Annotated in this window: 54 protein-coding genes, 1 tRNA gene and 1 riboswitch (2 of these 56 running past the window's edge); of the genes, 28 read left to right on the plus strand and 27 right to left on the minus strand. The window is 65.7% G+C overall.

The window, feature by feature from the left end:
* Positions 1 to 416, minus strand: the 5' portion of a protein-coding gene (locus QFZ40_RS16750; RefSeq protein WP_306905763.1) for a SixA phosphatase family protein. It extends 112 nt beyond the left edge of the window; 416 of the gene's 528 nt are visible here — the first part of the coding sequence; it begins with the start codon at positions 414 to 416; its stop codon lies off the left edge, out of view.
* A gap of 285 nt (positions 417 to 701) precedes the next feature.
* A complete protein-coding gene (locus QFZ40_RS16755; RefSeq protein WP_306905764.1) occupies positions 702 to 1,568 on the minus strand; it encodes a winged helix-turn-helix domain-containing protein in 867 nt (288 codons plus the stop codon).
* Positions 1,569 to 2,260: 692 nt separating this feature from the next.
* On the opposite strand from QFZ40_RS16755, the gene QFZ40_RS16760 reads away from it, so the two are divergent.
* From QFZ40_RS16760 to QFZ40_RS16775, 4 genes are all read left to right on the plus strand, one after another.
* On the plus strand, positions 2,261 to 3,001 hold the full coding sequence (locus tag QFZ40_RS16760; protein ID WP_306905765.1) for a response regulator transcription factor: 741 nt from the start codon (positions 2,261 to 2,263) through the stop codon (positions 2,999 to 3,001).
* Between the two features lie 2 nt (positions 3,002 to 3,003).
* A complete protein-coding gene (locus QFZ40_RS16765; protein ID WP_306905766.1) occupies positions 3,004 to 4,509 on the plus strand; it encodes a HAMP domain-containing sensor histidine kinase in 1,506 nt (501 codons plus the stop codon).
* A 105-nt stretch (positions 4,510 to 4,614) separates the two neighbouring features.
* A riboswitch (cyclic di-AMP (ydaO/yuaA leader) is annotated at positions 4,615 to 4,789 on the plus strand.
* 5 nt (positions 4,790 to 4,794) lie between these two features.
* Positions 4,795 to 5,598, plus strand: coding sequence for a hypothetical protein (locus tag QFZ40_RS16770; RefSeq protein WP_306905767.1), 804 nt, complete (start codon positions 4,795 to 4,797; stop codon positions 5,596 to 5,598).
* A 69-nt stretch (positions 5,599 to 5,667) separates the two neighbouring features.
* The gene (locus QFZ40_RS16775) at positions 5,668 to 6,111 is read left to right on the plus strand and encodes a YdeI/OmpD-associated family protein (protein ID WP_306905768.1); all 444 of its coding nucleotides are present in this window, start codon (positions 5,668 to 5,670) and stop codon (positions 6,109 to 6,111) included.
* Here the strand turns inward: QFZ40_RS16775 and QFZ40_RS16780 are convergent.
* The 4 genes from QFZ40_RS16780 to QFZ40_RS16795 all read right to left on the minus strand — a co-directional run bounded on the left by QFZ40_RS16780 (position 6,092) and on the right by QFZ40_RS16795 (position 8,787).
* Complete coding sequence (locus QFZ40_RS16780; protein ID WP_306905769.1) at positions 6,092 to 6,772, minus strand: HAD-IA family hydrolase; 681 nt, start codon at positions 6,770 to 6,772, stop codon at positions 6,092 to 6,094. The genes QFZ40_RS16775 and QFZ40_RS16780 overlap by 20 nt on opposite strands.
* Before the next feature lie 108 nt (positions 6,773 to 6,880).
* On the minus strand, positions 6,881 to 7,270 hold the full coding sequence (locus QFZ40_RS16785) for a VOC family protein (RefSeq protein ID WP_306905770.1): 390 nt from the start codon (positions 7,268 to 7,270) through the stop codon (positions 6,881 to 6,883).
* Positions 7,271 to 7,346: 76 nt separating this feature from the next.
* Complete coding sequence (gene upp, locus QFZ40_RS16790; RefSeq protein WP_306905771.1) at positions 7,347 to 7,982, minus strand: uracil phosphoribosyltransferase; 636 nt, start codon at positions 7,980 to 7,982, stop codon at positions 7,347 to 7,349.
* A gap of 13 nt (positions 7,983 to 7,995) precedes the next feature.
* Positions 7,996 to 8,787 carry a phosphatase PAP2 family protein gene (locus QFZ40_RS16795; RefSeq protein WP_306905772.1) on the minus strand — a complete coding sequence of 264 codons (792 nt, stop codon included), beginning with the start codon at positions 8,785 to 8,787 and terminating at the stop codon, positions 7,996 to 7,998.
* A 61-nt stretch (positions 8,788 to 8,848) separates the two neighbouring features.
* Between QFZ40_RS16795 and QFZ40_RS16800 the strand changes: the two genes are divergently transcribed.
* Positions 8,849 to 9,355 carry a nucleoside deaminase gene (locus QFZ40_RS16800; protein ID WP_306905773.1) on the plus strand — a complete coding sequence of 169 codons (507 nt, stop codon included), beginning with the start codon at positions 8,849 to 8,851 and terminating at the stop codon, positions 9,353 to 9,355.
* A 6-nt stretch (positions 9,356 to 9,361) separates the two neighbouring features.
* Here the strand turns inward: QFZ40_RS16800 and QFZ40_RS16805 are convergent, their stop codons facing one another.
* The 5 genes from QFZ40_RS16805 to QFZ40_RS16825 all read right to left on the minus strand — a co-directional run bounded on the left by QFZ40_RS16805 (position 9,362) and on the right by QFZ40_RS16825 (position 15,056).
* Positions 9,362 to 10,594: a DNA glycosylase AlkZ-like family protein gene (locus QFZ40_RS16805; RefSeq protein WP_306905774.1), complete on the minus strand. Its 1,233-nt coding sequence runs from the start codon at positions 10,592 to 10,594 to the stop codon at positions 9,362 to 9,364.
* 4 nt (positions 10,595 to 10,598) lie between these two features.
* Positions 10,599 to 11,729 (minus strand): glycosyltransferase family 4 protein, encoded by a 1,131-nt coding sequence (locus QFZ40_RS16810; RefSeq protein WP_306905775.1) that lies wholly within the window; start codon positions 11,727 to 11,729, stop codon positions 10,599 to 10,601.
* Between the two features lie 3 nt (positions 11,730 to 11,732).
* Positions 11,733 to 12,128 (minus strand): 6-pyruvoyl trahydropterin synthase family protein, encoded by a 396-nt coding sequence (locus QFZ40_RS16815; protein WP_306905776.1) that lies wholly within the window; start codon positions 12,126 to 12,128, stop codon positions 11,733 to 11,735.
* 3 nt (positions 12,129 to 12,131) lie between these two features.
* Entirely contained in the window at positions 12,132 to 13,205 is a 1,074-nt protein-coding gene (locus QFZ40_RS16820; RefSeq protein ID WP_306905777.1) for a zinc-dependent alcohol dehydrogenase, read from the minus strand.
* 213 nt (positions 13,206 to 13,418) lie between these two features.
* Positions 13,419 to 15,056, minus strand: a complete 1,638-nt coding sequence (locus QFZ40_RS16825; protein WP_306905778.1) for an HNH endonuclease signature motif containing protein — start codon at positions 15,054 to 15,056, stop codon at positions 13,419 to 13,421.
* A 265-nt stretch (positions 15,057 to 15,321) separates the two neighbouring features.
* Between QFZ40_RS16825 and QFZ40_RS16830 the strand changes: the two genes are divergently transcribed.
* Positions 15,322 to 16,530 carry an IS110 family transposase gene (locus tag QFZ40_RS16830; protein ID WP_306905779.1) on the plus strand — a complete coding sequence of 403 codons (1,209 nt, stop codon included), beginning with the start codon at positions 15,322 to 15,324 and terminating at the stop codon, positions 16,528 to 16,530.
* A gap of 154 nt (positions 16,531 to 16,684) precedes the next feature.
* Positions 16,685 to 16,774, plus strand: a tRNA-Ser gene (locus QFZ40_RS16835).
* A 503-nt stretch (positions 16,775 to 17,277) separates the two neighbouring features.
* Here QFZ40_RS16835 and QFZ40_RS16840 read toward each other — a convergent pair.
* From QFZ40_RS16840 to QFZ40_RS16850, 3 genes are all read right to left on the minus strand, one after another.
* The gene (locus QFZ40_RS16840) at positions 17,278 to 17,487 is read right to left on the minus strand and encodes a DUF4177 domain-containing protein (RefSeq protein ID WP_306905780.1); all 210 of its coding nucleotides are present in this window, start codon (positions 17,485 to 17,487) and stop codon (positions 17,278 to 17,280) included.
* A gap of 472 nt (positions 17,488 to 17,959) precedes the next feature.
* The gene (locus tag QFZ40_RS16845) at positions 17,960 to 18,370 is read right to left on the minus strand and encodes a nuclear transport factor 2 family protein (protein WP_306905781.1); all 411 of its coding nucleotides are present in this window, start codon (positions 18,368 to 18,370) and stop codon (positions 17,960 to 17,962) included.
* A 17-nt stretch (positions 18,371 to 18,387) separates the two neighbouring features.
* Entirely contained in the window at positions 18,388 to 18,828 is a 441-nt protein-coding gene (locus QFZ40_RS16850; protein ID WP_306905782.1) for a YybH family protein, read from the minus strand.
* Positions 18,829 to 18,879: 51 nt separating this feature from the next.
* Between QFZ40_RS16850 and QFZ40_RS16855 the strand changes: the two genes are divergently transcribed.
* Complete coding sequence (locus tag QFZ40_RS16855) at positions 18,880 to 19,518, plus strand: TetR/AcrR family transcriptional regulator (protein ID WP_306905784.1); 639 nt, start codon at positions 18,880 to 18,882, stop codon at positions 19,516 to 19,518.
* 90 nt (positions 19,519 to 19,608) lie between these two features.
* Here the strand turns inward: QFZ40_RS16855 and QFZ40_RS16860 are convergent, their stop codons facing one another.
* Positions 19,609 to 19,953 (minus strand): hypothetical protein, encoded by a 345-nt coding sequence (locus QFZ40_RS16860; RefSeq protein ID WP_306905785.1) that lies wholly within the window; start codon positions 19,951 to 19,953, stop codon positions 19,609 to 19,611.
* Between the two features lie 242 nt (positions 19,954 to 20,195).
* Between QFZ40_RS16860 and QFZ40_RS16865 the strand changes: the two genes are divergently transcribed.
* Entirely contained in the window at positions 20,196 to 21,275 is a 1,080-nt protein-coding gene (locus QFZ40_RS16865) for an NAD(P)H-dependent flavin oxidoreductase (RefSeq protein ID WP_306905786.1), read from the plus strand.
* 102 nt (positions 21,276 to 21,377) lie between these two features.
* Positions 21,378 to 22,004, plus strand: coding sequence for a DUF4232 domain-containing protein (locus QFZ40_RS16870; RefSeq protein ID WP_306905787.1), 627 nt, complete (start codon positions 21,378 to 21,380; stop codon positions 22,002 to 22,004).
* Between the two features lie 25 nt (positions 22,005 to 22,029).
* Here QFZ40_RS16870 and QFZ40_RS16875 read toward each other — a convergent pair whose 3' ends face one another.
* Positions 22,030 to 22,500, minus strand: a complete 471-nt coding sequence (locus QFZ40_RS16875; RefSeq protein ID WP_306905788.1) for a DUF4383 domain-containing protein — start codon at positions 22,498 to 22,500, stop codon at positions 22,030 to 22,032.
* A 315-nt stretch (positions 22,501 to 22,815) separates the two neighbouring features.
* On the opposite strand from QFZ40_RS16875, the gene QFZ40_RS16880 reads away from it, so the two are divergent.
* Both QFZ40_RS16880 and QFZ40_RS16885 read left to right on the plus strand, forming a co-directional pair.
* On the plus strand, positions 22,816 to 27,780 hold the full coding sequence (locus QFZ40_RS16880) for an ATP-dependent helicase (RefSeq protein ID WP_444861241.1): 4,965 nt from the start codon (positions 22,816 to 22,818) through the stop codon (positions 27,778 to 27,780).
* A 26-nt stretch (positions 27,781 to 27,806) separates the two neighbouring features.
* On the plus strand, positions 27,807 to 28,685 hold the full coding sequence (locus QFZ40_RS16885; protein WP_306905790.1) for an Fpg/Nei family DNA glycosylase: 879 nt from the start codon (positions 27,807 to 27,809) through the stop codon (positions 28,683 to 28,685).
* Positions 28,686 to 28,739: 54 nt separating this feature from the next.
* Here the strand turns inward: QFZ40_RS16885 and yczE are convergent, their stop codons facing one another.
* Positions 28,740 to 29,423, minus strand: a complete 684-nt coding sequence (yczE, locus tag QFZ40_RS16890; RefSeq protein ID WP_306905791.1) for a membrane protein YczE — start codon at positions 29,421 to 29,423, stop codon at positions 28,740 to 28,742.
* A 60-nt stretch (positions 29,424 to 29,483) separates the two neighbouring features.
* On the opposite strand from yczE, the gene yczR reads away from it, so the two are divergent.
* Positions 29,484 to 31,085 carry a MocR-like transcription factor YczR gene (yczR, locus tag QFZ40_RS16895; RefSeq protein ID WP_306905792.1) on the plus strand — a complete coding sequence of 534 codons (1,602 nt, stop codon included), beginning with the start codon at positions 29,484 to 29,486 and terminating at the stop codon, positions 31,083 to 31,085.
* A 115-nt stretch (positions 31,086 to 31,200) separates the two neighbouring features.
* Here yczR and QFZ40_RS16900 read toward each other — a convergent pair whose 3' ends face one another.
* Positions 31,201 to 31,707 carry a DUF4188 domain-containing protein gene (locus QFZ40_RS16900; RefSeq protein WP_306905793.1) on the minus strand — a complete coding sequence of 169 codons (507 nt, stop codon included), beginning with the start codon at positions 31,705 to 31,707 and terminating at the stop codon, positions 31,201 to 31,203.
* An 88-nt stretch (positions 31,708 to 31,795) separates the two neighbouring features.
* On the opposite strand from QFZ40_RS16900, the gene QFZ40_RS16905 reads away from it, so the two are divergent.
* Positions 31,796 to 32,371 (plus strand): TetR-like C-terminal domain-containing protein, encoded by a 576-nt coding sequence (locus QFZ40_RS16905; RefSeq protein ID WP_306905795.1) that lies wholly within the window; start codon positions 31,796 to 31,798, stop codon positions 32,369 to 32,371.
* A 23-nt stretch (positions 32,372 to 32,394) separates the two neighbouring features.
* Here the strand turns inward: QFZ40_RS16905 and QFZ40_RS16910 are convergent, their stop codons facing one another.
* Both QFZ40_RS16910 and QFZ40_RS16915 read right to left on the minus strand, forming a co-directional pair.
* Complete coding sequence (locus tag QFZ40_RS16910) at positions 32,395 to 33,087, minus strand: SRPBCC family protein (RefSeq protein ID WP_306905796.1); 693 nt, start codon at positions 33,085 to 33,087, stop codon at positions 32,395 to 32,397.
* Between the two features lie 11 nt (positions 33,088 to 33,098).
* Positions 33,099 to 33,719 (minus strand): winged helix-turn-helix domain-containing protein, encoded by a 621-nt coding sequence (locus QFZ40_RS16915; RefSeq protein WP_306905797.1) that lies wholly within the window; start codon positions 33,717 to 33,719, stop codon positions 33,099 to 33,101.
* Between the two features lie 208 nt (positions 33,720 to 33,927).
* On the opposite strand from QFZ40_RS16915, the gene QFZ40_RS16920 reads away from it, so the two are divergent.
* The gene (locus QFZ40_RS16920) at positions 33,928 to 34,893 is read left to right on the plus strand and encodes an RluA family pseudouridine synthase (protein ID WP_306906967.1); all 966 of its coding nucleotides are present in this window, start codon (positions 33,928 to 33,930) and stop codon (positions 34,891 to 34,893) included.
* Here the strand turns inward: QFZ40_RS16920 and QFZ40_RS16925 are convergent.
* The gene (locus QFZ40_RS16925) at positions 34,865 to 35,395 is read right to left on the minus strand and encodes an O-acetyl-ADP-ribose deacetylase (RefSeq protein WP_306905798.1); all 531 of its coding nucleotides are present in this window, start codon (positions 35,393 to 35,395) and stop codon (positions 34,865 to 34,867) included. The two genes, QFZ40_RS16920 and QFZ40_RS16925, sit on opposite strands and share 29 nt — an antisense overlap.
* A 129-nt stretch (positions 35,396 to 35,524) precedes the next feature.
* Here QFZ40_RS16925 and QFZ40_RS16930 point away from each other — a divergent pair, with 129 nt between their 5' ends.
* Together QFZ40_RS16930 and QFZ40_RS16935 are read left to right on the plus strand one after the other, a co-directional pair.
* Positions 35,525 to 36,181 carry a hypothetical protein gene (locus QFZ40_RS16930; RefSeq protein ID WP_306905799.1) on the plus strand — a complete coding sequence of 219 codons (657 nt, stop codon included), beginning with the start codon at positions 35,525 to 35,527 and terminating at the stop codon, positions 36,179 to 36,181.
* Positions 36,182 to 36,270: 89 nt separating this feature from the next.
* Positions 36,271 to 36,888: a DedA family protein gene (locus QFZ40_RS16935; protein WP_306905800.1), complete on the plus strand. Its 618-nt coding sequence runs from the start codon at positions 36,271 to 36,273 to the stop codon at positions 36,886 to 36,888.
* A 33-nt stretch (positions 36,889 to 36,921) separates the two neighbouring features.
* Here QFZ40_RS16935 and QFZ40_RS16940 read toward each other — a convergent pair whose 3' ends face one another.
* From QFZ40_RS16940 to QFZ40_RS16950, 3 genes are all read right to left on the minus strand, one after another.
* Positions 36,922 to 37,227 carry a hypothetical protein gene (locus tag QFZ40_RS16940; protein ID WP_306905802.1) on the minus strand — a complete coding sequence of 102 codons (306 nt, stop codon included), beginning with the start codon at positions 37,225 to 37,227 and terminating at the stop codon, positions 36,922 to 36,924.
* Positions 37,228 to 37,369: 142 nt separating this feature from the next.
* Entirely contained in the window at positions 37,370 to 40,189 is a 2,820-nt protein-coding gene (ppc, locus tag QFZ40_RS16945) for a phosphoenolpyruvate carboxylase (RefSeq protein ID WP_306905803.1), read from the minus strand.
* Positions 40,190 to 40,334: 145 nt separating this feature from the next.
* Positions 40,335 to 41,015 (minus strand): NADPH-dependent F420 reductase, encoded by a 681-nt coding sequence (locus QFZ40_RS16950; protein ID WP_306905804.1) that lies wholly within the window; start codon positions 41,013 to 41,015, stop codon positions 40,335 to 40,337.
* Between the two features lie 164 nt (positions 41,016 to 41,179).
* Between QFZ40_RS16950 and QFZ40_RS16955 the strand changes: the two genes are divergently transcribed.
* A complete protein-coding gene (locus tag QFZ40_RS16955; RefSeq protein WP_306905806.1) occupies positions 41,180 to 42,019 on the plus strand; it encodes a DUF1684 domain-containing protein in 840 nt (279 codons plus the stop codon).
* Here the strand turns inward: QFZ40_RS16955 and QFZ40_RS16960 are convergent.
* Both QFZ40_RS16960 and QFZ40_RS16965 read right to left on the minus strand, forming a co-directional pair.
* On the minus strand, positions 42,016 to 43,266 hold the full coding sequence (locus tag QFZ40_RS16960) for an acyl-CoA dehydrogenase family protein (protein ID WP_306905807.1): 1,251 nt from the start codon (positions 43,264 to 43,266) through the stop codon (positions 42,016 to 42,018). The two genes, QFZ40_RS16955 and QFZ40_RS16960, sit on opposite strands and share 4 nt — an antisense overlap.
* Positions 43,263 to 44,069: an SDR family NAD(P)-dependent oxidoreductase gene (locus QFZ40_RS16965; protein ID WP_306905808.1), complete on the minus strand. Its 807-nt coding sequence runs from the start codon at positions 44,067 to 44,069 to the stop codon at positions 43,263 to 43,265. The genes QFZ40_RS16960 and QFZ40_RS16965 overlap by 4 nt, the downstream gene beginning before the upstream one ends.
* Positions 44,070 to 44,212: 143 nt before the next feature.
* Here QFZ40_RS16965 and QFZ40_RS16970 point away from each other — a divergent pair, with 143 nt between their 5' ends.
* From QFZ40_RS16970 to QFZ40_RS16985, 4 genes are all read left to right on the plus strand, one after another.
* Positions 44,213 to 45,553: a glycoside hydrolase family 76 protein gene (locus tag QFZ40_RS16970; RefSeq protein ID WP_306905809.1), complete on the plus strand. Its 1,341-nt coding sequence runs from the start codon at positions 44,213 to 44,215 to the stop codon at positions 45,551 to 45,553.
* A 165-nt stretch (positions 45,554 to 45,718) separates the two neighbouring features.
* Positions 45,719 to 46,774: an iron ABC transporter substrate-binding protein gene (locus tag QFZ40_RS16975; RefSeq protein ID WP_306905810.1), complete on the plus strand. Its 1,056-nt coding sequence runs from the start codon at positions 45,719 to 45,721 to the stop codon at positions 46,772 to 46,774.
* 4 nt (positions 46,775 to 46,778) lie between these two features.
* Positions 46,779 to 48,368 (plus strand): ABC transporter permease, encoded by a 1,590-nt coding sequence (locus QFZ40_RS16980; protein WP_306905811.1) that lies wholly within the window; start codon positions 46,779 to 46,781, stop codon positions 48,366 to 48,368.
* Entirely contained in the window at positions 48,365 to 49,522 is a 1,158-nt protein-coding gene (locus QFZ40_RS16985; protein ID WP_306905813.1) for an ABC transporter ATP-binding protein, read from the plus strand. The genes QFZ40_RS16980 and QFZ40_RS16985 overlap by 4 nt, the downstream gene beginning before the upstream one ends.
* Before the next feature lie 5 nt (positions 49,523 to 49,527).
* Here QFZ40_RS16985 and QFZ40_RS16990 read toward each other — a convergent pair whose 3' ends face one another.
* On the minus strand, positions 49,528 to 50,127 hold the full coding sequence (locus QFZ40_RS16990; protein ID WP_306905815.1) for a YdeI/OmpD-associated family protein: 600 nt from the start codon (positions 50,125 to 50,127) through the stop codon (positions 49,528 to 49,530).
* An 82-nt stretch (positions 50,128 to 50,209) separates the two neighbouring features.
* Between QFZ40_RS16990 and QFZ40_RS16995 the strand changes: the two genes are divergently transcribed.
* The 6 genes from QFZ40_RS16995 to QFZ40_RS17020 form a co-directional block, all read left to right on the plus strand.
* A complete protein-coding gene (locus tag QFZ40_RS16995) occupies positions 50,210 to 50,983 on the plus strand; it encodes a VOC family protein (RefSeq protein WP_306905816.1) in 774 nt (257 codons plus the stop codon).
* 56 nt (positions 50,984 to 51,039) lie between these two features.
* Positions 51,040 to 51,579 carry an NUDIX hydrolase family protein gene (locus QFZ40_RS17000; RefSeq protein ID WP_306905817.1) on the plus strand — a complete coding sequence of 180 codons (540 nt, stop codon included), beginning with the start codon at positions 51,040 to 51,042 and terminating at the stop codon, positions 51,577 to 51,579.
* Positions 51,580 to 51,665: 86 nt separating this feature from the next.
* Entirely contained in the window at positions 51,666 to 52,637 is a 972-nt protein-coding gene (locus QFZ40_RS17005; protein ID WP_306905819.1) for a DUF6707 family protein, read from the plus strand.
* An 80-nt stretch (positions 52,638 to 52,717) separates the two neighbouring features.
* Positions 52,718 to 53,443 (plus strand): SRPBCC family protein, encoded by a 726-nt coding sequence (locus tag QFZ40_RS17010; RefSeq protein WP_306905821.1) that lies wholly within the window; start codon positions 52,718 to 52,720, stop codon positions 53,441 to 53,443.
* 33 nt (positions 53,444 to 53,476) lie between these two features.
* Entirely contained in the window at positions 53,477 to 54,811 is a 1,335-nt protein-coding gene (gene tgt, locus QFZ40_RS17015) for a tRNA guanosine(34) transglycosylase Tgt (protein ID WP_373427443.1), read from the plus strand.
* 137 nt (positions 54,812 to 54,948) lie between these two features.
* Positions 54,949 to 55,064: the 5' portion of a type IV toxin-antitoxin system AbiEi family antitoxin domain-containing protein gene (locus QFZ40_RS17020; RefSeq protein WP_306905823.1), read on the plus strand. The gene runs 823 nt beyond the window's last position; the window shows 116 of its 939 coding nt (coding positions 1–116); its start codon is at positions 54,949 to 54,951; the stop codon falls past the right edge of the window.

Below are 55,064 nucleotides of genomic sequence, written 5' to 3' on the forward strand. Positions count from 1 at the left end.
GCAGCATCCATATAGGCGTCATGGTCGGAGTCGCGCGAGGCCAGGTGCATGGCGAGATCCTGCACTCCTGGCATGTGCGCGATCAGCATCAGCGTGGTGACAGTGTCCGGGACATGGTTGACCACCGTGAGCATGCGCAGGGCTGAGGCGGCATACAGGCCGTCCTCAAGTTTCGGCGTCGGGGCCTTGTCACCGAGTTCCGAGCACACCCACGTGCACGTCTGCCGCGTCCGGAGCGCGCTCGAACACAGGATGAAGTCGGGAACGATGTTGTGTTTGACCAGCCATTTCCCGGCCAGAGGCGCTTCCCGGTGGCCGCGTTCCTCCAGTGGCCGCTCATGATCCTCGATGCCGCCGGGCCAGTCCGCCTTGGCATGGCGCATGATCACCAGGCGTTTGATGTGGTGGTCGCTCATGCCCCCAAGCCTAATGCCGCCGTCGAGCCTGCCCGCGCGTCACGCAGAGCACGCTTACGGCTGGACGCAGAGGCAGGGACCCGCGAAATGACCGGCCAGGGTCAGCACGGGCATGCCAAAAGGCTGCCCGGAGTGACACCCGACGCACTCCCATCAGCCGCGGAGACACATGCTCACGGCTCCGACGCGGAAAAGCGGCATTTCGCGTAGTGCCGCATCGCCGACTGAGGAACGAAGGAGGTGTCTAAGGCACGGCGAAATGCCGCTTTTCCGCGTTGCTAAGAGCTAGATCGAGTATTCCGGAGCGGCCCAGACCACAACTTCGGGGTGCTCGTAGAACCGGTATCCCTGGCCGCGCACGGTACGAACGGTGTTGGCGAGGCGGCCAAGCTTGGAGCGGAGGCGGCGGATGTGGACGTCGATGGTGCGCTCGTTGGGGACCTCTTCGGCATTGCGCCACAGTCCCTCGAGCAGCTCGTCGCGACCCACGGTGCGGGTGCCGTTCTCCACGAGGTAGTTCAGGAGTTCGAACTCCTTGAACGTCAGGTTCAGGGATTCGCCATCAAGGTGCACTTCACGCCGGGCGAGGTCGATCAGGACGCCTGACGGACGCGGGTCTTGAGCCTGCTGCAGCCGGGAGGCTTCGGTGCGCTGCCGTGCGTTCACGGTGGGGTCACCGAAAGTGGAACGGACGACGTCGAGAGCGGAACCGGGAGTGCCGGCGGGCGCCACCGCGACTGCGGCATAGCTCTCCGCCCCGGTGACCAGGGACTGGGCGTAGGCGCGGATTTCCTGGGCGAGCTTGGCGATGGAGGTTCCGGCGGCCGCGGCCGTCTCCTCGTCGATGCCCATGTACAGCACGAAGCCCCTGGCTACGTTGTCATTGGCCACCGGGCGAACAGCGTTGGGCCCTGCCACTACCGGAGTGGGAGCCGTCAGGGGTGAGACTTCTGCCGGCTGGACTGCCCGGAGCTGCCCGTAGGAGTTGGGGTTGTAGCCCTGCGGCGTGTAGCCCGGGGCAGGGAAGCTGGTGCCGGGGGCTGCCGGGGCGAACGCCGGGCGAGCACCAAAGCCTTGGCGGAGACCCGACGGCTGGCCGGACTTGTTGGCGTTACGGACAGAGATGTGGACGTATCCGGATGCAACTGACATGAATGCTTACCTCAATGTGAATGGCCGTCATCGCGGCTCGAATGCTGGTGTTCCCCGCAATGAGACCTGGGGAGGGCGCCCGACACTGGGCTGGGGGGCGAATGCCTAAGAACTTCCTGGGGTATGAAGGTCAGGCGTGCATTCGACAACAGCGCATGTCGGCAGCAGCGGGTGTGCTGGGCCAATATTCTGCGGCTGCAGGTGCTGTTGAGTACTTGTTCACAGTAAGAAGTGTGCAACGTAACAATGCGAACTTGCAAGTAACAATGGACGAGGCGGTCCGCATCGTGAGACGAAATCTCTGAATGTGTTCTAGATCACGATTCTGCGGACCCAGATAATATAACAGTTGTTTTCCAGAACGACCGGTTGAAAACAGGGTTTAGGCGAATATTATTCGACAAGAGGACGCCATTTCCGGGTTCAATTCATGGAGCGTTCGATTGCCGGAATTCGCCGCCTATATTCGAGCTGTGTCCAGCCGTGCCGCGATCTGGACAAAAATAATTCCCCTTCGACCTCAGTCTGCAGGCCCCGCGGGCGGGGCTGAGGATCATCTGGCCTGCTGCGCTGCCCTTGGAACGGGCTTGAGAACGCGGCGCCGCACCTTTCCAGCTGGCTAGGCTGGGATTCACAGCTTGCGCACAGGAAGCCCAAAGCGGGGGCTAACCCTCAGATCGGAGAGTTGTCCCATGGCCACTTCGCACTCCATGACCAATAACCTTCCGCAACTCGCCCACCCGGACGGCTCCCCCATCCGCGCCCTGGTGGTGGACGACGAGCCCAGCCTTTCAGAACTCATGAGCATGGGCCTGCGCATGGCTGGCTGGTCTGTGGCCGTAGCGGCCGACGGCCCCGAGGCCGTGAAACTCGCCAAGGATTTCCGCCCGGACGTCCTGGTATTGGATGTGATGCTGCCGGGGTTCGACGGCGTTGAGCTGCTCAGCAGGATCCGTGCCTTTGCGCCGGAGGTCCCTGCGCTCTTCCTGACCGCCAAGGACGCCGTTCAGGACCGAATCGTGGGCCTGGCGGCCGGCGGCGATGACTACGTGACCAAGCCGTTCAGCATGGAAGAGGTCCTGCTCCGGCTGCACCGGCTGGTGCAGCGGTCTGGCGTAGCCGCAATGGATACCGCCGAATTGGTGGTGGGAGACCTGGTCCTCAACGTTGACACCCGCGAGGTGACCCGGGCCGGCCATGAACTCCAGCTGACGGCCACCCAGTTCGAGCTGCTCCGGTACCTCATGGAGAATCCCAGGCGCGTCATCAGCAAGGCGCAGATCCTGGACCGCGTCTGGGACTATGACTTCGGCGGGCAGGCAAACATCGTGGAGCTCTACATCTCCTACCTGCGCAAAAAGGTGGACGCCGTGCACCCTCCCATGATCCACACCGTGCGGGGTGCCGGGTACGTTATCAAGCCGGCGGAATAGCCGTGCCTCTGATCTCCGAGCCGGCCGGCACACGCGGCCGCAGCTGGCTCAAGCCAGCCACCTGGCACCTGCGCACCCGCCTTGTCCTGGTGGCCATGGCCCTGCTCGTGAGCATCTGCGGCGCGGTGGGGCTGTTCAGCTTCGCGTCCATGGACGCCTTCCTCACCCGCCAGCTGGACGACCAGCTAAGCCAGGCCGCCCACCTGTCCAACGATCCCGGCCGACCGTCCATGGGCGGGTTCAACAACGGAAGAGACCCTCTGGACGCCCGCGGGCAGAGCGTCGGGACTTTGAACGCCCGCATCCTGAACGGGCAGGTCAACAGCGCCGGGTTCCTGGCCTCCGACACCACTCGTTCTGCCCTCTCTGCCGAGGACAAGCAGGCCCTGCTGGCCCTGGCGGCGAACGCGCAGCCCGTTGACCGGACCCTCTCAAACGGCGACTACCGGCTGATAGCAGGCAAGACCGGCAATGGCGACGTCCTGGTCACCGGCCTTCCGCTTGCCGCTAAGGAGAGCACGCTGGCTTCCCTTGTGTGGACGTTCGTGTTTGTCTCGCTGGGAGGGCTCGTCCTGATCGGGCTGGCGGGGACGGTACTGATCCGGCGCACGATGAAACCGCTGGAGCAGCTCTCCGAGGTTGCCACCCGCGTCTCCCGGCTTCCGTTGGATGCGGGCGAGGTGGCACTCGCGGTGCGAGTCCCGGCGTCGAACTCCAATCCCGGAACCGAAGTAGGCAGCGTGGGCCACGCGCTCAATCTCATGCTGGACAACGTGGCCAATGCACTGGAGGCCAGGCAGAAGAGCGAGACCAAGGTCCGCCAGTTTGTGGCCGACGCGTCGCATGAGCTGCGAACGCCGCTGACGGCCATCCGCGGCTACACGGAACTGATGCGGATGACCGAGAATTTCACGGCGGACGGCCGGAAGTCCCTGGCCCGGGTCCAGAGCCAGTCCGAGCGTATGACCACGCTGGTGGAGGATCTGCTCCTGCTCGCCCGGCTTGACGAAGGTCAGCCGCTGAAGCTCAGCGAGGTGGATCTCACGCAGTTGGTCATCGAGACCGTTAGCGATGAGAAAGTGATAGCCCCGGACCACCACTGGCATCTCGAGCTTCCGGATGAGCCGGTGGCGGTCAGCGGTGATCCGGCCCGGCTGCGCCAGGTGATGGTGAACCTCCTCTCCAACGCACGCAAGCACACTGTGCCCGGGACCACGGTGGTCACCGGCGTAGCGAAGTCCCGTGACGGCAGTGCAGTGGTGACAGTAACGGACGACGGCGGCGGCATCCCCGCAGAGTTCGTGGACCATGTTTTCTCGAGGTTCGCCCGCGCAGACGCGTCCCGCGCGGGCAAGGCACCCGCATCCGGTCCTGCCGCTTCGGAAGGGACCAGCGGCCTTGGCCTGGCCATTGTCCAGTCCATCGTCGAAGCCCACGGCGGCCGCGTCGAGGTGAGGTCTAAGCCCGGCCGAACACAGTTCACCCTGCACCTCCCCATGAAGGCCTGATAACGCAAGGCAACACGCCGCCGTCGTGATCTCCGTTACCGAAATGTGACTTAAGGGGCAGACTCCTGTACCGTCGTGGGGGTGCGGTTCCCGTTCGGGCCGTACATCCGGATGACGCCAAACTCTGCCGCTTACCGGATCCTTCTTGACCAGGCAGAGGCGGGGGACCCACCGTCCCGGGCTATTAGTGCCCTTGGGGTTAAGCCAGCACGTGAATTTCCGTGTGGCCGGATGCCCTCATCCGAACCCGACAGCTAACTCCGCAGGTGTGAGAGGCGATTCTTCATGTCTGAATTCAAGGTAGAACCACGCCCGCAGCGCGGGTCAACGTCCCACGGCCGCCATAAACTCTCTCCCACGGAGGCGGCACTTCAACTGTCAGAATCCGGGTCCTCCACGTCCGGATCCCCCCTATCCGGATCCGCACTGTCCAAGCTGTCCCGGCTGGTCAAGATTCCCTCTTTGGGCAAACGTGCCGCGGTGATCGCCACCTCATGTGCCCTCCTCGTGGGAGTGGCCGCGGCAGGCCAGGCAACGGACTCGATCGCCAGGGCGGGTGCCACCAACCCTCATTCGGCGGACGCCCAGGCTGGTGCACAGTCAAACCTCAGCCTCGAAAAGAGCGAGATCCAGGCTCCGGCCTCCCCGTCGCCGGCGCCGGCGGAAGTAAGCGTTGCGCCCCAGGCAGCAGAACCGGCACCCGCTCCAGTGCAGGCGCCGGCCCCTGCCCCCGAGCCAGCCCCTGCCCCTGCCCCGGCTCCTGCGCCAGTTGTTGCGGTCAACGATCCGGCCGGCGCCCAGGCCTACGCTGCCAGCCAACTGGCATCCTATGGTTGGGGCCCCGACCAGATGCAGTGCCTGAAGACACTGTGGACCAAGGAGTCGGACTGGACCACCACCGCCACCAATGCGAGCAGCGGCGCCTACGGCATCGTCCAGTCGCTGCCAGCAGAGAAGATGGCAAGCGCCGGGGCGGACTACCTCACCAACTACCGCACCCAGATCAACTGGGGCTTGAACTACATCAAGCAGAGTTACCAGTCACCGTGCGGTGCCTGGAACTTCCACCTCTCGCACAACTGGTACTAAGCCCGGCTTGACGTCCCGCTGAGCCCGGTCCTTCTGTCGATAGACAGGGCCGGGCTGCATACTTGGACCATGAAATTCACCACCACCATCCTTGGCAGCGGCAACAAGGCCGGCATTGAAGTTCCGGAGGAGATCATTTCGGCGCTGGATGCAGGCAAGCGGCCGGCGGTGGTTGTGACGATCAACGGCAAAAGCTATCGGAGCAGCATCGCCGTCATGGGCGGACAGAGCCTGATCGGGGTCAGTGCTGTCAACAGGGAATTCGTGGGTGTTGCTGCCGGGGACACGGTGGAGGTGGACCTGGAACTCGACACCCAGCCGCGCATCGTCGAAGTTCCTGACGATCTCGCTGCTGCCATCGCCGCGGAACCGGAGGCCCAGGCCTTCTACGGAACCCTGAACTACAGTGCCCAGCGGCGGTATGTCGAGCCCGTCGGCGATGCAAAAACCGAAGAAACCAGGGCCCGGCGGATCGCCAAAGTAGTGGCAGATCTCAAAGCAGGAAAGAAATAACCCTGCGTCCCGCAGCGTCCGTGTCCAGTGTGGCTGAGACCGAACTGTAATCGGCGATATGCAGCACTCCGTCGGGAAGGGGGCCCGTGTTCGGGCCCACCGCCACCGTTCGGATTCCGGCGGCAAGGCCTGCGGTGATCCCGGCCGGGGCGTCTTCGAACACCAGCGCCTCCGCCGGCGCAACGCCCAGCAGCGTGGCCGCCCGGAGATATCCTTCGGGGTGGGGCTTGCCATAGGTGATGAGGTCAGCGGTAACAGCGGTGGCGGGCATGGCCAGGCCGGCAGCCTCCATGCGGATATCGGCCAGGATCCTGTCGGCTGATGTCACCAGGGCAACGGCATCCGCTGGAAGAATGCGCAGCAGTTCCGCAGCGCCGGGAAGCGCCACGATGCCATGCGTCCGAACCCTTTCCATGGCCCCGAGTTCGTCCGTCAGCGCGGCGACGTCGGCTCCGTCGGGAGCAAAACGCCGTACCGTATCACCCGCCCGGACACCATGGGAGGTGCGGAGGATCTCGGCAAAATCCAGTCCATAGCGCCCGGCGAACTCGCTCCACACCTGTTCCACCACAGCCGTGGAATCTACCAGCGTCCCGTCCATGTCAAACAGGACGGCGCGGCAGGTGAGGGTTCGGGTGGTGGCCGACGCGGGGATGCTCATGGTCCCATCCTGCCCTACAGCGGCCTGTGGCCAAGGATGTTTACAGCCGGGCCAGATTGTTTACGGGCGGGCCCTGGTCTATACGTCCCGCCTCGGGGAAGCCGGCTACTACGCCGACGGCGCAGCCTGTTCGCGCCACGGTATGTACTGCACCGCCCACTTGTTGCCATCAGGATCCGCGAAGTACACGAAATGCCCCCACGCCTGGACGTCAACCTCGCTCACGTCCACGCCGTTGCCCTTGAGGTGATCGTGGGCTGCCTGGATGTCGCTGACCACCATCTGCAGGCTTGGTGCGGTGCCGGGAGGCGCGTCGTTAATGCCTTCGCCGATGCAGATGGAGCAGGCGGAGCCCGGCGGGGTGAGCTGGACAAAGCGGATGGAGTCGGTGGGCCGCTCGTCGTAGTCGGCGATGAACCCCACCTTGTTGACGTAAAAGTCCTTGGCACGGTCCACGTCGGATACGGGGACAAAAACAAGTTCAAGTTTCCAGTCCATCCGCACAGGCTAACGGCGTGGTGACGGATCCGGAAGACTTGAAATCCGGGCAGGTTTTGTGCGAACGGGACAGTGGTCAGCCGGCTATGCCGTAGAGGCGGTCTCCGGCGTCGCCCAGTCCCGGGACGATGTAGGACTTCTCGTTGAGTTTCTCGTCAATGGAAGCCAGCACGATAGTGACATTCGCGCCGGAAAGTTCCTCCTCCAGCTTGGCCAGGCCTTCCGGCGCGGCCAAGAGGCAGATGCAGGTCACATCCGAGGCGCCCCGTTTGAAGAGGAACTTGATAGCTTCGCGCAAGGTGCCGCCGGTAGCGAGCATGGGGTCCAGGACAAAGATCTGGCGGTCCGTGAGGTTCTCAGGCAGGCGCTCGGCATAGGTGATGATGTCCAGGGTTTCCTCATCCCGGGCCATGCCCAGGAACCCCACCTCGGCGGTGGGGACCAACTTGGTCATGCCTTCGAGCATGCCAAGCCCTGCTCGAAGGATGGGGACCACCAGCGGCGTCGGCTTGGTGAACGCCGTGCCCACGGTGCTGCTGACCGGCGTCTCGATGGTTACGGGCTGGGTGCGGACGTCGCGTGTGGCCTCGTAGGCGAGGAGCGTTACGAGCTCTTCCGTCAGCTGCCGGAAGACCGGCGACGGGGTGTTCTTGTCCCGCAGGACAGTGAGTTTATGGGCGACCAGCGGGTGGTCCACAACGAGAGTGCGCATGGGCTCAAAACTATCACCCGGCGCCCCCCTTCTCGGGCCCGGTAATACCGTCATTCTGTACCACATCACGCACAATCGGCCGGTCGAAGCTCGGAGCGGGCCCTCGGTGTTCGCGTCGCCTGACAATGTGAAAGAGCCGGTGTGCCAGAATCACGATGCACATCCACGCCAGGCCCAGCAGCCAGGCGGCAATAACGTCCGTGAGCCAATGGTGTCCGAGGAAAACCCTGCTGAGCCCCATGGCGACAATAAAGAGCGCTCCGGCGGTGATCACGGACACCCGGACCAGGGTCCGGTGAAACTGGAGGCACGCCAGGTAGACCACCAGCCCGATCACCACCGTGGTGTTCAGTGTATGGCCGCTGGGAAAGGAGGGTGAGGTTTCGAACGGCGGCACGGCGTCTGCATAGTCCGGCCTGGTGCGGCCAACGAGCCTCTTGCTAAAAGTGGTTGCCGAGATCGAAAAGGCTGCGGCGCCCCCTACCAGGACGATGGGCCGCCAGGTCCTTCCGAGGAAGGTCAGCCAAGCGGTAAGGATGCTTGCGAGGATGGGCATACCGATACCGCCGCCGATATTCGTAAATCCCGTTGCTGCAGCATCCAGCTCCGGACTCCGCAGTTCTTCCGCGAACCTCAGCGCAGGTTTGTCCAGGTTGGCCAGGCCGGCGTCGTCCACCACGTTGTAGTACACCTCAGCCCCGAGCAGCGCCAGCACTACCACGATCACGCCGCCGACCAGGATGGTGATGGTTAGGGCAGCATACGGCTTGAACCACTCTCTGAGCCGTTCTGTGATGGTGTCCACGGCTGCCTCCTTGAGTCCGCGCTGTTCAAGGCTGAATATCCTTCGAAACTATCATTGAGCCATGATCCCGGCAGAAAAGAAATACGCTGAGTGGATGGGCCTTGCGCTGGACGAGGCCAGACGCGCCCTTGCCACAGACGACGTGCCCATCGGCGCCGTCGTGATAGGGCCCGACGGCGCCGTGCTGGGTTCCGGGCGGAACCAAAGGGAGGCCCTGGGAGACCCCACCGCCCATGCCGAAGTGGTGGCGATCCGTCAGGCGGCGGACCGGTTGCGTGGGCTCTCGGCCGAGGATGGCAGCCCCCACGACGGTTGGAGGCTTGCCGAGTGCACCCTTGTGGTGACACTGGAGCCCTGCGCCATGTGCGCGGGTGCTGTGGTGCTGGCACGCATTCCCCGGGTGGTCTTCGGCGCCTGGGACGAGAAGGCCGGGGCCGCCGGTTCGGTCTTTGACGTGCTCCGGGAGCGCCGCCTCAACCATTGGGTGGAGGTCTATGCGGGCGTCCGCGAAGCGGAATGCGGGGCGTTGCTCAGGGAGTTCTTCGCCGGACACCGGACACAGCCGTAGCGGCTCCTAGCCGGCAGCGTCCAGCGCATCGATCCGGTCCTTCCGGGACGCTGGCGAGTCCAGGCTGAAGGAGCGGAAATCACCGAGCTCGGCGCGGATCCAGGCTTCAACCTCGGCGATCCGCTGACCGGTAGCGGCAGTGACACCGTCAAAGAGCCAGTGGGCGATGCGTTCTTTCGCCGGATCGTATTGCCAGAGTCCGATGATTCGGCCGCGGTCCAGGATGGGGTGGTCAGGGAGGTCGGCCTGAAGCGCCAGGGTCGAATCCAGCACCTTCCTGCCCTTGTCCCGCTCGTCGAACAAGTCCGCCGAATTCCGCCGCAGCAAGACCATCGAATCAGTGCCGGCAAGCAACTGGATCTGTTCCTCATCCGGCGCCTCAAAGGCGGCAAGCCGGGCGACGTCGTCGGGCAGCATCCACAGCACCTCGCCCGCTCCGGTGCGCACCTCCACGGCGCCGACGGCAGCGATTGCGGCCTTGCTGGCCGCCACAGTGAAGCCGGTGAACCATTGCGACTGCTTGAAAGTAGCGCCGCCGGTCCAGCCGAGGTAACGCTCCATGAGGAGGCTGCGGGCGGAGGCATCGTCCATGGTTACTGCCGGCAGTCCCCACAGTGTGTAGGCGTAGCGCTGCTGGTCCAGCCTGCCGTTGACAGGCACGCGGCGGATCCGGCCGTCCGCTTGCAGGAGTCCCAGTGCGGTGGGCAGCGTGGTGGCGGCGCCCTTCTTCTTTCCCTCCTCGCCGAGGTTCCGCACCGAATCGCCCAGCTCGTCCTTGAGCTGCCTGGGGTCAAGCGGGCCGCCCGCTTCGGCCAGTGTGTGCAGGATCTGCTCCTCCAGCAGCGTTATCTCGCCACGTTCCACGCCCATCCTGGCCAGCACACGGAACGGCGCCACCGCCGCGTCCCGGCCGACCTGAAGGGCCCAGGCGAAATCGTTGTGGCCCAGGACGTACGTGCAGCCCCGGGCGGCGGGGAGTTCATGGATCTTCAAGGACAGGACATCGTCATCTGCCTGCGCGCGGCTGATCCCTGCTCGCGCAAACAGGGTGAGGTATGGGTTGGCTCCCCCGACCGAGCGGGCCCAGCCGGCCATGCTGAAGACCTCCGCAGAATCCGCACCCTTGAGGCTGCCGTCCAGTCCCTGCCTATGCCAGGCCCACGCCCGCAGCAGGGCGGGCGTGAGCTGTTCAGGCTCGGGCAGGTCGAATCCGGTGGCGGCCGGCGCTTGCGTAGTCATGGCCTCATTGTCCATCAGCGGCAATGGCAGTGGTATCCGCTCCCGACGCCGGTTTCCCGGTCCCGTGGCCTCCCATGATCTCCAGCACCGTTCGTGCCGTGGCATCCCATCCGGGGAGCCGCACGCGTGCGGACATGGCCGCCTCGCGCCAGGCCAGCCTCAGCCGTGGTTCCTCCAGCCAGTGCCGGACCACCGCCGCCAGCGGTTCGGGGTTGTCTGAAAGGCCGACGACGGCGCCAGGCAGAGTATCGTCCGTCTCCCCTGGGTCCGTCTCGGTTGGGCGGGGGCTGGCCAACGTTAGTGCCTCCACGGTGCCGGTACCCTCCCGCACGAGGACCGGGACGCCGCGGGCGAGCGATTCGGTGACGACCATCCCGAAGGCCTCTTCCCGGGACACGAGCAGGCTCAGGTCGGCGCGGTCCCATGCGTTGTCCAGCGCCTCACCTCTCAGTTCGCCGGTCAGCTGCACCCTGTCTCCTAGCCCATGGGCGGTCACTGCGGCACGGACCTGGGCGGCATATTCCGGATCCGTTTCGTCTGACCCCACGAAGGCGGCCGTCCAGTCCAGGTCGTGAATCAGCGCCAGTGCCTCCACGCTCAGCAACTGGTCCTTGTTGGGCAGCAGCGCGGCCACCGCGATGATGTGCGGGGGGTCCGAGCCCTTGGCGACGGGTGCGGGGTCAGTGCCCGGCAGCGCAATGTGGCTGCCCGGCAGCCCGTGCAGTGACCTGATCGCAGCGGCGGTGGAACTGCTGGTGCTGATCACCCCGGCAGCGGCACACAAGGCCCGGGCCTCGCTCCCCGGATCGCCGGCGGACGGCATGTGGAGCAGGACCCAGACGGGCCTTCGAGCAGCCGCGGCATACTCGAGTTCGTCGGGGGCGCCCAAGGCGATCAAGCCGTCCACCAGAGTGACCGTTCCAGAGGTGGTTTCCGCCGAAGTCTCCCACGCCCCCAAAAGGCTCCCCAGCCGCCGTCGTTCCTTTGCGCTGGCGGCCGGCCATGAGCCCTCCACTGCCAGCACCTCAACCCGTGCACCCAACGCCTTCAGCCCTTGGGCGAGCCGCGCGTTGTAGGCGTTGCCACCTGAGTGGTGACGGATGTTGGCGGGAACCAGGAGGCGGAGGCTGAGCATATGTCAGCCTGCCAAGTCCAACGCGAACGTTGCCCAGGCGTCAGGATTCTCGCGCAGCGTGACGTCGACCCCGGCGAGCTCGCGGCCGTCGTCGTCGGCCTTAAGCTGAGCGGCCACGGATCGGGCGATGTATTCGGCGAGGGCTTCGGTGGTGGTGAGCTGGCCGTCAAAGTCAGGGTGCTCATCGAGGTTGCGGTAATTGAGCCCCGCAAGAACGTCGTCGATCAGCGACCCGGCCGCACCGATGTCCAGCACGATGGCGTCCCGGTTGAGCGCACGACGCCGAAACGTCACCTCCGCCACGAAGGTCGCCCCATGCAGTGACTGGGCAGGGCCGAAGGCCTCCCGCGGAAGGCTGTGCGCGATCATGAAATGGCGGCGGACGGTCAGGCTGAACATGGGCTACCTCTGGTCTTCGGGTTTCAGGGCTTCGGATTTCGGGTCTTCAGGTTTCTGGTCTTCGGGTGTCGCGTCTTCGGGTTCGGTGTCCGGGTACTCGATCACGTGGCAGAGGGCTTCGAGCGTGCCGTCGGTGAGCCGCTGAACTACTTCGGGCAGCTCTGCGAACGGCGACACCCCCGTAAGGAAGGCGTCGAAGACCGGGTCAGTCAGCAGCGACACGGCCAGGTCCAGGCGCTCCGCGTTGGTCCGCCGGTGGCGCCGGGCCCGCGACACTACGCCCACCTGGCTGGCACGGATGGAGAGCCGCCGGGCGTGGAAGTCCTCGCCCAATGGCAGGGTGACATTGTGGTTGGCATACCAGGACAACTCGATGATGTCGCCTTCGTCGCCGGCAAGCTGCAGACTGCGGGCCAATCCCTCCTGCGAAGCCGAGCAGTGGAACACGATGTCACAGTCGCCCAGCGCGTCATCCGGGCTTGCAAACGCCACGCCGAGGCGGTCCGCCAGGTGCTGGCGCTCCGGGTCCAGGTCCACCAGCTGCAGGCGGGCCAGCGGGAACGAGCGGAGGAGGGTGGCGACCATGCCCCCTACCAGACCGGCACCTACGACTGCGATCCGGTCCCCCAGTCGGGGGCCGGCCTCCCAGAGAGCGTTGACGGCTGTTTCCACTGTTCCGGTAAGCACCGCCCGGCGGGCAGGCACGCCGTCGGGAATCCTGGTTAGGGCATCCGTAGCGACGACGTAGCGGTCCTGGTGGGGGTTGAGGCAGAAGACCTTCTGGCCTGCCCAGCCCTCGGGCCCCTGCTCCACCACGCCCACTGAGAGGTAGCCGAATTTCACGGGTGAGGGGAAGGAGCCTTCCTGGTGTGGGGCGCGCATCTCCTGAGCGACCCTCGGGGGGACTGAACATGTGTGGACCACGATCTCCGTGCCCTTGCTGATACCCGAGTAGAGCGTCCGAACCAATGCCTCGCCCGGTCCCGGCGCGTGCAGCTCCTCGGATCGGAGCTCACCGTGCTCGGGGCCCGTGGTCCAATATGCGGTTGCCTGCGCTGCTTTACCTGATTTAGTCATCTTGCTTATGAATCTAGCCCGCTCCGGGTGGAGGGCAAAGCCTCACCACGAACTAACGCATTCGTCCCTGCTTGCGTCCCCGCATTCGGCTCCTCACCCCGCGCTACACGGGCGCTTCGCCCGGCATTCCGGAGCCTTCACTGCAGCGGCTCCAGCCCCCACGAGTACAACCCCTCTGTGAGCCAGGAGCGCAGGACCGTACGGGCGCGACGTTCACTCAACGGGCATGCTGTGATGGCCCTTGACACCGCTCGGAGTACTAGGTGTTATGGAGCTCCGCCAGTCCGGGAGGGGAACATTGGGCAGCTCTGGATCTTTGCGTGGCTCGGGATCCTCGCGCAGATTGGTGTTGAGCTCGTCTAGGTTGTGGATTTCGTGCCTGGCGTTGTTGGGCCAGTGAGGTGGTTCCCAGTTTTGTTGTTCGCTTTGGTAGTGGCGTCCGGTAGGTGAGGTCCAGCCCGGTGGTTTGTCTTTGGTGGCCTGGGTTGGTTTCCAGGCAGTGCTGTGTTTCAACCTGTGGTGTTTGCGGCAGGGTTGGCCGAGGTTGGTGATGCCGGTGGTTCCGCCTTTGTGCCAGGCGAGGAGGTGGTCTGCTTCGTTGTCCAGGGAGTGGTTGTTGCAGCCGGGGAAGGGGCATTTTCCGTCCCGAAGCCTTAGCCATTGCCGCATGGCTGTGGGGATGCGGTAGCTGGTGCGGCCGATTTCCAGGGGTGCGCCGTCGCGGGGGTCGGTCAGGACACGGTGGAAGGAGTCTGCGCCGTCGGCGACGAGCCTGCGGGCCATGGAGGCAGGGATCGGGCCGTAGCCGTCCAGGATGGCGGGTTCATCGGTGAGGCCCATCAGGGCGAACACCGGGACAGTGACCAGGACCTGGGCTTTGGGTGATGGCACCCCGCCGGAGATAGTAGTGCCGGCGTCCATAGCTCCGGTGGTGGCTGTCGTGGTGCCGGTGCCGGTAATTGTGGCCGTGTTGCCGGTGTCGGTGTCGGTGGTGGTGCCTTCGAGGAGCCAGGTGGCCATGGTGTCGGCGCGGAGTTGGGTGAGGGTCCTGTCCTCGTCCGGGCCTTGCATGGCGCGGGCTGCGGTGGTGGTCCGGTCCCAGATCCCGGCCGCGGTATCGGCGGGCAGGTAGGCGGAGAGCCAGGCCATGCCGTCCCGGTCCGGGACGTACTCGACCCGCCGGTCCAGAATGCTGCGGGTATGGCGGATCTCGATGCTGACGGGGTGGTGGCGCTCGCGCCAGGTCCTGGCTTTGGCCCGGAACCTTGAGGGGACCAGCTCCCCGGCCGGACAGCTCCACACAGACCCTGGTTTCTCAGGGTCCACGTTCAGCAGGTCGGGGGCCAGGAAATGTGACTCCAAAGCAGCGGCCCCGGCCGCGTCAAGGCCAGTGGTTTCATCGACCATCACCTGGGCGTGCTGCCACGAAATTGACCCGTCCTGCAGCGCGGCCAGCGTCCGCGGCAGGGTGGTCGTGAGCTCGCGGGACGCGGCAAGCAGGGCACCAGCGGCGCGTTCGCTCACGGTCAGCACGCACGCGACCTCCGCGACCAGGGCCATCTCCTGGGCCGTGTGCTCCTGCGGTGAAGCGGCCGGCAGCCCCATGGCCTGGGTTGCCTGCTCAAACCCCTTAGCCAACAAGACCTTCAGCCCGGCCAGCTGGGCTTCCGCCCGGGCAACCGCGCCCAGCCCGTCCAGGTAATCATCAGCCAGCTGCCGTAGCGGATCAGCATCAGATGACCTGGTCACCCATGGCTCTGCGTCCGCATCTCCGCCATCGAAAACGACAGCAAGCGCAGCGACAGAAGCCCAAATGGCCTCAAACGCCTCCACTGCCGCCCTGTTCTTCATACCCTCAGCATTTCAGGAGGGTATGACGGTAATGATGGAAGTGGCTGTGTTGCGGTGTGACTCTGGGTACGACTGACGCCCGAAGGGTTTGTCTTCTAAATGATCTGTCCGCCGCAGCACAGCTGCAGTAAAACGCGGCGGCCAGGTGGACATGACCTCATAGGAGCCTGTTCAGTGGAATCCCATTACCGTCTTTGTCTGCCCACCCGGCCGGCGTGCCCTTTATGTCCCACCGCACGCAACGGAAGGTAGGGCCAGTTTCATCATGGCAAACGAGCACCGGAAAGTCATCGTCGGGATCGACACCCACGCCGATACGCATCACGTCGCCGTCATCACCGAAACCGGCGTCCATGTCGCCGATAAGGAATTCCTGGCCGTTGGGTCCGGCTACCAAAAGATTATCGCGTTCATCACCGGCTTCGGACAGGTCCTCGCCGCCGGAGTCGAAGGCACCGGCAGCTACGGCGCCGAGCTCTCCCGTGTCCTGACCAAAGAGGGCATCGAGGTCTTGGAGGTCATGCGCCCAAACCGGCAGGGGCGCCGGCTGAAAGGGAAGTCGGATCCGTTGGATGCCTACCAGGCCGCCGAGTCCGCGTTGGCCGGCCGAGGCACCGCCACACCCAAAGCCCGGGACGGAGCCGTGGAAGCCCTGCGCGTCCTGCGGGCCGAGAGGTCCACGGCGATGCGGGCGCGGGTCGCGGTCATGAACCAGGTCCAGAGCTTCCTCGTCTCCGCCCCCGAGGCGCTGCGCGCCAAATACCGTGGCCTGACCAGCGCCGCGATGATGGCCGCGCTGGAGAAGACCCGCCCGGCAGGGGACATATCAGAACCTTTAAACGCCACCGCCACCGCGCTCAAACGCCTCGCGGTCCGCTACCGGGCACTGCATCAGGAATTGGCGCTGATCGATGCCGAACTCGACGCGATCCTCACCATCCACGCACCCATGCTCCGTGACCTGCACGGGGTTGGCACAGACGTGGCCAGCCAGCTGCTGGTCACCGTGGGAGACAACCCCGAACGGGTCGGGACCGAAGCGCAATTCGCGGCCCTCGTCGGCGTTGCACCGATCCCCGCATCCTCAGGAAAGACCAGCCGGCACCGGCTCAGCCGCGGCGGCGACCGGCAGGCCAACAAAGCCGTCCACCACGTCGCTCTGGTCCGGATGATGAGCGACACCCGCACGAAAACATATGTCGTCAGACGGCGGGGCGAAGGCAAAAGCACCAAGGAAATCATGCGCTGCCTCAAACGCTACATCGCCCGTGAAATCTATAACCAGCTCCTCCATCCGCAACCGGCACCGGACGCAGGAGCCCTCCGGGCACTGCGCAAAACCAAGAACATCACCCTCCAGGCCGCAGCGGACAACCTCCACGTCTGGCCCTCCGCACTGTCCCGGCTCGAACGGGGGCACACCCGCGACGACCTCTTCCACCAACGCTACGAACACTGGCTCAACGAACATTGACAGCTATAGGAGCATCAGTAACGGCCCAGCAGATGGCCTATGTGGAAATCCCGGCTCATATGAAAATGGATTCTGTCTTGGGGCACCGGCAGTTGCCAGGAGGGTAGCCCGCAGTTTGGGGATGGGCGCTCCGCTCCGGTACCCTAGTCAGGTTGGTGACGTGTCCGAGCGGCCGAAGGTGCAACACTCGAAATGTTGTTTGGTGTCAAAGCCAACGTGGGTTCAAATCCCACCGTCACCGCCAAGCAGCAAGACCCCTGCTTCCCTTATAGACAAGGGCAGTGGGGGTTTTGCGTTGCCGCGAACGGTCACGCCATAACGCAGCGGTAACAAAGATTTCTGCAAGCGCTCTGCGTCGGCAGGCGCCGGAGAGCAAAGCGCAGCTTGCGGTCGATTCGCTGAGCCGGGCTCCGGAGCATTTTGCCAGCGGTAGGACCTCAGTGAGAATGACAGCCGCCCCATCACCGAGCTCATAGTGCATGGCGCGCAACTCTTCAGTGCTGATCCGCCCCCGGATAAGGCCCGACACATTAAGCTCGTCGGCTGCCTGCTCGACCGTGACCGAAGCGGCGCTGCGGGGTCTCGTCAGTCACGGCAACATCCCATGGGTGTGGACCGAGCCGAGTCGGTAACATCCCTTGCCAGCGACCTTGCTTCACGATCGGATGTTTACTGAGGGCGAGCAGCTAGCCACGATGCCGACGGCCAGCTGGCGGAGCAGGTTTGTAGAGGTTCACGAACCCGGATTTATCCGAGGCGCTCGAACACCATCGTTGCCTGAATACGGTCACCGCCGCCAATCATTCCCTTGCTTCCGCTGCTCGCGGTAGTGATGGTGTGGAGTCGGTAGCCCTTCGCGGCCTGATCGTTGATGGCCTTCTCCAGGGAGGTCAGGTTGCCTGAACCTGTTCCCCACAGTTTCTCTTTGAGGATCACCTGTAGGACGACGTACTGCATGACGCTGCTCCCTTACGTTGCTGGTCAACTGGCAGCAATGCTACGCGATGGCTCGGGACGCGGTTCGGGCTCCTCGGGCGTGAGCGGAGGTGTGAATCGCAGCGATCCTGTCACGTACGGGCATCAAGGGGCAACATTTGCATCGCGAGAATGCCGCCATTTATCACTGCGATTCACAGGGCGTTTTCGACTTCTGCGTTGGTGGGGTTGTGCGTAGCAGGTGCCCTGCGAGCATGAAGCCAGAGACTTTCTGGAGCAGGTGTCAGCTGTCCGACATGTCGACGGGCTGGAACGGGACTCTGCGGGCAGCGGACCGGCCATCCACGCGGCGAACGCGTTGTGTGGAATCTTCACGCTCATCGCCTGGTCAAAGAGGCGCAGCACCGGCTCGGGAAAAGCGCGCCTTTAGCTGGAAGCCGGGCAGAGCGTCTGCGCCCCGATGAAATCCCGGGTTCCCCTGCACATGGCCTCGTCACGGACTTTGAACTGGAAGGAAATCCGCGTGCCGGTGAATGATTCGCCAGGCGCCGTCTTCGCGGCGGTAGATGTGGGTTGTGCGCATCGTGTAGTCAGCCGGGACGCCGTCAACAACGGCGTGGCTGTGCTCGAACCCGACCGTGTAGGCGAGGCTTCCGCTGGTACCGGCCGCGATGACCTCGAACTCGAACCCGGTTGCACCCGCAAACCGGAAGGCTTCCTTGCGGAACTTGGGCTCGAGATCCGTCCAGCCTGCTCCGGAGATGTGCGAACCAAACAGCGTGGTGGGGTCGTTGTGCGACCACAAAGCGATGCGGGGTGTCACGTCGCCCTTGTGCAGCGCCACGGTCATGTCCCGCTGCTTCGGCAGGATCTCGGCCAGGAAGGCCTCGGTTTCCTTTCCCATGACCGGCGGCTCACCCGTCATGACGGGCCAGTGCGGCCTGGCAACGGGACGCCGGCCTCCCCCGGCGGGAAATCCGCGTGACGATGCACGATCCGCCAGGCGCCGTCTTCACGGCGGTAGACGTGAGTCACCCGCAAGCTGTATTTCCGGGGAGTGCCTTCGACGGTGGTGGCGCTGTGCTCGTAGCCGACGGTGTAGGCGAGGTCCCCGTTTACACCGGCCGCGATGATCTCAAGATCGAACGAATCCGAGTGCGAGAACCACGAGGCGACGTTGTGGAACATGGGCTCAAGCTCTGCCCGGCCGCTGCCGCTCAGGCTCGCACCGAAGAGCGTTAGCGGATCGTTTTGCGACCAGAGAGCGAGGCGGGGGCCGGCGTCGCCGTCGTGGATTGCGGCGTCCGCGGCCTGCTGTTGGGGAACCATTTCGGCCAGGAAAGCTTCTGTCTCAGTAGACATGACCAACTCCATTACAGTGAGACTGTTTTGAATACTGTTATAATGCATCCAATGGGCGCGAAAATCAAGAGGCAGTACGACTCCACCCGCCGCCAGGAGCAGGCTGCTGAGACACGGCGAAGCATCATCGTGGCGGCGAACGAGCTGTTTGTCTCGCAGGGCTACGGGCAGACCACGGTCAAGCAGGTGGCCGAGCGGGCGGGCGTCGCCGTCGAAACTGTGTACGCGGCGTTCCGCACGAAAGCCTCGCTGCTCAGGCACGTTTGGTATGTCGATTTCCGCGGCGACGAGGCGGACGTGGCCCTATACGACAGGGCGGAGATGCAGGCCATCCTGGCCGAACCGGACCTGCCGGCCAGGATAAGGCGCCACGCCGCATTCGTGACCGCGAGCAATCGGCGGATCGCCCCTCTCCTGGGGGCCCTCACGGGAGCCGCCGCGAGCGAGCCCGACGCCGCCGCCATGCTCACCGAATGGGCCGACCGCCGCTTGGATGTGGCGACGCGTTACGCGCACGCTGCGGCCGCCACCGGGCAGCTTGGCGTCACGGAGGAGGAATGCCGCGATGTGCTGTTCGCGACCATGGACGGCACGCTCTGGACCCGGTTAGTGGGGCAGCGCGGCTGGAGCGATGAAAGGTTCTCGGAATGGCTTGCCGCGATGTGGATCAGCATGCTCGTCCGGCACTAACCCAGATCAGAGGAGGATTATCGCCAGATTTGCGGTAACCTCCGCCTGACGGACTACGAGATGACGTGCTCCCAAGACGTGCCGGCCGGGTCAGAGTTTGTCAGTCTTGTCATCACCCTTATGGCCGGCGCCGCGCAGGTTCTCCTGCACCTTGCCAAACAGATCCTTGATGGTGGATTCGGTATTGGTGAGCATATCCGGCTGGAGGTACACGTGCTGGCTGCCGGGAAGGCTGTAGCTGGACTGCAGGCCTCCCGTACCGTCCACCCCTTCCAGGGCAATGGTCACGCCGCCCTCTTTACGTGCAACGGCGGCAATCTTCCCGAACACCAAGGTGAATTCGTCCGGCTCGAAACTCACCGTCTGTCCGATATGGGTCCTGTTGAGTTCGCTGGCCAGCGTCGCTTTCTCATTGCCTGTCCCCGTGTAGTTCATGGCGTTCTCCCTGGTGTAATTGGCGAATTATGCGAGCAGTCTAACGCCGCCGGTAGACCCGGTATATAGCCCCGGCAGCCTGCGCAAGGCCCCGTCTCACAGGCGGGCATGTCCTCCACTGGGTATGCCGGAGAAGCGGCCGGCCACTACTGCTCCGGCCCTGAAACGGACTAACTTGGGACGAAGGCCCGGTCCTGCGAGACTGGACCGGAACGCAGCCGTAACGGTAAAGGAGCCTCACAATGGCGCAAGAGCAGCGCACCTCAGTCCGCCCCAACCGGATCACCGAACTCTTCGGCATTGAAGTCCCCGTTGTTCTTGGCCCGTTCGGCGGCGTGTCCTCCGTCCCGCTGACGGCCGCGGTCAGCGACGGCGGCGGGCTGGGCTCCTTCGGCCTCTACGGCTATACCGCCGAGGCCATCCACAAGACGGCCGGGCAACTCAGGGAAGCCACGGCCAGACCGTTCGCACTGAACCTCTGGGTGCCGGACGGCAGCGAAAATACCCGGCTCGCTCAGGCGGACTTCGACCGCTACGTGGGCGTCCTCCGGCCCTACTTTGATGAACTGGGCCTCCCCCTCCCGGAGATGCCCGACCGCTATCTCCCGGACTTCGGCGAACAGGTGGCGGCGACGCTGGAGGCGGGTCCCGCCGTCGTCAGTTTCGTTTTTGGCGTTCCCGCTCCTGAAATCATCGAGGAGGCGCACCGGCGCGGGATAGTGGTTGCAGCAACCGCCACCACGGCGGCGGAAGCGGCGGCCCTGGAAGCCGGCGGCGTGGACGCGGTGGTAGCCACCGGCATGGAGGCAGGCGGCCATCGGGTCTCCTTCCTGAAGCCCGCAGAGGAATCCCTGGTGGGTACCTTTGCCCTGGTTCCGCAAGTGAGGGATGCCGTCAAAATCCCGGTCATCGCCGCAGGCGGCATCGCCGACCGCCGCGGGTACAGGGCTGCCTTGGCGCTCGGCGCCGACGCCGTCCAGGTGGGCACCGCGTTCCTCGCCACCAGGGAATCGGCTGCCGTTCCGGCCTACCGCGCCATCCTCAAAAGCCCGGCCGCCGGGGAAACCGTGCTCACCAGGGCCTTCAGCGGACGGCTGGCACGAGGAATCCCCAACCGCATCATCGCCGACCTCAGGGACCCATCGAGGATCGCGCCCTTCCCTGCTCAGAACTGGCTGACCGGCCGCTTCCGCCCGGAGGCCGCCGCCCAGGGAAATACGGAGCTCATGTCCCTGTGGGCCGGCCAGGGCGCGCCCTTGATCCGACATGACTCCGCCGCGGATGTCCTGGCCGAACTTCTGGCAGGCGAATCAGGTTTGTAGCATCAGGAGATCGTGCCCGGATGATCACGATCCGGGCGTCAAATCGCTCCACTTGCCCGTGGCGTCGTTGACTACGGCAACCCCGCCCGCAATGGTTATGCCATGAGGTCTCAGCGTATTTCACACGGGTTTTTTATCACGACGGCGGTTGCTACGGCGGCGCTGATGCTCACCGCATGCGGGCCCTCCCAGCCGCAGAGCCAAACGGCAACGCAACCGGCTACCAGCTCCTCCAGCCCGTCCACGACGTCCGCGTCCCCCGGCGGGCCCTCATCGTCGTCGTCGGTACCTGCCGCCACCACAGGGCCGGCCCTGTGCAAGGCGGGCAGCCTTGCCGCCGCCACGGATGCGACAGGCGGCGGGGCGGCGGGCAGCGTCTATATGAAGCTGCTCCTCACCAACACCGGCGCTGAGCCGTGCCTGCTCAGGGGATTCCCCGGGGTGTCATTGGCGGCGGACGCGGCGGGAGAGCCCATCGGTGCCCCGGCGAAGCGCGACGAAGCCACTCCGGCCACCGATGTCCTGCTGGCGCCAGGCCAGTCAGGATCAGCCGTTCTGCGCTACACCCACGCCGAGAACTACGCTGGCTGTGCTTTGGCAGATGCTGCCGGCTACCGGATTTATCCGCCGGAGGACACCGCATCCATATTCCTGCCGCAACCCACAAAAGCCTGCAGCAACGCGCAAATCGAGCTGCTGACGATCGGGGCCTTCCAGCCGGCCCAGTGATACGGCTGGAAGGGTGCGTCGTACTTTAGTGCGCCGTTGTGGTGCGTCCTGCCCGGGAAGTGCCACGCGAGAGCGCCACGCCCAGGGCAATCATGCCGAGGCCCAGGATCAGGTGCAGCCAGTTGTCAGCTGTGTTGAGGGGCACGAAATTGGCCGGGCTCTCTTGCCCCACCAGCAAGCCGTAGAGCCAGAGGACAAGGTAGATTGCCCCGCCCACCAGCAGGAAATTCCGGGACTGCGCTACACTGCGTGCCATCGCGATACCCGCTGCACCAAACAGCAGGTGGACGATGTTATGCAGGATGGAGACCTGGAAGACTCCCAGCAGCATGGCCTCGGAATCGTGGCCTGCCATGCCCAGCGACCCATAGTTGCTGGTGATGCCCGGAATGAATCCCAGGATTCCAACCAGGGCAAAAACCGCGCCCACGACGAGTGCCGCTTTCTGGATATTGGTGCGGCCTAACGTCCGACCGCCGGAACTTGCGCTTGTCATGATCACTCCTGGATCTAGTCGACATTGAAGGTTGCAGATAATGCCTGTCGGCGGAGCCAGAATCATCCACTTCCACCAACATGGTAAGTATACTTACCAAATCGGCTGCAAGGACGCGCCCCAGATATAACGGACCCATTACAAATCCGCTTCAGCCACAAACCGGTCCGCTGCCGGGGATCGCAGGCGGATGGGGTCCGTTGAGCTTGGGCAAGCATTCCTGTCGGGGGGTTAGGGCATGATGGAGGAATGCAGGAGGATCAGCCAGCGGAAGCGGGATCGGAGGCGGGATTAACAGCCCGCCGGGGAGCGCCCCTGGGCCGCTTCAGCCGGCCCACCCGTGAATGGTTCCTCGGAGCCTTCTCAGAACCCACGCCTGCCCAGGACGGGGCGTGGGATGCCATTTCTTCCAGCTCTCACGCCCTCGTGGTGGCCCCCACCGGATCCGGAAAGACGCTGGCTGCTTTCCTATGGGCACTGGACAGGCTCCTCGTTTCGGCGCCCGCCCCGGATCAGGATTTCGCGGAGGCCGATGCCCCGGCCAGGAAGAAGGACAGGCGTCCGCAGACGCCCCGGCGCAAAACCCGGGTGCTGTATATCTCGCCCCTCAAAGCCCTTGGCGTGGACGTGGAACGGAACCTCCGTTCGCCCCTGATCGGCATCACCCAGACGGCCAAGCGCCTGGGGCTTCCGGCGCCGCTGATCACCGTGGGAGTCAGATCAGGAGATACGACGGCGGCCGACCGACGTGCGTTGCTCAGCCACCCGCCGGACATCCTCATCACCACTCCCGAATCGTTGTTCCTGATGCTGACATCCAGGGCGCGGGAGACCCTCGCAGAGGTGGACACCATCATCGTGGACGAGGTCCACGCGGTGGCCGGGAGCAAGCGCGGCGCCCACCTGGCAGTGTCCCTCGAGAGGCTGGATGCGCTTCTTCCCAAACCTGCCCAGCGCATCGGGCTCTCAGCCACCGTGGAGCCGCGGGAGCTCGTGGCCCAGTTCCTCGCGGGCTCGGCTCCAGTGGAAATCGTGGCACCCGCCTCGCGCAAGAACTGGGACCTGTCTGTCTCGGTGCCCGTCGAGGACATGTCCGATCTCCAGGGGGCAGCAGGCGCCTTCGATTCGGGTCCCGCCTCCGGGCTGCAGCCGCAGGCCTCCATCTGGCCCCATGTAGAGGAAAAGATAGTTGACCTGGTGCTGGCCAATCAGTCCACCATCGTCTTCGCCAATTCCCGCCGCCTCGCCGAGCGGCTCACGGCCCGGCTCAACGAAATCTACGCCGAACGGCAGCTGGCGGCCGTCGGCGGAGGTTGGGACGAACCGGCCGCTGAAATGGGGCGGGAGGCGTCTCCCGCTGCCGGCGTACCGCCGTCGACTGCCACACCCGCGCACATGATGGCGCAAGCCGGCAGCACATCAGGCGCTGATCCCGTCCTGGCCCGAGCCCACCATGGCTCTGTTTCCAAGGACCAGCGGGCCCTGATTGAGGATGACCTCAAATCGGGGCGGCTGCGCTGTGTTGTTGCCACATCATCCCTAGAGCTTGGCATCGACATGGGCGCCGTGGACCTGGTGGTGCAGGTCGAGTCCCCGCCGTCCGTGGCTAGCGGGCTGCAGCGCGTGGGCCGCGCGGGGCACCAGGTGGGCGAGATATCGCAGGGCGTGCTGTTCCCCAAGCACCGCGCAGACCTGGTCCACACCGCGATCACCGTGGAAAGGATGCTCGAAGGCAAGATCGAGCGGCTCAGCATCCCCGCCAACCCCCTGGATATCCTCGCCCAGCAGACCGTCGCGGCCACTGCCTTGGGGAGCATCGACGTCGAGGAGTGGTTCGCCACCATCCGGCGGTCCGCCCCCTTCGCATCCCTTCCCCGCTCCGCGTTTGAAGCCACGCTGGATCTGCTGGCCGGCCGCTACCCGTCAGACGAGTTCGCCGAGCTCCGCCCCAGGATCATCTGGGACCGCAATGCCGGCACCATTGAGGGCAGGCCCGGGGCACAAAGGCTTGCGGTGACATCCGGCGGCACCATCCCGGACCGCGGCCTATTCGGCGTCTACATCATCGGCACGGAAGTTGAAGGCTCTGCGTCGCCTTCCGGCGACGGCAAAACAGCTACGGCTACGCCCGCGAAAGGCGGCCGGCGGGTGGGCGAACTGGACGAGGAAATGGTGTACGAATCCAGGGTGGGCGACATCTTCGCGCTGGGCGCCACGAGCTGGAAGATCGAAGACATCACCCATGACCGCGTGCTCGTATCCCCGGCGTTCGGGCAGCCGGGAAAGCTTCCGTTCTGGAAAGGCGACTCCCTCGGGCGCCCCATCGACCTGGGCCGCGCCCTGGGTGCCTTCGTCCGTGAATTGTCCGCGGCCGACGTCGGGCCTGCCACCGAACGCTGCAAGGCCAGCGGCCTGGACGAATTCGCCGCCAACAACCTCATCCAATACCTGACCGAACAGAAGCTGGCCACGGAGGTCGTCCCGAGCGACACCACCCTGGTGGTTGAGCGCTTCCACGACGAACTGGGCGACTGGCGGGTCATCCTGCACAGCCCGTTCGGCATGCCGGTGCACGCGCCCTGGGCGCTCGCCGTCGGGCAGCGCCTCCAGCAGCGGTATGGGCTGGACGGCTCCGCAATGGCCGCTGACGACGGCATCGTACTGCGCGTCCCGATGATGGAGGACGAGCCGCCGGGGGCCGAACTTTTCCTCTTCGACCCCGACGAGCTGGAGCAGATCGTCACGGCTGAGGTAGGCGGAAGTGCGCTCTTCGCCTCCCGCTTCCGCGAGTGCGCCGCCCGCGCGCTGCTGCTCCCCCGGCAGACCCCGGGCAAACGGCAGCCGCTCTGGCAGCAGCGCCAGCGGTCGGCGCAGTTGCTTGACGTGGCCAGGAAATACCCAGCGTTCCCCATCGTCCTGGAAACTGTCCGGGAGTGCCTCCAGGACGTCTACGACCTTCCCGCCCTTAAAGAGATTGCTGCGTCCGTGGAACGCCGTGAGCTGCGGATCGTGCAGACCACCACCCAGCAGCCCTCGCCCTTCGCCAAGTCCCTGCTGTTCGGGTACGTGGCCCAGTTCCTGTACGAGGGCGACTCCCCGCTGGCCGAGCGCCGTGCCGCCGCCCTTGCGCTGGACTCGACGCTCCTGAATGAACTCCTTGGCCGGGTTGAACTACGGGAACTGCTGGACGCCAAGGTCATTGAAGCCACGGAACGCGAGCTCCAGCGCCTCGCACCGGACCGCCGAGCCCGCGGCGTGGAGGGCGTGGCGGACCTGCTCCGCCTCCTGGGTCCGCTGGCAGCAGAGGAAGTGGCCGCCCGTCTTGTCGGGGAGATGGCTACCAGCGCCATGGGCGAACCCGACGCAGACGACGCGGCACCTGATCCTCCGCCGGCCAGCACGGCGGTGGCTACCTCCCACCTGGTTTCGCTGCAGCGGGCCAATCGCGCCATCAGGGTGAACATCGGCGGGGTGGAGCGTTTTGCTGCCGTGGAGGACTCGGCCCGCCTGCGCGACGCCATCGGCGTTCCACTGCCCATGGGCGTTCCCCTCGCCTTCATCGAACCCGTGGCCGACCCGTTGGGCGACCTCGTCTCGCGCTACGCCCGCACGCACGGGCCCTTCACTGCCACGGAAGCCGCGGCGCGGCTGGGACTCGGGGTGGCTGTCGTAGGCACCGCCCTGAAAAGGCTCGCCGCTGACGGCCGCGTCGTGGAAGGTGAATTCCGGCCGCACGGACCTCCGCCGGATATCGCCACAACAGGCAGTGAGGAGGGCCAGCAGGAACAGGCACTCCACGAAATGGTGCCTCCTCATCCGACCAGCAGCGAGTGGTGCGATGCCGAGGTCCTCCGGAGGCTCCGGCGTCGTTCGTTGGCCGCCCTCCGCGCTGAAGTAGAGCCAGTAGACGCTACCGCATACGGTCGTTTCCTTCCCGCCTGGCAGCATGTCCGCACGCCGGGGGCCGGACGCAGCCAGCCTGCCCTGCGTGGACTGGATGGGATAGTCACTGCCATCGATCAGCTGTCCGGGGTGCCTGTACCGGCGTCGGCCTGGGAGCCCCTGGTCCTGGCGAGCAGGGTCACGGATTACCAGCCTGCCATGTTGGACGAACTCATGGCCGCCGGTGAGATCCTCTGGTCCGGGGCTGGGGCGCTGCCTGGAAACGACGGCTGGATTAGCCTCCACCTGGCCGATTCCGCCGAGCTCACGCTGAACCCTGCCATCGAATACGAACCAGGCGACGCGCAGCAGCGGCTGCTCGACCACCTCCGGAACAACGGCGGTGGGTACTTCTTCCGGCAACTGACTGACGTTGCCGGTGGTATGGATTCTGTGCTGGCGGACCAGGATGTGGTCTCCGCCCTTTGGGACCTTGCCTGGGCCGGAAGGATCACCGGGGACACGTTCGCGCCTGTGCGCGCCCTCATCGCCGGAGGCCACACGGCCCACCGCCAGGTCGCCCGCACGCCCCGGGCACGCTCACCGCGCCTCAGCCGGCTCGGCCGCTCGCACGGCACCGGACTGCTCGGCTCAGCGGGGCTCGGCTCGGGCCTTGGCGGAGGACGGAACGGTTCAGCTTCCGGAGTCGCGGCCACTCCCCCGCTGGCGGCGGGCCGGTGGTCCGCACTGCCGCTGCCCGAACTGGATCCCACCATTCACGCGCGCGCCACCGCTGAACTGCTACTGGACCGCTACGGCGTGGTGACCAGGGGCTCCGTTATGGCCGAGCAGATACTGGGGGGATTCGGTCTGATGTACAAGGTCCTCGCACGGCTGGAAGAGGCTGGCCGCTGCCGGCGAGGGTACTTCATTGAACACCTGGGGGCGGCGCAGTTCGCGGTTCCGGCAACCGTGGACAGGCTTCGCTCCTACTCGGAGGACAGCCAGCTTGCCAAGGCGGACCCTGTGGCGCTGGCCCTGGCGGCCACAGATCCGGCCAACCCCTATGGCGCCGCGCTGCCGTGGCCGGCTCTCAATGAAGAGGCGGGTACGGGGCATCGTCCGGGGCGGAAGGCCGGCGCCCTGGTGGTGCTCGTTGACGGCGCCCTGGTCCTGTATGTGGAACGCGGCGGAAAGACGCTGCTGGCCTTTAGCGACGACGACGCCGTACTGTCGGCCGCCGGCTCAGCCCTGGTAGGGGTCGTGACCCGCGGGGCAGTGGACAAGCTGATCATGGAGAAGGTCAACGGCCACGGCATCCTGGACACTCCGATAGCTGCAGCACTGGCTGCTGCCGGGGCCTACTCCACCCCCAAGGGGCTGAGGATCCGTGCCTGAACCGGGGATGCGGGAGGTGGGGATCAGTGCCTGAGGGCGATTCCGTCTGGCGCGCCGCCAGCCAGCTGCACCAGGCCCTGTCCGGGCAGAAGCTCATCGCCTCCGACTTCCGCGTGCCCCGGTTCGCCACCCTTAATCTGGTCGGCTGGACAGTGGAAGAGGTGGTTCCCCGCGGAAAGCATCTGCTCATGCGGGTGCAAGGGCCGGACAACCAGAAACTCACTATCCACTCGCACCTGAAGATGGAAGGGGCGTGGCAGGTCTATCCGCCGGGTGGACTCTGGCGGAAACCGGGATTTACTGCCAGGTGCGTGCTCCGGACGGCGACGGCGGACGCCGTCGGCTTTTCCCTGGGAATTGTGGAGGTGGTCCGCACCGCGGACGAGGATTCGATCGTAGGGTACTTGGGACCGGACCTGCTCGGTCCCGACTGGGACCCGGCAGAGGCGGAACGGCGGATCCGGGCAGCTCCGAATGTGCCCATCGGGGTCGCGCTGCTGGACCAGCGCAACCTCGCCGGCATCGGGAACGTCTATCGCTGCGAGTCCTGCTTCCTTTCAGGTCTCCACCCGGCGTCGCCCGTTTCGGCCGTTCCGGACCTCGTGGCCCTTATCACCGACGCCAAACAGCTCCTCGAAGCCAACCTCGGCTCGGGCCGCCGGACGACCGTCCTCGACTCCCGCGGAAACCCGCGTGGAAATCCCCGTGGAAACCCGGGCGGGATACCCATGGGGATGTCCGCGAGACGGATGCCGAGGCCAGCCGGCTACTGGGTCTACGGACGGGAGCATCGGCCATGCCTGAGATGCGGAACCCCGATCCGCCGCGATGTCCTGGGCAAGCCCAACGGCGAGGAAGAACGGGACATCTTTTTCTGCCCGCAGTGCCAGCCGTTACTGTCCTAGGGATGGCGCACGCCCGGCTAAAGACCGGGCGGTCCGTCATCAACCACGCAGACATCAACTGCGCAGAGTGGCGTCCTGCCTGTCAGAATCCCCGGCACCGTCCACGGCCCTGTCCCCTGCACTATCCGCGGCTCTAGGGTCCTGCTTATCGCCGGCAATCACAGCGGGAACCATAAAGCGGGGCAGCAGCAGCTGTACCAGGGGTCCGATGGCCAGGGCGTACACGACCGTGCCCACGCCTATCGAACCGCCCAGCAGCCATCCGATTGCGAGCACCACTACCTCAATCAAGGTGCGGGACACACGGACGGACCACCCTGTGCGCCGGGCCAGGCCCGTCATCAGGCCGTCACGCGCACCCGGGCCGAACCTTGCGCCGATGTAGCAAGCCGAGGCGATACCGTTCAGCAGTACGGCGCCTGCGAGCATCCCGATCTGGCCGCCAAGGTGGGAGATAGCCGGGATCACTGCCAGGCCGATATCCGCGAACACACCGACCAGCACGGCGTTGCACAAGGTGCCGAAACCGGGCCATTGGCGCAGCGGAATCCAGAGGAGCAGCACCAGGAAGCTCACGGCGATGACGACTACGCCAATGCTCAGGCCGGTCTTGCCCGCCAGTCCCTGATGGAACACATCCCAGGGGTCCAGGCCAAGCCCGGCACGGATGAAAACGGCAAGGGAGATTCCGTACATGGCAAGGCCGGCAAAGAGCTGGAGTAGTCTGCGAGTCATCATGCACTTACCCTCTCAGAGAACTGGCATTGATTTACATAGCCAGTTTGAGATACTGGCTTTATGTCCGGCTCCTTGAACCCCTCCTCCCTGGCCCGCCTGCTGGGCAACTGGCACGCCGGCGCCGCCCCCGCCTACCGCGAGCTGGCCGACGTCGTTCGCCTCCTGGTCCTGGATGGCAGGGTACCGCTGGACACCGCTTTGCCGAGCGAGCGGGCTCTGTCCGAAACCCTCGGCATCAGCCGGACCACAGTGACGGCCGCCTATGCGCACCTGCGGGAGCAGGGCTTCCTCAGCAGCGGTCAGGGCAGCCGGGGTCGTACTCGGATCCCCCGCATCACGCCGCTGGGCACGACGCTGGTGACAGGCCACGGGCTCACGACTTCCGGGCGCAGTTCTCCCGGCCCCTCGGGCCCCGGCCCCTCAGCGCCAGGGCTAGCGGCACCGGGGCTCGCAGCCCCGGGACTGGCGGCGCCTGATGGGCTCATAGACCTCGCCTACGCCTCAATGCCTGCCAGCGGCGAAGTGGTGCACCGCGCGTTCGCCGCCGCCCTCACCGAGCTTCCTGCCCTATTGCCGGGATTCGGGTACGACGCCATCGGCTTGCTGCCCCTTCGCGAGGCCATCGCGGAGCGTTACAGTTCCGCCGGGGTCCGGACCACGAGCGCGCAGATCCTGGTGACGTCAGGCGCCCAGCATGCTCTCAACATCGTGATCCGTGCCCTCGCCGGACGCCAGGACAAGATCCTGATGGAGCATCCCAGCTACCCCAATGCCCTGGATGCCATCCGTGTGGCGGGCTGCCGGCCGGTTCCTGTCGCGTTCAGCCAGGCCGTCCACGGAGCCGCAGATGACGCTGGCGGCAATCCCGGAAGCAGCAGCCGTCATGTGTATGCGTGGGACATGCACGCCCTCCAGACCGCAATGATGCAGCAGCGGCCCAGGATTGCGTATGTGGTGCCGGACTTCCACAACCCCACGGGCCAGGCGATGAAGGATGCCCAGCGGCGCCAGCTGGTCCGCGCCGCTGAGGCTGCGGGAACAGTGCTGGTGGTGGATGAGACACTCCGTGAGCTGAACCTCGACGGCGCCGTGACCACTCCGGTGGCTGCTTTCAGTTCCGGGGTGGTCACCATCGGCTCGCTCAGCAAATCGCATTGGGGCGGACTCCGCACGGGTTGGATCCGTGCCTCCGAACCCCTGATCCAGCGGTTCGCTGCCGCACGGACCTCCCTGGATCTGGGCGGCCCGGTCATGGAGCAGCTGGCAGCAGCGCACCTGGTAAGGGCCATGGACGAGCCCCTGCCCGGCCGCCTTGAGGCGCTCCGGCGGAACCGGTCCGCACTGCTGGAACTGCTTCACGGGCACCTGCCGGACTGGGAAGCTGCCTGGCCTTCCGGGGGCCTGTCTGTCTGGTGCAAACTGCCCGCACCGATGAGTACTGCGCTGACGGTCATCGCCCCGGACTTTGGCATCCGGCTGGCTGCAGGGCCGCGCTTCGGAATCGGCGGCGCGTTCGAACGCTATCTCCGCGTGCCGTTCACCTTGCCGCCGGAGCAGTTGGAAACGGCGGTCCGTGCCCTGAAATCGGCCCAGGACAAGCTCGACGCCGCCCCGCAGCTCCGCCGGACGCTCAAGACAGCCCCTGCCGTGGCCATCGCCTGACTTCCCGCAGAAAACCCGGGCCTCCGGTTAGCGGGGACGGGGACTTTTCCGGAGCTGATGAAGGACGGTGGCTCCGTCGCTGTCCCCGGGTGAAGGGCAACACCGCACCGGATCGTTAGGAACTGCTGTCCGCAACGGGCCTTGCGGAGCGGCCCATGCGCTGCTTTGCCGTGTTGCTTCCGGCGCCGACGGGGACATGCGCAGTGGCTTTGGCCAGCCCGAAAAGTGGCATGCCGTTGTACACCACCTCGATGCCTCCGGCGGGTACTTGATAGGTTTCGTGCCAGACGCCTACATCCCCGGTTCCGGAAAGCTCTTTCATGAAGCGCCGCCACGGTTCCAGGTGCGGTGAGTCGCGGTCCGCCGCGAATTTCCGAAGATGCTCCGGACTCTGCCAGTAACTGAGGAGTACCGTGGTGCGCCCGAACCACTGCTCATACCCCAGCAAGCCCGACGCCGGATCGGCGGCGAGATGCTGGAGCATCCTGGGCATCGAGGCGGCGACCTTTGCAACGGTTCTGACCTTCCACCACCGGTTCGCGCGCATTCCGATGAGGAAGACGGTCACCGACTCACTTTCGAGATCAGCGGTGTAACGGCCGGGGAATACCTGCTGCGCCATGGAAGCTCCTAGGAAGTGTTGTTTCTTTTATTTGATAACGCAGTTACAAAACAACGTTATGAAACAACGTTATGGAACAATGGACTCCATGGCAAGACCTGTAATACACGACGCCTCACTGAGGGCCGAACTCCTCACTGCAACCGCGGACCTCGTGGACCGGGAGGGTCCTGCCCGCGTCACCCTTCGCGACGTCGCTACGGCTGCAGGGACGTCCACCACAGCCGTGTATTCACTGTTCGGCGGCAAATCGCAGCTGCTCACGGCAGTGGTCGATGACGGGTTCCGCTCGTTCCGCGACTCCCAGGCCGCGGCAGCCCCGGACGGACTGCGTGCACTGGGCCTGGCCTACCGGACCTGGGCCCTGGAACACCAGGCCCTGTACCGGCTGATGTTCGGAGGCGCGCTGGCAGCTTACGTCGATTGCCGGCCGAGCCCCGATGCCGCTGCTGATGCCATGAAGCCACTGATGGAAGCCGTCGCTGCGGCCCAGTCAGCCGGAGTCTTCCTGGTGGCTCCGGTGGAGGCCGCTGCCACGGCCATCTGGGGCCAGGTCCACGGCCTTGTCGGGCTGGAACTGGCGCAGGTCGGGTCCCCCGGAACCGACTGGGAGGCTGTCTATGAGTCAGCCTTGGACGCGGTGGCCAGAGGCTGGAGAGCCTGAACCGGGCCACCGCGCACAGCGGCCTACGCGTACACCTTCTCGAGGAAGTCGCCCCAGGCCTTGGCCGTGGCTTCCGGATCGCCGCTGCCGCTGAAATCGTGCACAGTCATCCCCACGGGCGCACCGAAGGAGTTCCGGCCGAAGAACCTGTACATCGCAGCGGACGTCCGCAGGCCCAGGAAGTGCTCGTTGGAGAAGTCCACTTCCCCGGAAAGCCGCCCCACGCCGTCGAGCTCCAACTCCACCCGCGAACCCTGCGCCGCTGATTCAACCCCGAGGGCCTTCTTCAGCTGCACGAATCCGTCCGGCCGCTGTGACGCCGCCGGGCCCTGGACGTCCGTGAAGACCACCGGCTTGCCGTCGAAGTACTTCAGATACTGGCCGAGGGTGTGCAGGTAGAACTCAGTGTGCTTGCTGGCGCCGTCGTACTGCTCGTCCCAGTTATCGGCGAAGATGCCACTGTGGACGTAGTGCAGGCGGGCCCGGCCGCCGTCGAGCGGCTCGAGAACGTGCTCCAGCTGGTTGAACCAGCCGTCCGGACCCTCCATCCGGGACACAAGGTGGGTGGGGTATTCCTTGACGGTCTGGACGTCCGGCCACTGGTCAGTGGGGAACATCCAGCCCGCCGTCCCGTCGGTGATGGCCTCCCAGACGCGCTCGGGCGTGCCGGGCAGTTCGGTGTCATAGACGATTTCGAATTCGCGGTTGTCAGTCATTGTCCTGCTCCTTAGGTGAGAGGGGTTTGTGGGGTGTCTTTGGGTACTGCCGGGGCCTTGAGGACAGGATGAAGCGCGACGACGAGGCGGTGCTTGCGCCCGGCGCCCGGCCCGCCGTCGTGATATTTGTCCACCAGGTGCGTGACGGCGACGGCGAGTTCCTCCGCGAAGGCGGCTCGGTCCGCCGCCGTGCGGAAGGTGATTTCGCCGTCGATGGCAAAGGTGGCCAGCTTCTGCCGGGCCGCGGCGGCCCCGGCAATCAGCTTGCCCATCTCCTGCACCATCCTGCCTGCGAGCGCCAGCAGCCAGAAGGCCGAGAAGCGGTCCGAGAACCTGTGCGGGTCGGGCGCCACCGAGGCGAGCGCCACTGGCGAGATCAGGTAGGAGGCAGCAGTGGCCTGCAGGACACGTTCAGTGACGTTCCCTTTCCGCCGCTCCTCCACCAGCCGCACCAGCCCGTGGCGCTCCAGGGCTTTGAGGTGGTAGTTGACCTTTTGCCGTGGCAGGCCCACCTTCACTGACAGCTGGGTGGCAGAGCCCGGTTCGGCCAGCTCCTGGAGGATGCGGGTGCGGATCGGATCCAGGGACGCTTCCGCCGCGGCCGGGTCCTCAATCACTTCGATGTCCAACATGCTTCAACTGTCGACCCCGACAACTTTATTTGTCAAGGATGTTTTTACTGTCGGTTCCGCGAGTTCGCGGGAAGGGTTCCAGTTCGCCGGAACGATCCAGCGAACTCGCACCGCTGCGGCGATCTCGACGTCGAGTCGAGACGCCAAGACGCCGAGACGGGAAGAGACGCCGAAGACCCGGGGAACCGCAAAGTAGAATGGACCGGTGATGCAATCCCCCCTCCCCGTGCGCGACGGCGTCAACGCCACCCGCCTGCGCCTCCCGGAGGACGGCCCCTGGGCAACTGCGATGGACTACATGATGCACCGCTGGGGGCATATCGACCCGCAGGGCATCGAGGACAGATTCGACGCCGGCGAGATCGTGGGCGAGGGCGGAATCCCCCTCAACCGGGCCACAAAGCTCGAGGACCACACCTTCATCTGGTACTACCGCAGCCTTCCGCCCGAGACCCGGATCCCCGTTGAGCTGAGCATCCTGCACCAGGACGAGCACCTCCTGGTGGTGGACAAGCCCCACTTCCTGCCCACCACCCCCGGCGGCACCTACATCCAGGAATCGGCCCTGGTCCGGCTGCGGAACCAGCTGGGCCTGCCTGACCTGATCCCCATGCACCGCCTGGACCGAATGACAGCAGGAATCCTGCTGCTCTCCACCAACCCGGAAACCCGCGGCAAGTACCAGGTCCTCTTCGAGAAGCGCCAGGTCCGGAAGGAATATGAGTGCGTTTCCGCCGCAGAGCCGGCGGCGGGGTATCCCGCCGTCGACTTCCCTGTAGTGGTCCGGAACCGGATGACCAAGTCCCGCAGCTACCTGCTGGCCGAAGTCATCGAGGGCGAGCCGAACGCGGAGACCCGCGTGGAACTGCTGGAAACGTTCGACGGCGGTGCTTCCGCCGCCGGTGCTTCCGTCGGCGCCGCGCGCCGTGGGCTGTACCGCCTTGAGCCGCACTCCGGGAAGACCCATCAGCTGCGGGTTCACATGGCCTCGCTGGGGCTCGGAATCGTGAACGATGCGTTCTATCCCGATCTGCTGGACAAGGCTCCGGATGACTACACCAGGCCGCTGCAGCTACTGGCCAGGGGCATCCGCTTTGTCGACCCCGTCTCGGGTAGGCCCGTGGAATACCGGAGCCGCCTGCAACTCAGCGAGGCTGCGCCCACACGGCGTTGAAGGCTGCCTCCATTTCGGGACTGAACAGCACAAATTCCACCAGCTCCAACTCGCTCCCGGGATGGGAGGCAGCAAACCCGTTGACGGCGTCGAGCGCGGCCTCCGCCACCTGCCGCCCGGCCCAGCCATAAGCCCCGCCGCCTACGGCTGGAAATGCAAGCGAACGGGCCCCCAATGAATCCGCCAGGCGCAGGCTTTCGCTGAAACACGAGACCAGGAGCGCCCTGTTGGTCTGCCCGGCGTGGCGGTTCGGCCCCACGGTGTGAATGACCCAGCGCGCCGGGAGCCGGAAGCCCGGTGTGGCGACGGCGGCGCCGGCCGCGAGCCCGTGGGGCAGGTCCCGCGCGCGGAGTTCCCTGCATGCGGCCAGCAGTTCGGGTCCCGCCGCCCGGTGGATGGCCCCGTCCACCCCGGCCCCACCCAGCAAACCGGAGTTGGCCGCGTTCACGATCGCGTCCACGGCACGGGTGGTAATGTCGCCCTGGATAATCCGGGTCCGCATGCCGACAGTCTCCCACCGGCAGCCTCTGGATGACAGGCCGGAGCAGGAATATCCTGTGGGTATCCGCTGTCCTGCCTGGAAGGTTCCGCAAAGGCTTCCGCTGCAGCCGGCGCGAGGTGAGGACGCCCCATGGACACGCTCATCGAAATCCCCGGTGACCGCACGGCCGCCAACTTCGCCTACGCAGCGGCCGGACTTGGCGTGATAGGCGTTGGGACGCTGGCTGCCATGTATGCCATTGAAGTACCGCGGAACGGGCCGTACATCTTCGGCACCATCAATGACGCAACAGGCGGGGTCTTCAGCCTGGTGGTCATCCCCGTGATCCTCCAGGTCCACCGGCGGCTGCCCCCATCACCGGGCTCCGAGGCCGGGAAGTGGCTGGTGGTAACAGCTTGCGCCGCAGGGTCTGCCAGTTCCTTCCTCCTGGTCTTCAAGCAGCTCGATTTCGGTGTGTCGACAGGCATCAGCATGGGTGCCATGGCGGTCCAGGCAGGCTGGTTCCTACTGGCCCACCGGGCACTGCTCAAGAACGGAGGCTATCCCCGCCGGCTTGCACGGCTGGACAAGCTCATCGGCGGGGCGCTTCTGGTTGGCCTGCCCTTCGCCGGGCTTGCCTTCGCGGAACAGGCTCCCGGCTGGATCCGCTGGGGCATCGGCGGAGCCGGCTTCGCACTGGGCGCCACGGCCTGGGCCGCGTGGCCGTACTGGTATTACCTGGCCGCCCGGCACCTCAGCCAGGCTCCGTCAACGGAAGCGGCGCCCGGCATTTTCCGTAAAGCCTGACCCCGCCAGGCACCGGCTCCTGGCGCCCCGACTTCTGCACCGGCAGGCCAGCCCGAGCCGCCTGCAGGAAAGTGCGGTACCTTGTGGCCATGGACTTTGGCAACGCCGACAGCTGGGGGGCGGCGATCTATTTCTGGATCATCCCCCTGGTGCTCGGCGACGCCATCTTCCCGCCTGTTCCGTCCGAAATGGTCGTGATCACCGGCGGAGCACTCTCGGCGGACGGCCGGGCCAATGTGTTTTTGGTGGCTCTCCTCGCCGCAGCGGCATCCTGGATCGGGGACATGGTGGTGTTCCAGCTGTTCAAGCGCCGCCTCAGCCACGTGCTGGACCGCTGGCGCTGGGGCCGGAAACTCCACAGCGGCATCCATCTGGCTATTGCCCGGGCCGGACGCTCCTCCACGTACGGGACGATCATCGGCGCAAGGTTTCTCCCCGGCGGGAGGCTGGCTACCTCGGCAGCGGCAGGGATCGCGGACGTTTCGGTCCGTGGCTACAGCCTCTGCGCCGGCCTTGGCGCACTGTTATGGGCAACCTGGCTGGTGGGGCTGGGCTTCTTCACCGGGTCCGCCACGAAGCTCCCGTTCTGGGCCAGCTCCCTGATCGGGGTGGCGGCGGGACTGCTGATCGGCATTGGCGTCGGTGTCATCGTGACGCGCCGACGCGGTAGCCGTTCGCCGGTGGACGAGCCTGGCGGGCCGGCCTGAATTCCTGACCGGCCGGAGCCGGGTCTATGGAGCCTAAACGGGCGCCCAGCGGCCGCGGTTGCGGCGGAGCACCATGAGTGAGCCTGTCAGCGCAACGCGTTCGACGGCGTCGCGCATCATCGCTGCCGACTCACGCGCCTGCTGATTCTCACCTTGGTACTCCGTGGGCTCCACCAGGAACCGCAGGTTCAGCTGCGGCACGCCGCCGGCAAGCTCCAGCCTGTTGGACTCCACGTGATGCCGCGTCCCCAGCGCCTCCACGGCGGCAGCCATCACCGATTCGGGCGGGTTGCCGGGTTTCAATCCGGTGATCTTCAGTCGGGTCTGGAACGAAGGCATGCCGTCAACCTTATCCCGGCAGCTGCCTGGTCCCCGAAGCCCTGAAACGCTCTCTCACACCCTGCAGGAAAACCACAAGCGCTCCCTCACCGGGTGAGAGAGCGCTTGGGAAAAACCCACAGGAGGTGAGAGAGCGTCGTGGCTAGCCGGTGTTGCGCAGGCCGGCGGCTACCCCGTTGACGGTGATGAGCATGGCGCGCTGGAGCCGTTCGTCGATCTCAGCCCCGCTGATGCTTCCGTCCCGGGCACCCTCGGCGCGGATGCGGCGCAGCAACTCGACCTGGAGGTAGCTGATGGGGTCCAGGTACTGGTCACGGATCTCAAGCGAGCGCTTGAGCGTGGGCTGGGCGTCGAGGAGCAGGTTTTCACCGGTAAGGTTCTGGATCTCGCTGACGGTGAGCTCATATTCCTCGCGGATGGTCCGGAAGATGCGGTGCAGCTCCTCCGGAACCAGGGTGGCCACGTAGTACCCCGCGATGTCCAGATCCGTCTTGGCCAGCGTCATCTCCACGTTGGATAGCACCGAGCGGAAGAAGTGCCAGTTGTCCATCATCTCCACCAGCTGGGCCGAATGTCCGGCCTCGCGGGCAGCCCTCAGGCCCGAGCCCACGCCGAACCAGCCGGGCACGATCTGCCGTGACTGGGTCCAGCCAAAGACCCACGGGATGGCGCGCAGCCCCTCGAGACCGGCCCCCGAGTCAGGGCGCTTGGACGGACGCGAGCCGATATTCAGCGATCCCAGCTGCTCCACAGGAGTGGACGCCACGAAATAAGCCGGCAGGTCGGGGTCATCGATCAGCTTGCGGTAGCGGTCAAACGCGCCGTCGGAAATGATCTCCATGACGTGCCCGTACCGTTCGCGCTGGTCCTCCGACGTACGCGGGCTGCGGTGCAGGGCAGATCCCTGGAGCACGGCCGCCAGGGAAAGCTCCAGGTTTTCCCGGGCGAGCTCCGGCAGCGAGTACTTGTCCGAGATGACCTCGCCCTGCTCGGTGAATTTGATTTCACCTTCCAGCACGCCGTTCGGCTGGGCCATGATGGCGTCGTACGTGGGACCGCCGCCACGGCCCACGGACCCGCCGCGGCCGTGGAACAGGCGCACCCGGACCCCGTGCTTGGCCGCCACGTCGCGCAGCTTCCGCTGCGTCTTGTGGATTTCCCATTGGCTGGTCATCACGCCGGATTCCTTGTTCGAATCCGAGTAGCCCAGCATGACTTCCTGGACGTCGCCACGCAGGCGCACCAGCTCACGGTAGGACGGATCGGAGAGCAGCTGGTCGACAATTTCCGCTGAGGCCCGCAGCTCCTCCACGGTCTCCAGCAGCGGCGCGAACCCGATCCTGGCGTAAGGGGTTTCGGCGAACAGGTTCACCAGCCCGGCCTCGCGGGCCAGGACCGCGGCGGCCAGGACGTCGTCCGCGCCCCGGGTCATGGAGATGATGTAGGTCTCGATGACGTCAGGACCGTAGGTGCGCAGGGCGCGCCGGATCTCGCGGAAGACGTCGTACGTACCGTCCGCGACGCCGTCGAGCTTGATCGGGTGCCCGGACAGCGGACGGCGCGAGGCCAGCTCGGACCCCAACACCTCAAACCGCTCCGCGCGGCTTAGTTCGGCGTACCGGAGGCCGGGGCCGCCCAGCCGGTCCATGAGCTGTCCGACGGCGTCGTGGTGGTGGTCGGCGTGTTCGCGGATGTCCAGGGTGGCCAGGTGCAGGCCGAAGGAGGCCACCGCCCGACGGACACGGGCCAGGGCGCCGTCGGCAACGAGCGACGCCGAGTGGTTGCGGAGGGACAGCTCCAGCAGTTCGAGGTCGGCCAGGAGTTCGTCGGTGGCGTTGTAGTCGCGGCCGTGCTCGTGGGAGGAACCGGAGGCCACCCGCTTGCCGGTGTTGATGAGCTTGGCTTTGATGCAGGTCAGCTTGAGCCGGTAGGGCTCCTGGGCATTGAGCTCCAGCACCCTGCGTTCGAGGCCCGGCAGCTTTTTCAGGTCGGCGTCGATTGAATCCAGGAGTTGCTTGTCCGCACCGGCCAGCGCTGTGGAGTTGGACAGGATGGAGATCAGTTCATCGACCATGCCGATGCTGATCCGCACGGCGTGCTGGTTCTGTATCTGAAGGATCTCCCGCGTGACGGCGGCGGTGACGTTGGGGTTGCCGTCGCGGTCCCCGCCGATCCAGGAACCGAACCGGATGGGGGCGTTCTGCGAGGCGAGGCTCACGCCGTGTTCGCCGAGCAGTTCGGACAGTTCGGCCAGCATCTCCGGCATGGCGTCGGTAAGGATGCTGCCGAGGTAGTAGATGGCGTTGCGGGCCTCGTCCACGGGAGTGGGCCGGACCTGGCGGAGTTCGTCGGTCTGCCACATCTGGTCGATGATCTCGGAGAGCTGACGGTCCTGGCGGCGGCGGGCAGTGGTGCCTTCCTTCGTGGGCTGGGCCAGCACGTCGGAGAGTTTGCGTATCTTGTCCAGCACCGAACGCCTGGAGGCTTCGGTGGGGTGAGCAGTGAAAATGGGCCGGACATCCAGCCCGTTGACCACCTCCTGCAGCACGGCGGGCCCTGCCTGTCCGGCGATGTCAGTCACCGCCTTGGCCAGCCAGCCGTCCTTCTCCTGCCTGGTCCGCAGGCCCCGCACGCGGTGGACCTGCTCAGCCGCGTTGGCAAGGTGGAAGTAGAAGGCAAAAGCGCGGACCAGGTCGGTTGCCTGCTCAATGGGCAGGGAGCCCAGCAGCTCACGGACCTGGGCGACGACGTCGTGCGCGCTCCACGGCCCGGTAGCGTGCGCGCCGCCCCGGGCCGCCTCTTTTGACTCCTTGGTGAGGAGCCGGACCTGTTCCACGAGGTCCAGGAGCTCCGGTCCGTGCTGGCGCACCAGGGATTCCCCCAGCAGGGTGGAAACGCGCCGGACGTCCGCCCTCAGTTCGGAGGCGAGGTCGGTTCCGGAATTTATTGCAGTGTCAGCCATGGAAACTATCTTTCGAGGGTTCGGACTCGGCTCGTACACTGCGCTGGATACTGTGAGCCACGTTACTAGCTAAAGATGCTACCCGCAGGGGGCCGCTGCCGGGGAATCCGTCTCAGATAGTGTGACGACGGCCCTGTCACCAGCATCAGCGGACGATCTTGAAATTGAACTCGACTGTTCCCAGCACGCCCCACAGCCGCAGCCAGGCCGGCATCATCATCTCAGCGCCGCGGGCGGAGGTGATGTCACCCAGGTCGATAATGTCACGGTGCCCCAGGGCCTCCAAAAGCTCAGTGACCACCGTCTTGGCGCCGGCGTCGTCGCCGGACACAAAAACCGAATGGTCCCCGCCCGCAAGCCTCCCGGGATCCACCATCAGCCCGGCGTTCATCGTGTTGAGCGTCTTGACCACCCTGGCATCAGGAAACGCACCCTGGATCCGTTCTCCAAGGCTGTCCGTGTTCACGGGATTCAGCACCGGCGGCATGCCCTGGGAAGAATCGAGGGCGTTGGATACGTCAACGAGCACTTTGCCGGCCAGGTTGGCGGACCCAGCCAAACTCAGTGCGGCGAGTGCCCCTGCCCCTTTTGTCGCGTTCACTACGAGTTCAGCCTCGTCGGCAGCATCCGCAAAGGTTTCCAGGGGGATGTGCTGGTTCGCGGCATGCCATTCGCTGAAGGGCTGGGCTCCCGTGGCGGCCGGTCCGCTGCGGCCCAATGTGGCCTGCGGATCCCTCGTGCCAAGGACCACGTCGTGCCCGATTCCGGACAGTGCGCCCGCCAGGGTCCGGCCTACGGTTCCCGTGCCAAGGACCGCGATTTTCATGGCTACTCTTTTCAGCTGGTGATGTGGCAGGTCTACGCCGGTTCCGACGTTACTCCCCGTCGGCCTCAAGGCAAGCGAGGAACGGCGGCAGGCTATGGTCAGGGGTGGAATGAACGGAGCGCCGGCAGGGTTGAAGCGGGCACTGCAGAAACCATGGAGGAATCATGAGCACACCCGCGGATGCCCAGCTGGAGCGTTGGCAGCGCTTCCGCAAGAGCCGCAATTCGGTCCTCGCCAGCCCGCACGGCTGGCTGACCCTCACCTCCTTCCAGTGGCTGGAAACCCAGCCCGCCGCCGTCGAACTCGTCCCCGGCCTGTGGTGGACGGACGGTGTGACGGCATCACTCACCGCCGGCGCACGCGACGGCCTGACGCTGGTGGAAACCGGGGAGCCCGTGGACGGCACCATCTCTGCAACCCTCGCGAACGAGGAGTCCCTCATGTGGGTGCAGTTCGGCGGCAGCGACGGCCGGCAGGTGGTGGTGGAGCTTGCGATGCGCGCGGACCGGTACGCCATCCGCACCCGGGATTCCAGCTCGCCGGTGTTCATGGAGTTCGACGGCGTTCCCACCTTTGATTACGACCCCGCCTGGGTGATCCAGGGACGGTTCGAGGCCTACCCGGAGCCGGTGGACGTTCCCATCGCCACGGCAAATCCGCTCGTGGACGGGGTGCACCGCTCCGTGGGTGAGGTGGTGTTCCGGGTCCCGGGCCTCCCGCATGAGATCCGCCTCCACGCTGAGGAAGAGAAACTTGGCGCCCTGACGGTCACCTTCCACGACGAGACGAACGGCATTTCCACTGACGAGTGGCGCAAAGTCTTCATCCCGCGTCCGCGCGTTGATCCATCAGGAAAGGCGACGGTGATCATCGACTTCAACCGGGCCATCAACTACCCCAGCGCCTTCACGCCTTTCGGCACCTGCCCCATGCCGGTCAAGGGAAATTCGATCGACGTCGAGGTGACCGCAGGCGAGAAGGTTCCGGAGGGAAGCCTGGCCTAGGCGATGGCAGACACTCCGGTGACGGCCCTGCCGACGATCAGCGTGTTGATCTCAAAGGAGCCCTCGTACGTGAAAATGGCCTCGGCGTCGGCGAAGATCTTGGCCATCCGGTAATCGGTCACTATCCCGTTGCCGCCCAGGATGGACCGTCCCATCGCCACGGTCTCGCGCATCCGGGCGCTGATGTAGGACTTGGCCAGCGCAACCTGGGGCATGCCCGCCGCGCCCTCCTCCTGCAGCTCGGCGAGCCGGACCATCATGGCCATGCTCGCTACGGCGTTGCCCAACATGGTCACCAGCTGCTGCTGGATGAGCTGGAATTGCGCCAGCGGCCGCCCGAACTGCCGGCGTTCGACGGCGTACTGCCGGGCAACGTCGAACGCCGCCAGCTGCTGCCCCACGGCCTGCCAGGCAACCATGATCCGCGATCCGCGCAGGAGCCGGTTCGTGTCTTCAAAACTGCTGATCCCGGCGAAGCGGTCCGCCTCGGCGATGCGGACGTCCTTGAACACAATGTCAGCGTTCTGGACTGTCCGGAGCGCGATCTTGTTCTCGATCCGGCTCCGGCTCACGCCCGGCAGGGAAGCATCCACGATAAACCCCCGGACGGCGCCGTCGGCTTCGTCCCGTGCCCACACCAGCATGTAGTCGCAGAAAGTCCCGTTGCCGATCCACCGCTTGGCACCGTTGAGCAGCCAGCTGTCGCCGCCGACGTCGGGCTCCCCGGTCCGGGAGGAGATCCGCCGGGCACGGGTCTCCATGCCGCCGGCGACGTCGGAGCCATGGCCGGGCTCTGTCAGCGCGAAGGCCCCCGTGATGCGCAGGTTTGAGGCATCGGCGAGGAGCCGCTCCTTCTGCCCCTCCGAACCGAAGGCATAAAGGGATTCCACAAAAAGGTCGTGGTGGACCAGGAAAAACGTGGCGATGGACGTGTCTACGCGGGTCATTTCGGCGATGACCAGCCCCGCGAACAGGTGGCTGTAACCCCGCTGGGCGGGAGTGCTCAGTTCCAGTGCCGCGAGCTTGGGGAGGATGTGCGCGGGAAATTCCGCCTTGTTCCACCAGTCCGACGCGTGCGGCGCGATCTCCGAAGCGAGGAAATCCCGCAGCTCTGCCAGCTTGTCCCGCTCCCGGGGGCTGAGCTGCGCCTCAAAGGCGAAAAAGTCCGCAGCTGGCAGCTCTTTCGTGCCCGGATCAGGGGCCGGACGAGTGCCGGGATCAGGGGCGCCTTCGTGCCCCGGGCTCATTTGGGACCCATTCGAATGGCGCCGTCCAGCCTGATTGTTTCGCCGTTGAGCATGGCGTTTTCGACAATGTGGGCCACGAGGCCGGCATACTCGGCGGGCCTGCCAAGCCGGGAGGGATGCGGCACCTGCCGGCCGAGCGAATCCTGCGCATCCTGCGGGAGCCCGGCCATCATCGGGGTCTCGAAGATCCCCGGCGCAATGGTCACCACCCGCACCAGTTCGCGCGCCAGCTCCCGCGCCAACGGCAGGGTCATCGCGGCAACGGCGCCCTTGGAGGCCGCGTAAGCCGGCTGGCCGATCTGGCCTTCGAACGCTGCAACGGAAGCAGTGTTGATGATCACGCCACGCTCAGGACCGCCGACGTCGGTACTCACGGGTTCGGTGGCGACCATGGCCGCCGCAGCGAGGCGAAGCACGTTGAACGTCCCGATGAGGTTCACCTGGATGACGCGGCTGAACGCGTCAAGCGGCAGTACGCCGTCGAGCCCCAGCACCTTGCCCGGGGTGGCGATGCCCGCGCAGTTCACGAGGATCCGCAGCGGGCCCAAGGCCACGGCTGCGTCGACGGCACCTTGAACCTCAGCCTCGTTGGTCACGTCCGCGGGGGTGAAGACTGCGGTCCGGCCTGTACCGGATCGCCCGGCGGCAGACCCGTTCAGTTCCTCGGCGAAGGCTGCACCGGCAGAGCCCGGCAGGTCGATCAGCACCACGGAAGCCCCGCCGTCGAACAGCCGCCTGGCGGTGGCCGCCCCCAATCCGGAGGCTCCGCCCGTAATCATTGCGACGCTGCCATTGATGTCCATACATCCTCCTTGATGCGGGCCCCGGCGAAACAGCCCCATGGGAACATTAGTTAGTGAATGTTAACTGAAATAACGGCCGCCCGCACCAACGGCTCCTTCGAATCAACGGCAAGGCCGCACCGGCGAATACTAGGCTGGGAGTCATGATCCCGCAGGACTCCGGCCCGGCTGTCTCCGGCTGGGCCGCCCGTGCCAATGAGGCGGCATGCTCGGTCACGGCCCTGTTCGGCCATCGGCTACTCTTCCTGCCGGGCACCCACATCGGCGCCATTCTCCGGCCCTCGCGCCCCGCGGAGATCCTCGTCCGCCCCTGGCACTACTGGTGGCAGGCGCAGTACCTCGACTGCCTGGTGGATGCCGGAATCCGGGAGATGGGCAGTGCAGCCACGTCCGCTGCACCGTCCGACGGCGAAGGTCCCGACGACGGCGGCGGTAAGGCCGGCGTCATTCCAGGCGCCGTTGAGGCCGGCGCCGGCAGGCTCGCCTCCCGCCTGCTCACGGGCATCAGGCTGCGTAACCTCCTCACCTTCGTCAACAGCTACTACGACGACATGGCCTGGCTGGCACTGGCCACCCTCCGGCTGCATGAACTCGCCGAAGCAACCCAGCAGGAGGAATTCCGCAAGCCACCACTCAGGAACAGCAAGCGCATTGCCAGGATCCGGAAAACCCTGACCCTGCAGTTCGATTCGGCCTCGACGGACGACCTTGGCGGCGGCACCTTCTGGAGCAGGAAGCGGGATTTCAAGAACACCCCCGCCACCGCCCCCGTCGCGCTCTTTTATGCCCGGACCGGCCAGCGGGACAAGGCCCAGGCACTGCTGGACTGGCTGGACGCCAGGCTCTTCGATCCGGCACAGGGCCTCTACCTGGACGGGCTGCGGATCGACCCCGCGGGCGGGGTGGTGGTGGAAACCGCCATCTACACCTACAACCAAGGGCCGGTGCTCGGCGCGCTCCTGGAACTCGGCGGGAAAGCGAACCTGGCGCGCGCTGCCACGATTGTGGAGGCAGTGGGCCGCAGCCTGACAGTCCCGCCCGAAGCGGACAGGCAAAGCGGCGCCTCACCGGACAGCCTGGTCCTACAGTGTGCGGGCACGGGCGACGGCGGACTCTTCACTGGGATCCTGTGCCGCTACCTCGCACTCGCCGCAGCCGACCAGCGGCTTTCCGGGACCGTCAGGGCAGCGGCCGGACGCCTCGTCCTGGACACCGCCGAAGCCTTCTGGGCCGGCCGGCGCCACATTTCGCCAACGGAACCCCTGGCCAGGCATCTGACCAAACACCCGTCAGGGCACCTGTCCGGGCACGTATCCGGGCACCCTCGCAAACACCAAGGCAACCTGATCTTCTCCGTCCACCCCCGGACGCCCGCGGATGTCACCTATCCCCCGGGAGCCGCCGTCGAACTTTCCACCCAGCTGCAGGCGTGGATGGTCCTGGAGGCCGCCGCGGCGATCCAGCGAAAGACCCACTGGAAATAAGTCACGCAACAGTTCCGTAATTCATGTGATCCTAATCACTTAAGGTCATTCCCGCTTGGATGCTTAGGTTTGGCTAACCTACAGTTTCTCGAGAGAGCAGCACCTGACTTCCGACTCACAGGACACCAGGTCCAGCAGACTTTTTCCCCAGAAAGCAGCCCCCTTATGAAGATCCGCTCCCACGCCCTGGCCGGCATCGCACTTGCCGCCACCGCCGCACTCGGACTGTCCGCCTGCGGCGGCGGCCCCACACCGGCAGCCTCAGGTTCCGCTTCCGCCGGCGGCGCTGGCTCCGGCGAGATCACGGTCTACAACGCGCAGCACGAAGACCTGACCCAGGCCTGGGTGGATGCCTTCACCAAAGAGACGGGGATCAAGGTCACGGTCCGCAACGGCGAGGATCCGGAGATGGCCAACCAGATCATCCAGGAAGGCGCGGCGTCCCCGGCCGACGTTTTTCTCACGGAGAACTCCCCCGCGATGGCCCAGGTTGAGAACGCCGGCCTGTTCGCCGACGTCGACCAGGCCACCGTGGCACAGGTCCCCGCGAATTTCCGCCCGAGCACCAACAAGTGGACCGGCATCGCTGCCCGCTCCACCGTCCTGGTCTATGACAAGACCAAGCTGACCGAAGACAAGCTGCCCAAGTCCATGCTGGATCTGGCAAACCCGGAGTGGAAAGGCCGCTGGGGCGCTTCCCCGTCCGGCGCCGACTTCCAGGCCATCGTCGCCGCGCTGCTTGAGCTCAAGGGTGAAACCGCCACGAAGGAATGGCTCAAGGCCATGAAGGATAACTCGAAGGCCTACAAGGGCAACAGCACCGCAATGAAGGCAGTCAACGCCGGCGAGATTGATGCCGCCCTGATCTACCACTACTACTACTTCGGAGACCAGGCCAAGACCGGAGAGAACTCCAAGAACGTCTCCCAGTACTACTTCAAGAACCAGGACCCGGGAGCATTCCTTTCGGTTTCCGGCGGTGGAGTGCTGAAATCTTCAAAGAACGCTGCGGCCGCACAGGAGTTCCTGAAGTTCGTCACGGGCAAGAAGGGCCAGGAAATCCTGCAGAAGGGCACATCCTTCGAGTACGCGATAGCCTCGGACGTCCCGGCCAATGACAAGCTGGTGCCGGTGAAGGACTTGCAGGCTCCCACCGTGGATCCTGCCAAACTGAACTCCGAGAAGGTCACCGACCTGATGACTGAGGCAGGACTGCTCTAAATCTGTGACCACTGATCTATCGGCTCCGCAAGTTTCCGGAGACACGACGACGGCGGGCAGGGGCAAACGTCCCCGCCCGCCTTTCGGCGTTTCTGCAGTAGGCATCCTGGCGGTACTGACAGCACTGTTTTCATTGCTCCCGCTCGGCTACGTCATCTTCATGACGGGTGTGACCGGCTGGGACACCGCCGTCACCCTGGTCTTCCGCCCCCGGGTGGGGGAACTACTCCTGAACACTGTCTTGCTGATTTTGATCACGGTACCCCTCTGCCTCGTCCTCGGCGTCGGCGGCGCCTGGCTCGTCGAGCGGACCGGCCTCCGGGGAAACAAATGGTGGGCCGTCCTGCTGGCCGCCCCGCTGGCGGTTCCGGCCTTCGTTAACAGCTACGCCTGGGTTTCGGCGGTGCCGTCACTTGAGGGCCTCTGGTCAGGCGTCCTGATCGCCACGCTGTCCTACTTCCCGTTGGTATACATTCCGGCCGCTGCGGCACTCAGCCGGCTGGATCCTGCCATCGAACAGTCCGCCGCGTCCCTGGGCCTCGGGGCATGGCGGACGTTCTTCCGGGTGGTGCTGCCGCAGCTTCGCATCGCGATGACCGGCGGCGCTCTCCTGGTCGCCCTGCACCTGCTGGCCGAGTACGGCGCCTTCGCCATGATCCGGTTCGACACTTTCACCACCGCGATCATGATCCAGTATCGGTCCACGTTTAACGGAACCGCCGGCAACATGCTGGCGAGCGTGCTGGTGTTCTTCTGCCTGATCCTGCTCCTGCTCGAGGGCCGCAGCCGGGGCACAGCCAGATATGCGCGGGTGGGCTCCGGCGTCCAGGGAAAGGCCCTGCGGCTTCCGCTGCGCTCCTATCAGCTGCCCGCCCAGCTCTCGCTGCTGGCGCTGACAGTTCTCGCCTTCGGGCTACCCCTGTGGGTTGTGCTGCGCTGGACCCTCGCGGGAGCGGGAAGCTGGCCCGCGGATGAATTCATCCCGGCCCTGCTGCAGACTCTTGGGTACGGACTGGCGGGAGCTGCCGTCACCATCGTCGTCGGGTTCCCCATGGCTTTCCTTGCCGTCCGGTATCCCAGCTGGTTCAGCAAGGCGCTGGAGCTTTCCAACTACATCACCAGCTCGATGCCCGGCATCGTCGTGGGCCTGGCATTCGTCACCGTCAGCATCCGTGTGGTCCCCGGCGTGTACCAAACGGCCGGGGTGCTGGTGGCGGCATACGTCCTGCTGTTCCTGCCGCGGGCGCTGGTGAATCTGCGTTCAGGGCTTGCGCAGGCGCCCAAGGAACTGGAGGAAGCAGCACAGTCGTTGGGAAGACCGCCGCTACTGTCCTTCATCCGGGTGACGCTCCGGTTGACGGCTCCCGCCGCAGCCGGGGGTGCGGCCCTCGTGTTCCTGGGCATCGTCAACGAGCTGACGGCCACCCTGCTGCTCTCCCCGAACGGCACCCGCACGCTTGCCACCCAGTTCTGGAGCAAGAGCAGCGAAATCGATTACGTCGGCGCCGCCCCCTACGCGCTCCTCATGATCCTGGTATCCGCGCCGATGACCTACCTCCTCTTCCAGCAGTCCAAGAAAGCAGCGGGACAGTGACAGAACAAGCGCCCTCACGCCTCCCCGAACCGCGCATCGCAGCCTCGGTGGTGCCCAGTACCAACAGCCACCTGGTGATCGATTCCGTCACCAAGACCTTTGGTACCCAAGCCGTGCTTAAGGGCGTGAACCTCTCGGTGGCCAAAGGCGGGACCACGGCCATAGTGGGCCCGTCCGGCTCCGGCAAAACCACCCTGCTGCGCCTGATTGCCGGCTTCGAGCATCCCGAGACGGGGACGATTGAGCTCAACAGGACCCTGGTTGCCGGCGACGGCGAATGGGTGCCGGCACACAAACGCCACATCGGTTACGTGGCCCAGGATGGCGCCCTCTTCCCACACCTCACCGTTGGCCAGAATGTTGCCTTCGGCCTCGACGCCGCGAAACTCCCGAACGGCCGCCGGGCAGTTGGTGACCGGGTTAGCGAGCTGCTCGAGATGGTGTCCCTGGACCCGGCTATGGCCAGGCGGCGCCCGCACCAACTCTCCGGCGGCCAGCAGCAGCGTGTGGCCCTGGCCCGCGCGCTGGCCAGGGAACCAGAGCTGATGCTGCTGGACGAACCGTTCTCCGCGCTGGATGCCGGGCTGCGCGTGGCCACCAGGCGGGCAGTGGCAAAGGTCCTGAACAAGGCAGGCGTCACCACCATCCTGGTGACCCATGACCAGGCCGAGGCCTTGTCCTTCGCGGACCAGGTGGCCGTGATGCGGGGCGGCAAGTTGGCCCAGATCGGAAATCCGTTTGTGGTGTACACGCGTCCTGCGGACCGGGCCACCGCGGAATTCCTGGGCGACGCCGTCATCCTGGATGCCTGGATGGAGGGCTCTCTCGCCACGTGCTCATTGGGCGGCATTCCCGTCCGCCGGCCGCCTGCGCAGGGCCGCGTCCAGCTCATGCTGCGGCCGGAGCAGATCCGCATCGCCGAGGACGGCCCCATCAGTGGCGTCGTGGTAGACACCGACTACTTCGGCCCGGAAACCACAGTGCGGCTCAAACTTGCCGTGCCACCCGAGCTGGCCAACGGAGCCGACCACCGCTACCCCGGCGGCGGGGAAATCATCACCATCCGCCACTGGAACGCCTCCATCGCACGGCCGGGGATGCAGCTCTGCCTGCGGGTGGTGGGCGAAGCCGTGGCTTTTCCCCTGGACGACTGAATTCCTCAGCCCGCCTCCGGCTTCTTCTGCTGCGGGAAGGGCGACTCACCACGTGCCAGCATTTCCACGAAACCGGCAATCTTCCGCTCCCGGAGCGCCTGGTTCTTTACCGAGGTCGTGCGGTAAATCAGGGCATACCGGTTCACGGAGGTGAGAACGTCGAACATCGCCTGCGCCTCCGGGACGGCGGCGATCGCGGCGGCCAGGTCCGCCGGGACCTCCGCCGTCGCCTGTCCCGGATACGCCGCTTCCCAGCGTCCGTCCGCTTTCGCGCTTTCGACGGCGGCCCGGCCGGCGTCGGTCATCTTCCCTGCCGCCTCGAGCCGGGCCACGTGCCCGACGTTCCGCACTGACCAGCGGCTTTTGGGGCCCCTGCGGGTCATACGCTGGGCGTAGCTCCCGTCGTCGCGTTTTTTCACCTGGCCGTCAATCCAGCCAAAGCACAGCGCCTCATCCAGGGCTGCATCGTAGTCCAGCGCGGTGACGTCGCCACCCTTCTTGTGAAGCACCAGCCACACGCCCGGGCTGTCCCGGTGGTTCGCTTCCAGCCAGGACCGCCACGCGGCGGCATCCGGCACCAGCAGCTCCTGAAGTTCAATCGCCATGGGCCTATTCTGCCCCGGTGCCGCGCAATTCAAGTCGTGGCATGATGACCGTATCCGCGCCGTCAGGATCCGAGGAGAAACCATGCTGCGTGTCCGCCCCGTCCACTTCACGTCCCGGATGGAACCCTGGGAGCAGCTGCTCACGGCCCTCGGGCTGGCCAAAACCACGGATGACGGTGCCTGGCGTGAGTTCGACGCCGGCGCCGGCAGGCTTGCCCTCCACCAGGTGGAAGCCGGCGCACCCAATGACGGAACCACGGTCTTCGGCGTCGAGGTGGGTGATGTTGCCGAGTTCGCCCGGCGCACCAGCATCGCCGGGCAGGAAACCGGGACCACGTCCGCGGAGCTGACCGGCACTGACCACGGCGAGTCCTGCCGGATCACAGGCCCGGACGGCTTCAGCTTCCTGGCCGACAAGGCCGCCCACGGCGCGAACTGCGCAGACGCGGACCCGGCCCTCGCCGTCGTCGGCGTCTGGTTCACACCGGAACCGGCCGCGGCCGCGCAGACGCTGCGGGACATCGGAGCCAGGTACCGTCCTGTTCCGGATGACGACGAAACCGCCGACTTCACCGCCAAGAACGGCGGGGTGCTGATGGTGCGCCCCGCCTCCGGCACACCGCGGTCAGGACTGGGCTTTGAGTACGACGGCGACCTGGACGCTTTACGGGACCGGCTCACCGTCGGCGGCCTGGAGGCGGGCGTGACGGAGGAGGCATTCAGCCGGACGCTACACGTTGCCAACCCCGATGCTGACAGCCAAACCCCCGCAGCAAGCCTGCATGTACCGCCTACCCTCTGGATTTCGAAGCGCCGCATCGAGGGATCCGGCAACGGCGTTCCGGACGACGCTTAGAGCTGAGAAATCACCCGCCACCGGCCTGCAGGCGTCCGATGGGGTAGAACTTAACCATGAATGTTCGCACACCTGACCCCAATCCCGGCTGGCTCTCCGAGGAGGACCTCTTTGAGGCACGCGGGAGGCTCCCCATGGTTTATGTGGAAGCCGTTCCGGTCAGGTTGGATCCGCTCGGATTCGTGAACGAAGTCGGCACCCTGCTGCAGGCCGACGAGGACGGCGCCATGATCCGTTCGCTGGTGTCCGGCCGCGTCATCTACCGGGAGACGATCCGCGCCGCACTCCTGCGCCACATGGAGAAGGACCTCGGCCCGCTGGCCTTCCCGCAGCTCCCCATCAGCCCGGTGCCGTTTACCGTGGCCGAATACTTCCCCGCCCCGTCGCAAACCGGGTTCACTGACGACCGCCAACACGCCGTGTCGCTGGCATACGTCATCCCGGTAACCGGTGAATGCGAACCCCGCCAGGACGCCCTGGAGCTGACCTGGATGACCCCTGAGGAAGTGCTCAGCCCGGGCGTCCAGCTCGAATTCAGCGGCGGCCGGGGCGCGCTCATCCGCCAGGCGCTGGCGTTTGCCGGAGTGGGCTTCTGACGCCCTCGGGCTGCCCGGGGTCCCCGACTTCCTGCACCCTCCTTTGTAGACTGTAGGGCGGACCGCAAGAGAACCTAAGGACTCCCATGACCGAAACGCCAGCCGCCCGGCACTACAGCGAACAGCAGGCTGGATCTCTGAAGACCGGCGATCAGCTCCTTCTTCCCGACGGCAAACGCGCTGCCGAAATCCAGCGGGTGGAGCTGGAGTCCGACGATTTTGGCTCCCCTGCACTTGTCGTCGCCACGCTCACTGGCGGCGGGACTGTCCGCATTGCCGCTGGCTCCTCAGTGAACGTCCTGGATCCGACGCCCGACGCCGTCACCCAGCTTCCGGTCGCGGAGAACCTCATCGGGGAAGCGGAGGCAGCCCCGGTAGCTCCCGCCGTCGTCGTGCCTCCCCTGCCTGCCACGCCCCCCGCGGCCAGCGGGCCCACCGCTGAAGAGTTTGCGCTGATTCCGGCCCCGCAGGGAACGCCGGAGTCCGTGGTGGAGGCCGTCGCCGAAGCCCACCCGGATGCCGTGGGAGTCCTGCTGCTGGCCGACAAGCTGGCCAAGGGGGTCAACGTCAAGTCCGGCAGCTGCCTCAAGGACCTCAGCGATCTGGCCCACGAACTGTTCATCGCGCTCAAGGATCCGGAGGGGGCGCTGGCCGTGGCCGACCTGCTCAACGTCCTGCCCTTCGACGGCAATCCCGGCAGGTGGGCGTCCGTGGAGGCGTCGCTGGCGCTCTCCAGCTACATCTGCAGGCAGGATGGGAGGCAGGAGCGCGCCGAGGTGTACGAAAAGCTGCTGCGCACCCCGGAGAACCAGGAGACGGACCCGTTCAAAGCCCGGATGAACGCCAAAGTCCGGCAGCGCTCGCTGAACGAACCCAACCTGTACGACAAAGAGATCTTCCGCTCCATCGACAATTCCAACCACGAGGCCGAGCGCGAATGGCGGCTGCTCCGCCTGGAATCCCTCCTCTTTCTTCGGGCGCACGGGGGCTCCGAGACGATCGGCCTCGGCGAGCTTGAGCGCCGGATCAGCAATGAGCTTGAGGCCGTCCGCGCCTGAGGGTTCCTTCCCCCGGTTGCGCTGACCAGGCCTGGCAATTACCCCTACCCGGTACTCCCCCTGAGTTGTACATTCGGGCTATGACGAACAATCTGAGCGTAGTGATTAATGCCGACGCGGCGCAGGTCTGGACCATGCTCCGCGAGCCGTCCAAGGTGGCGCAATGGCACGGGTGGGAGGCCGATGACCAGCCCGCCGAGATCAATGAGATCTATTTTGGCAGCGATGTGGTGGAGGCGCCGGACCACACCAGCCTGACCACCAACAGCGGCGACGTCTTCGAGCTGAAGCCGGTTCCTACCGGAACCCAGGTCAGCGTGACCCGGGCCGCCAAGGACCACAACTCGGAGTGGGCAGCCTGGGATGAGGACATCACCCAGGGCTGGCTGACTTTCCTGCAGCAGCTCAGGTTTGCCCTGGAACGGCACCCCCACGGCAAACGGCACACGCTGTTGTTCGAGCTTCCCGGAGGTTCCGGCTCCGCCATTGAGAAGCTGGGGCTTGCCGATGTACCGAAGCCCGGCGAGAACTATGACCTGACGCTGGGCACCGGGGAGGAGATCTCGGGCAAGGTCTGGTACCGCAGCAACCACCAGGTGGGGCTCACGGTCCACGGCTACGCGGAACATGGGGACGGCCTGCTGATCGTGGCCGATCAGCAGGTCATCGATGAAATCCGGCCCGACGGCGGCGCGTTGGTCATCGTCTCCACCTACGATCTGGGTGCCCACAAGCTGGAGTCCTTGCGCGCCCTTTGGGAAGGCTGGCGCGCTGAGAACTACCCCACATCGCAGTCGGTCCGGTGAGGGTTCCGGGCGGCTAGCTGGCAGACTGGAACCGTGTCAGCCAACCCCGCCCCGGCTTCTGCCGACCCCACTGCCGAACCTTCTGCCGGCGCCGCCGTCGGTACCGCCATCCCCGGACAATCCGAGTTCTCCTTCCGGGTAGGCACCCGGCTGACCGACCGCTCGGCGCCGTCTGCTGCCCTGATTGAGCAAAACGGCGGGGAATTCCTGGGCCGGACCGGGATCATCAGCACTCCGCATGGCGAGATCCGGACGCCTGCCTTCATCGCCGTCGGCACCAAGGCCACCGTGAAGGCAGTGCTGCCGGAATTCATGGCCGGCCTGGGGGCGCAGGCACTCCTGGCCAACGCCTACCACCTGTACCTTCAGCCTGGCCCGGAAATACTGGACGAGGCAGGCGGCCTGGGCACCTTCATGAACTGGCCTGGCCCCACCTTCACGGATTCCGGCGGGTTCCAGGTCATGAGCCTGGGATCAGGCTTCAAGAAGGTCATCGACATGAAGCAGGTGGACACGACCGGACCGGACGACGCCGTGGCTCCCGGCAAGGAGCGGCTGGCCCACATTGACGAGGACGGCGTCTGGTTCAAGAGCCACCTCAACGGTGACCGGCACCGTTTCACGCCGGAGATCTCCATGCAGGTCCAGCACCAGATCGGCGCGGACATCATGTTCGCCTTTGACGAGCTGACCACGCTGCAGAACTCCCGCGGCTACCAAGAGGAGTCGCTGGAGCGGACCCGGCTGTGGGCCCTGCGCTGCCTGGACGAGCACATCCGGCTGACCTCGGCTCGGGCAGGAAAGCCATACCAGGCGCTCTTCGGCGTGATCCAGGGGGCGCAGTACGAGGACCTGCGCCGGAAGGCATGCCGGGACCTCGGGGCCATGCCGTTTGACGGGTTCGGCATCGGCGGGGCGCTGGAGAAGGAAAACCTGGGAACCATCGTGCGGTGGTGCAACGAGGAACTGCCCGAGGACAAGCCGCGGCACCTGCTCGGGATCTCAGAGCCCGACGACATCTTCACCTCCATCGAGAACGGCGCGGACACTTTCGACTGTGTTTCCCCCACCCGAGTGGCCCGCAACTCCGCCTTCTACACGCCCACCGGCCGCTACAACCTGTCCGGGGCGAAGTACAAGCGCGACTTCGGCCCCCTGCAGGAAGGCTGTGACTGCTACGCCTGCACAAACTATTCGCGGGCATACATCCACCACCTGTACAAGGCCAAGGAAATGCTCTCGGCCACCCTTATCTCCATCCACAACGAGCGATTCGTGGTGAAGATGGTGGATGACGCCCGGTTGGCCATCGAATCCGGCCGCTTCTTCGAGTTCAAGGCCGAGACCCTGGCGCAGTACTACTCCTGACGGACCGACTTCGCGGGAGCCGCCACAGTTCGCTGTATCGCTCCAGCGAGCTCGTCACCCCTCCCGCGAACTCACGGTTTTCCACATGGCGGAGGCCACGTCTGTCGGCGGCGTTGCCTGTAGCCGAGTCTGGGGTCATGACACACCTACAGCCGAGCCCTCGCCCCCAGCTTCCCGGGAACGGCAGCCTCTGGCGCACGCAGGAACTCCTGGACCTGGGAGTGGGAAAACGTTCAATCGCCGCACTGGTGGA

The organism is Arthrobacter pascens, from assembly GCF_030816475.1.
GTDB classification, from domain to species: Bacteria; Actinomycetota; Actinomycetes; order Actinomycetales; family Micrococcaceae; genus Arthrobacter; species Arthrobacter pascens_B.

Coding starts and splice junctions, on each gene's coding strand:
- QFZ40_RS16755 (WP_306905764.1), bottom strand. CDS start 1,568: ATGTCAGTTGCATCCGGATACGTCCACATCTCTGTCCGTAACGCCAAC.
- QFZ40_RS16760 (WP_306905765.1), top strand. CDS start 2,261: ATGGCCACTTCGCACTCCATGACCAATAACCTTCCGCAACTCGCCCAC.
- QFZ40_RS16770 (WP_306905767.1), top strand. CDS start 4,795: ATGTCTGAATTCAAGGTAGAACCACGCCCGCAGCGCGGGTCAACGTCC.
- QFZ40_RS16775 (WP_306905768.1), top strand. CDS start 5,668: ATGAAATTCACCACCACCATCCTTGGCAGCGGCAACAAGGCCGGCATT.
- QFZ40_RS16780 (WP_306905769.1), bottom strand. CDS start 6,772: ATGAGCATCCCCGCGTCGGCCACCACCCGAACCCTCACCTGCCGCGCC.
- QFZ40_RS16785 (WP_306905770.1), bottom strand. CDS start 7,270: ATGGACTGGAAACTTGAACTTGTTTTTGTCCCCGTATCCGACGTGGAC.
- upp (WP_306905771.1), bottom strand. CDS start 7,982: ATGCGCACTCTCGTTGTGGACCACCCGCTGGTCGCCCATAAACTCACT.
- QFZ40_RS16800 (WP_306905773.1), top strand. CDS start 8,849: ATGATCCCGGCAGAAAAGAAATACGCTGAGTGGATGGGCCTTGCGCTG.
- QFZ40_RS16805 (WP_306905774.1), bottom strand. CDS start 10,594: ATGACTACGCAAGCGCCGGCCGCCACCGGATTCGACCTGCCCGAGCCT.
- QFZ40_RS16810 (WP_306905775.1), bottom strand. CDS start 11,729: ATGCTCAGCCTCCGCCTCCTGGTTCCCGCCAACATCCGTCACCACTCA.
- QFZ40_RS16815 (WP_306905776.1), bottom strand. CDS start 12,128: ATGTTCAGCCTGACCGTCCGCCGCCATTTCATGATCGCGCACAGCCTT.
- QFZ40_RS16820 (WP_306905777.1), bottom strand. CDS start 13,205: ATGACTAAATCAGGTAAAGCAGCGCAGGCAACCGCATATTGGACCACG.
- QFZ40_RS16825 (WP_306905778.1), bottom strand. CDS start 15,056: ATGAAGAACAGGGCGGCAGTGGAGGCGTTTGAGGCCATTTGGGCTTCT.
- QFZ40_RS16830 (WP_306905779.1), top strand. CDS start 15,322: ATGGCAAACGAGCACCGGAAAGTCATCGTCGGGATCGACACCCACGCC.
- QFZ40_RS16840 (WP_306905780.1), bottom strand. CDS start 17,487: ATGCAGTACGTCGTCCTACAGGTGATCCTCAAAGAGAAACTGTGGGGA.
- QFZ40_RS16845 (WP_306905781.1), bottom strand. CDS start 18,370: ATGGGAAAGGAAACCGAGGCCTTCCTGGCCGAGATCCTGCCGAAGCAG.
- QFZ40_RS16850 (WP_306905782.1), bottom strand. CDS start 18,828: ATGTCTACTGAGACAGAAGCTTTCCTGGCCGAAATGGTTCCCCAACAG.
- QFZ40_RS16855 (WP_306905784.1), top strand. CDS start 18,880: ATGGGCGCGAAAATCAAGAGGCAGTACGACTCCACCCGCCGCCAGGAG.
- QFZ40_RS16860 (WP_306905785.1), bottom strand. CDS start 19,953: ATGAACTACACGGGGACAGGCAATGAGAAAGCGACGCTGGCCAGCGAA.
- QFZ40_RS16865 (WP_306905786.1), top strand. CDS start 20,196: ATGGCGCAAGAGCAGCGCACCTCAGTCCGCCCCAACCGGATCACCGAA.
- QFZ40_RS16870 (WP_306905787.1), top strand. CDS start 21,378: ATGAGGTCTCAGCGTATTTCACACGGGTTTTTTATCACGACGGCGGTT.
- QFZ40_RS16875 (WP_306905788.1), bottom strand. CDS start 22,500: ATGACAAGCGCAAGTTCCGGCGGTCGGACGTTAGGCCGCACCAATATC.
- yczE (WP_306905791.1), bottom strand. CDS start 29,423: ATGATGACTCGCAGACTACTCCAGCTCTTTGCCGGCCTTGCCATGTAC.
- yczR (WP_306905792.1), top strand. CDS start 29,484: ATGTCCGGCTCCTTGAACCCCTCCTCCCTGGCCCGCCTGCTGGGCAAC.
- QFZ40_RS16900 (WP_306905793.1), bottom strand. CDS start 31,707: ATGGCGCAGCAGGTATTCCCCGGCCGTTACACCGCTGATCTCGAAAGT.
- QFZ40_RS16905 (WP_306905795.1), top strand. CDS start 31,796: ATGGCAAGACCTGTAATACACGACGCCTCACTGAGGGCCGAACTCCTC.
- QFZ40_RS16910 (WP_306905796.1), bottom strand. CDS start 33,087: ATGACTGACAACCGCGAATTCGAAATCGTCTATGACACCGAACTGCCC.
- QFZ40_RS16915 (WP_306905797.1), bottom strand. CDS start 33,719: ATGTTGGACATCGAAGTGATTGAGGACCCGGCCGCGGCGGAAGCGTCC.
- QFZ40_RS16920 (WP_306906967.1), top strand. CDS start 33,928: ATGCAATCCCCCCTCCCCGTGCGCGACGGCGTCAACGCCACCCGCCTG.
- QFZ40_RS16925 (WP_306905798.1), bottom strand. CDS start 35,395: ATGCGGACCCGGATTATCCAGGGCGACATTACCACCCGTGCCGTGGAC.
- QFZ40_RS16930 (WP_306905799.1), top strand. CDS start 35,525: ATGGACACGCTCATCGAAATCCCCGGTGACCGCACGGCCGCCAACTTC.
- QFZ40_RS16935 (WP_306905800.1), top strand. CDS start 36,271: ATGGACTTTGGCAACGCCGACAGCTGGGGGGCGGCGATCTATTTCTGG.
- QFZ40_RS16940 (WP_306905802.1), bottom strand. CDS start 37,227: ATGCCTTCGTTCCAGACCCGACTGAAGATCACCGGATTGAAACCCGGC.
- ppc (WP_306905803.1), bottom strand. CDS start 40,189: ATGGCTGACACTGCAATAAATTCCGGAACCGACCTCGCCTCCGAACTG.
- QFZ40_RS16950 (WP_306905804.1), bottom strand. CDS start 41,015: ATGAAAATCGCGGTCCTTGGCACGGGAACCGTAGGCCGGACCCTGGCG.
- QFZ40_RS16955 (WP_306905806.1), top strand. CDS start 41,180: ATGAGCACACCCGCGGATGCCCAGCTGGAGCGTTGGCAGCGCTTCCGC.
- QFZ40_RS16960 (WP_306905807.1), bottom strand. CDS start 43,266: ATGAGCCCGGGGCACGAAGGCGCCCCTGATCCCGGCACTCGTCCGGCC.
- QFZ40_RS16965 (WP_306905808.1), bottom strand. CDS start 44,069: ATGGACATCAATGGCAGCGTCGCAATGATTACGGGCGGAGCCTCCGGA.
- QFZ40_RS16970 (WP_306905809.1), top strand. CDS start 44,213: ATGATCCCGCAGGACTCCGGCCCGGCTGTCTCCGGCTGGGCCGCCCGT.
- QFZ40_RS16975 (WP_306905810.1), top strand. CDS start 45,719: ATGAAGATCCGCTCCCACGCCCTGGCCGGCATCGCACTTGCCGCCACC.
- QFZ40_RS16990 (WP_306905815.1), bottom strand. CDS start 50,127: ATGGCGATTGAACTTCAGGAGCTGCTGGTGCCGGATGCCGCCGCGTGG.
- QFZ40_RS16995 (WP_306905816.1), top strand. CDS start 50,210: ATGCTGCGTGTCCGCCCCGTCCACTTCACGTCCCGGATGGAACCCTGG.
- QFZ40_RS17000 (WP_306905817.1), top strand. CDS start 51,040: ATGAATGTTCGCACACCTGACCCCAATCCCGGCTGGCTCTCCGAGGAG.
- QFZ40_RS17005 (WP_306905819.1), top strand. CDS start 51,666: ATGACCGAAACGCCAGCCGCCCGGCACTACAGCGAACAGCAGGCTGGA.
- QFZ40_RS17010 (WP_306905821.1), top strand. CDS start 52,718: ATGACGAACAATCTGAGCGTAGTGATTAATGCCGACGCGGCGCAGGTC.